Below are 40,881 nucleotides of genomic sequence, written 5' to 3'. Positions count from 1 at the left end.
ACCCCGACGACGTGATCTGACCGCCCCGACGACGTGATCTGACCGCCCCGCCGGCGTGGCCGACCGCCGCGGTCGGGTTTAACCCGCTTCGGCCCGAACGCCACCGCGATGCGCGCCACGCTCGAAACTCTCGCGGTCGCCCTCCTCATCGGCCTCGCGCAGCTCGGGTTGAGCGTCGTCGGCCTCGCGGGGATCTTCGCGCTGTCGACGCCACTGTCCGTCGCGCCGTGGACCGTCGTCACCAGCGTGTACGCGCACGGGTCGATCGGCCACCTGCTGGCGAACGCGCTCGCGCTGCTCCTCGTCGGCCCGCTCGTCGAGCGCCGGACTACCCGGCTCCGGTTCCACGCGTTCGTGGTCGGGACGGGCGCGCTCGCCGGCGTCGCACAGGTGACGCTCGGCGGACTGCTCGGCCCCTCGGCCGCCGTGTTGGGACTGAGCGGCGCCGTCTTCGCGCTCGGCGGCTACCTGCTGGCGGGCAACGTCGCGAGCGCGACGCTGTTCGATCGCCTGCGGCTCTCCTCGCGGACGCAGATCCTCCTGTTCGGGGTCGTCGCCGTCGTCCTCACCGCGACGACGGCGGCGCCCGGCGTCGCGCTGATCGCCCACGCGACCGGCGCGTTCTGCGGGCTCGTCGCCGGGCGGACGCGGCTGCTCGACGTGCGGTGACGACGGGCGCGGCTGCTCGACATGCGGTGACGGCACGCGGACGGGCGGCAAACGGACGGCGTCGCCGCTGGGCGCGTCGAAAAACGAAAGGGGTGAAAGAGAAACGCCCTAGCGCTCAGTCTTCGAGAACGATCTCGATGCTGACGTCGTTCGGCACTTGGACGCGCATGAGCTGGCGGAGCGCGCGTTCGTCGGCGTCGATGTCGATCAGACGCTTGTGGACGCGCATCTCCCAGTGCTCCCACGTCGCCGTCCCCTCACCGTCCGGGGACTTGCGCGACGGGATCTCGAGCGTCTTCGTCGGCAGCGGGATCGGGCCCGACAGGGCGACCCCCGTCGAGTCCGCGATCTCGCGGACGTCGTCGCAGATGTCGTCGAGGTCCTCGGGGCTCGTGCCGGCGAGGCGGACGCGTGCCTGCTGCATCGATTATCGCTCGTTGACGTCGAGCACCTTGCCGGCCGCGATGGTCTGACCCATGTCGCGGATGGCGAAGCTGCCGAGTTCCGGGATCTCGCCGGACGGCTCGATGCTGAGCGGCTTCTGCGGGCGCACGGTGACGACCGCGGCGTCGCCGGACTTGATGAAGTCCGGGTTCTCCTCGGCGACCTCACCGGACGAGGGGTCGATCTTCTGATCGATGGACTCGATCGTACAGGCGACCTGCGCCGTGTGGGCGTGGAAGACCGGAGTGTACCCGGCCGTGATGACCGACGGGTGCTGCATGACGACGATCTGCGCCTGGAACGTCTCGGCGACGCTCGGCGGGTCGTCCGCGGGGCCACAGACGTCGCCGCGGCGGATGTCGTCCTTGCCGATGCCGCGGACGTTGAACCCGACGTTGTCACCGGGCTCGGCCTTGGGCACTTCCTCGTGGTGCATCTCGACCGTCTTCACTTCGCCGCCCACGTCGGACGGCTGGAAGGAGACGTTGTCGCCGGTGTTGAGGATCCCGGTCTCGACGCGTCCCACGGGCACGGTCCCGATGCCGGAGATGGTGTAAACGTCCTGGATCGGGAGGCGCAGCGGCGCGTCCGTCGGCGGCTCCGTCTCGGGCAGGTCGTTGAGGGCCTCCAGCAGGGTCGGCCCGTCGTACCAAGGCGTGTTCTCGGACTCGTCGGCGACGTTGTCGCCGTCGAACGCGGAGATCGGGATGAACTTCGCGTTGTCCGTCTGGAAGCGGACCTGCTTGAGGAGGTCCTTGACCTCGTCGACGACCTGGTTGAACTTGGACTCGTCGTGGTCGACGACGTCCATCTTGTTGACCGCGATGATGAGCTCGTCGATACCCAGCGTGCGGGCCAAGAAGACGTGCTCTCGGGTCTGGGGCGCGACGCCGTCGTCGGCCGCGACGACGAGCACCGCGTTGTCGGCCTGCGAGGCGCCCGTGATCATGTTCTTCACGAAGTCACGGTGGCCCGGACAGTCGACGATGGTGAAGTAGTACTCGTCGGTGTCGAACTCCTGGTGGGCGATGTCGATCGTGACGCCGCGCTCGCGCTCCTCGGCGAGGTTGTCCATCACGTAGGCGAACTCGAAGCCGCCCTTGCCCTTCTCTTCGGCTTCCTCGCGGTGCTGCTCGATTACGTGCTCGGGGACGCTCCCCGTCTCGAAGAGGAGGCGACCCACGAGCGTACTCTTGCCGTGGTCGACGTGGCCGATAATGGCCAGGTTCTGGTGCGGTTTGTCACTCATGGGGTAATCACGCGCTAAGGCGCTCTGTGAGTAAGTTTCGGTAGATTCCACTAAAACGGTTTCGATACGGCCCACAGACGATCGCGACGCGGTCGGGCGATTCTCGACAACGCGGGGCACGCCAGCGCGTCGCACGACCCGGATCGCGTCCCGTGCTCCGGTGGTGCGGTTCGAGACGACTGACCTACTCCAGCCGGCCCACGTCCCCGAGCACCGCGCTCGCGGTCTCGGGGCCGCCGGCGCCCCGCCCCGAGATGTTGAGCCGACCGGCGTGGGTGGTCTCGATCTGGACGATGTTCTGGGTCCCGGAGACCGCGAGCGTCCCGTTCTCGGGGACGAGCCGCGGCGCGACCCGGACCGTCTCGCCCGTCGCCTCGCCGATGAGCCGGACCGTCCGGCCGTCCTCCGCGGCGAGCCGGAGCGCCGAGCCGGGTACGTCGCGGATCCCGGAGACGTCGGCATCGTCGAGGGTGAACTCCCGGGCGTCGGCCGGGTCGTCGGCCGCGCCGAAGGAGAGCACGTTCGCGAGGATGACGCACTTGAGCGCCGCGTCGGTGCCGTCCACGTCGAAGGAGGGGTCGGCCTCGGCGACGCCGAGGTCCTGCGCCTCCGCGAGCACGTGCTCGTAGTCGAGCCCCTCGGCGGCCATCCGCGTGAGGATGAAGTTCGCCGTCCCGTTGAGCACGCCCCGGACCGCGGTGACGTGTCCCGGCTCGATGTCCTCCACCGTCGACACCGCGGGGATCGCGCCGCCGACCGTGGCCTCGAACCTGATCTCGCCGTCGCTGTCGTTCACGAGCGCCCGCAGGTCGCCGAACCGCTCCGCGACCGGCCCCTTGTTCGCCAGGACGGCGTGGCGGTCGCGCTCCAGCGCGGTCCGGACGTGCGAGAACCCGGGCTCGGCGTCGCCAAGCGTCGTGGGCGTCGCCTCCACCAGCGCGTCGTAGTCGGCCGCCAGCGCGTCCGCGGGGTCGCCGTCGCCGACGATCCCCCGCTCTGCCTTGCGGGCCACCACCGCGTCCGGGTCGACGCCGGCGTCCCGGCCGTCGGTCCCGTCCGCGACGACCGCGCTCGACGAGTCCGCGACCGCGACGACCTCGTGGCCGTACTCGCCCGCGAGGTCGACGACCGAGCGCCCGACCGCGCCAGCGCCGACGACGGCGAGTCTCACGCCTCCACCCCCGTGAGCGGCTCGACCAGACGCAGGTCCTTCTCGGCCGCCAGCTCGCGGACCGCGGTCAGCGCCGCCTCCGTCTCGCCGGCGCGCGCCTCCAGGCGAAGCCGCGCGCTCGACACCTCCTCGGTCCCCTGCGGCGCCGCCAGGGACACGTCGGCGACCGAGGCGGACTCGCACGCCTCGATCTGCGAGAGCGTGTCGGAGAGGTCGGTGTCGATGAGGTGACCGAAGAGGAGGATGGTCACCTCCTCGGCGTACCGCTCCGTGCCCGCCTGCATCACGTTCACGCCCTCGCTCCGGAGCGCCTCGACGATCCCCTCGAACCGCTCCTGTGTCGCCTCGAAGTCGACCTCGACCGGGATCCGACCGCGGGGCGTCTTGTTCCCGCGCTCGTGGTAGATCGAGAGGAGGTTCCCCCCGTTCTCGGCGATCGGATGGAGCGCGGCGAGCAGCTGCCCGGGCTCGTCGACGAGTTCGAGCCGCACCGTGTGCGTCGAGGGCGTGGTCGCGGCGTGCCCGCCGTCGGCGGTCGCGTCCTCGCCGTCCGCCGTCTCCTCGGGGACGCCGTCGCGGCCGTCGCTCACGCCGCCACCCCCGCGTCGAAGAGTTCCGGCTCCTCGGATACGGTCGCCGTCGCGGCGAGCGACGGTTTGCCGGATCCCGTCGGCGACGCGGTCCGGCACGGTCCTGTCGGCGGCGCGGAGCGGTCGCTTGCTGGCTCCGTCGCGGTGCGCCGAGCGGGAGTCGTGCCCGTCTGCATACCCGAAAGGTGTCGGGGGATCCGGTATAAGCCTTCGGCGATGGCAGGCGTTGCCTCGCTTCCGACCGTGTGAACTCGGTGCACGGAAGGGCGGATCACGGACGCCGGAGACGGAACTCGGCGAAGACCTCGGCGACGAACAGAGAGAAAAACGGAGGGCGTCAATCCGCAGCGGATCGCGGACCGCGTCGTCGACTTAGAAGTAGTCGATCGACTGCGGCAGTTCCAGCTTCATGCCCTTGCGCTCGCGGATCTCCATGATCTTCTCGCGCTGGAGGTTGTCGACGAGCACGCGGAAGCCCGCGTTCTCGGTGTTCCACGAGGCGCGGCCCTCGGTGGCCGAGCGGATGTCGGAGGAGAACCCGATCATCTCCTCGACGGGCGCGATGCCCTCGACGACCATGAGGTCGCCCTCCTGGTACATGTCGTCGACGCGACCGCGGCGACCCTGGATCTCGCCGGAGGCGGCGCCCATGTGCTCCGAGGGCACGTCGATCCGGACGTCCTGGATCGGCTCAAGCAGGCGGACCTCGCCGTCGATCAGCGAGCGGTGGACCGCGTCGCGGACCGCGGGGATGACCTGCGCGGGACCGCGGTGGATGGTGTCCTCGTGGAGCTTCGCGTCGTGGAGCCGGAACAGCGACCCCTGGACCGGCTCGGCGGCGAGCGGCCCGTCGTCGAGCGCCTCTTGGAGCCCCTCCAAGACGAGTTCCATCGTCTCGTTGAGGTGCTGGATCCCCTTCGTGTCGTCGATGAGGATGTTGGTCCGGTGGATGTGCTCGACGTTCTGGGAGGTGTCCTTGTCCATGCCGGCCTCCTGGAGCGCCTCGCGGCGCTCGAGCTCGGGCATGTCCATCGAGACCTCGCCGAGCTGGATGGCGTCGACGATCTCCTGGTCCATCGGCTCGACGGTGATGTAGAACTTGTTGTGGCGGTTCGGCGACTGCCCCTCGACCTCGCGGGAGGACTCCTGGGGCTGCTCGCGGAAGACGACGATCGGCTCGCCGGTGATGACCGGGATGCCCTGGTTGTCGCGGATCCGCTGGGTGATCACTTCGAGGTGGAGCTCGCCCTGCCCGCTGATGAGGTGCTCGCCCGTGTCCTCGTTGATCTCGATCTGGATCGTCGGGTCCTCCTTGGCGACCTGCTGCAGCGTCTCGATGAGCTTCGGCAGGTCGTCCATGTTCTGCGCCTCGACGGACTTCGTGATGACCGGCTCGGAGATGTGCTCGATCGACTCGAACGGCGTCATCTCCACGGAGGAGACGGTGGAGCCGGCGATGGCGTCACGCAGGCCGGTGACCGACGCGATGTTCCCCGCCGGGACGCGATCCACTTCCTCGCGCTCGGACCCCATGAAGAGCCCGACGCTCTGGATGCGGTTCTTGCCCGCGGTGCCGGAGACGTACAGCTCCTGGCCCTTCTCCAGCGTGCCGGAGAAGACGCGACCCGTCGCGATCTCGCCCGCGTGCGGGTCCATGGAGATGTCGGTGACCATGAAGACGACCTCGCCGTCCTCGTCGACGAGCTGCATCCCCTCGGCCAGCTCGGAGTCCGCGTCGCCGCGCCAGATGCGCGGGACACGGCGGGGCTGGGCGTCGACCGGGTTCGGGAAGTGCTCGCAGACCATGTCGAGCACGACGTCCGAGAGCGGCGTCCGCTCGTGGAGCTCCTCGCGCTTGTCGTTCTGTTCGAGCTCCATGATGTCGCCGAAGTCCATCCCGGTCCGCTGCATCGAGGGCATCGAGACGCCCCACTTGTACAGCGCGGACCCGAACCCGACGGTGCCGTCCTCGACGGAGACCGTCCAGTCCTCGGGGATGTCGTCCATGTTCTCGGCCATCCCGCGGATGAGCTCATTGACGTCGGCGATGACCGACATCAGTCGCTCCTGCATCTCCTGGGGCCCCTCCTGGAGCTCGGAGATGAGGCGGTCGACCTTGTTGATGAACAGCGCCGGCTTCACGCCCTCGCGGAGCGCCTGCCGGAGCACCGTCTCCGTCTGCGGCATCGCGCCCTCGACGGCGTCGACGACCACCAGCGCGCCGTCGACCGCGCGCATCGCGCGGGTGACGTCGCCCCCGAAGTCCACGTGGCCCGGGGTGTCGATGAGGTTGATGAGGTGGTTGGTGTCCTCGTACTCGTGGGTCATCGAGACGTTTGCCGCGTCGATGGTGATCCCCCGCTCCTGCTCGTCCTCCTTCGTGTCCATCGCGAGCTGCTCGCCCGCGGTGTCCTGGGAGATCATGCCGGCACCGGCCAGCAGGTTGTCGGAGAGCGTCGTCTTGCCGTGGTCGACGTGGGCGGCGATGGCGATGTTCCGGATGTTCTCCGGGCTGTCCATCAGCCGCTCGCACTCTTGAACGATCTTCTTGCGTCGGCCCATTATACCGCTTGTTACCGAAAGCAGGGTCAAAAGGGTAGTGTTTCGTCTCGGCCGTTTCGACCGGATCGACCCGCGATCGCCGCCGTTTTCGTGTCGATCGGTCGCACGATCGGAGGCCGAACGGCGGAGCGTAACCGGTCGTACCCGACGACGCTCGTCGGCATCCGCGCGTATTTAGGTGGTCGCTCGGAAACGGGTGCGTATGAACGAGACGCTCTCGCGGATCGTCGACAGCGGCGTCGTCGCGGTGTTGCGCGGAGTACCGGCCGACCAGCTCATCGAGATCGCGGACGCACTCCGCGAGGGCGGCGTCACCGCCGTCGAGATCACGGCCGACACGCCCGACGTGGCCGAGAAGATCGGCGAGGTCGCCGGCGCCTTCGACGACGAGGTCGTCGTCGGCACGGGGACGGTCCTCGACAGCGAGACCGCCCGGACGACGCTGATGGCCGGCGCGGAGTTCGTCGTCTCGCCGAGCCTCCACGAGGACGTGATCGAGACGTGCAACCGCTACGGCGCCGTCAGCGCGCCCGGCGTGATGACGCCGACCGAGGCGGTCCGCGGCTACGAGGCCGGCGCCGACTTCGTGAAGGTGTTCCCCGCGAAGACCGTCGGCCCGGACCACCTCGGCGCCATGAAGGGACCGCTCGGGCAGATCCCGATGATGCCGACCGGCGGCGTCGGCCCCGACAACGCCGCGGACTACATCGACGCCGGCGCGTTCGCGGTCGGCGCGGGCGGCGCCCTCGTCGACTACGACGCGGCCGAGCGCGGCGACTACGAGGCCATCACCGAGACGGCCCGCGAGTTCACGCGGGTCGTCGAGGCGGCGCGCGCGGACGACTGAGTCGGACAGAGAGAAATTCGTCCGGAGAGAGGCGCGGAATGGACGCCGTCGCCGATCTCACATGAAGTCCGCGATGCCGGACTGCTTGTTGGTGTCGTCCTCGAAGATCGACTCCAGCGACTGGTCTAACACCTTCAGCCGCTGTTTCGTGTAGGGTCGACAGCCGAACCGGTCAGCGACCTCGATCGCCGTGTCGACGTACTTGTTGACGGAGCCCTCGTGGACGGTGAGGTTCACCCGCCCGCCGCACTCGCGGCAGTCGCCCGAGAGGGGCATCCGCCGGTACTTCTCGCCGCAGTCGAGACAGCGCGTCTCCTGCCGCGAGAACGCCCGGAGGTTCCCGATGATGTCCGGCAGGAAGTGGTACTCGATCACGCGCTCGGCCACGTCCGTCTCGTCGACGGCGCGCAGTTTCCGGGCCAGCTCCAGCTGGGCGTCCATCTTCTCCATCATGTCGCCGAGTGTCTTGTACGCCGAGAGGTCCGGCCCCATCGCGATGTCCGTCGTGTCGTGGGTGTGGCCGAACCCGTGGTACTCCTCGTCCGTCCCGAGCGTGTCCTCGCCGATCTGGATCAGGTCCTCGACCGACTCCGGATCGGCCATCTCCAGCGTCGCGTCGTAGAACTCGCGGGGGTACTCCCGCGCGATGTCGACGTTGTGCGCCTCGTCGTCGATCTCCGACGGATCGATCCGCGAGGACATCACGAGGGGCGCGTCCATGCGGCCGCCCCGTTGGTCCGGCAAGAAAGTTTTCGAGAAGTTGAGAAGACCGTCCATGAGAAGCATGACACAGTCCTCGTCACCGTCGCACTGACCGGAATACACGTCGTTCGCGACGAGCGTGTTCGTTTCATCGACAGTCAGGCAGTACGTGTGATCGACGTCGGACTGGACCGTCTCAACGGAGACGACTTCGTCGACCCAGACGTCACCACCGTCACCGAGGAGTCGCTGTGTTCGAGTGTCGATACGGTCCAGCACGTCAGTAAGTGTCTCGTCCTTGCGGCCGAGATGGAAGCCAATTCGGTCGGCGAACCGTACGGCGTTCTGTGACGTGACCTTGAGAACCCAGGAATCGAACGAGCGCTCATCGTCGTAGAACTCGGCCACTGCACCCGTCTGCGGGGTACGTTCCTCGCGATATACTTTCGTAGCGATGCCGAACCGCTTGAGCGCTGCGACGAGGTCAGACTGTAGGTCGTCGCTTACGGTGGTTGCCCGGATCTCGACGCGTTCGCTGGACGTGCTTCCGTCGCCGGAGAAGTACGCCGCGAGGAACGTTCGGAGAACCGGATCCGGTGCGGAAAGCACACAGTCCGGGATGCGTTTCGTCTCCGCACGACTCCCGGCATCGAGAACGTCCGAGAACAACGTCGCGACGAGGCGACTGGAGACCGTGACCTTCCACTCGTTCTCCTCGAACGCCTCGACATCGAGCACGTCGTCGAAGACATCGATGATTTCGTCGCGCGGCACGTCGTCCGGGGTACAGATTGTCGTCTGATAGAACGACCCCGCTTCCCGCCGCGTGAATCCTTCCGCAGCGTAATATCCGAGCATCGTGCCGACGGCCTCGTCGACCTCGAACTGGCGCGAAACCGAGGCCCCGTCGCGACGGATTCCGAGGGTCACGTCTGTGGGAACGCGTTCGACGACGGTGTCGTAGTCGTACAGTTCGAGGAGGACTCCGGCCGGGATGCTGTCGCGGGACACCCAGTTGTACACCGTCGACTGACTGGCGTCGAGGCGTTCCGCAACGGGCTTTAGATAGCTCTCGGCGTCTGTCGCGTCGTCGAGGAGTCGCTTGAGCTCGGATTCACCGAGTCCTCGGATCATCAGGTCGTCGTTCGGAACGGCGTCCGCGTCGAGGAATTCCGCGAGCAGGTCGAACGTCGCTGTTTCCCCGTCAACCGGTATCTGTTTCGGCGCCGGGAGCGCGTCTTCCGTAGTTAGTTCTCGGGCCGAGACGCGGTCGACTCCATCGCCGGTCCACCGACGCATCGAGTGGTCAGGTGTCACCGTTAGCTCCTGCCCGCTCTTCGTTTTGACGCGGACGAGGTGATCGGGCGACGGATGCTTCGAGACCGCTTCGACTCGTTGGAGCGTTTCCTCGCCACTCTCAGTTACGGACGGCACGTACACGTCACCGTCGAGTCTCTGGACGAGCGTCCCGAAGTCGTCCTCGTCAGCCGTTTCGGCGTTAAGGCGGTCCTCGACGAGCGTCTCGATGGGGTCGTAGTGCCACTTCCCGGCTTCGTCTTCGAACCACACGTTCGTCTCCGGGTGGAAGCAGTTCCGCCGTTTCGCGGCGTGAAAGTACGGATGAGCGTATCCGACGGCCGCCGAGGTGAATCCTACCACCCTCCCGACAGTTGCGGCGCTCGTGTGGGGGGCCATCCCGAAGACGAGCTCCCCGACGAGGTCGTCGCGCTCGTTGACCTCGTAGAAGCGGGGGAGGTCGTAGTACTGCTCTAAGAGGTCGTCGACGAAGTCCGCGGTCTTGAGCATGTGCTCGGCGGCGCCGTCGGAGAGGACGATGTCCTGCACGCGGAGCTCCACGAGCTGGTCGTCGTGGCGTAGCGGCTCGCCGTCGATGTCCGTCTCGTAGCCGATCTCCCGGAGGTGGTCGGCGGTGACGTCGAGCTCCTCGGGGCGGACCGACGTGACGGGGAGGTCGGTCATGTCGTACCTGACGGTGCCGTCCTTGAACGACGTGACGCCGTTCTTCGCGCGCAAGATGCCCTTCTCGATCGGCTCGGGGGTCTTGTTCCGCGAGGTGAGCCCCTGGACCCCCTTCAGGATCTCGAAGGCGGACTCCCGCTCGCCGACGTTCTCCAGCGCGGAGCGGTACGCGTCGTTGAGGTCGACCTCCTGGTAGGTCGCCGCGGTCACCTCCCACTCGCAGCGCGGGCACTCGACGCGGCCGGCCTCGTCGGGCTCGCAGACGGTGCCGCAGTCGCCGCACTCGTAGTGGAGGTCGGTGTGGACCTCGCAGTCCGGGCACTGCGCCCGGTACGTGTGCTCGCCGCACTCGGGACAGACGCGGTCGGAGACCTCCAGCTCCAGCCGCCCCCGGTGGCCCGAGTCGTCCATGACGCTGGCGGCCTCCGCCACGTCGCGCTGGGGGCCGCCGGCCTCGTTGATCGGGAAGAGGGTGTGGACCGCGGGCGAGAGGTCGCGGCTCTCCGACTTCTCCGGGCGGCCCATCCGGTTGCCGATCCGCGTGGGGGCGCGCTCCCGTATCTCGAAAGGGGCGACCTCGTTGACCGCCTTCAGCGCGTTCCCGCCGTCGTCCCACTCGCGGGCCGCCGGCGAGAGGTCGCCCGCGTCCCACGTCTTCCGGAGCCCGTCGTCAACCCCGAGCGACCGCGCGAGCGGGCGCCACGTGGGGATCCGGAGGGCGTCGGGCGTCGCGACGTGCTCGACCAACAGCGACTCCAGCGCGTCTTGCGTCGCCTCGGTGCGTTCGATCGCGAGGACGCCCTCGACCACGTCGCCGGCGGCGACCGCGTCGGCGAGCGCCTCGAAGGCGTCGACGGACACGTCGTGCCAGAGGTAGGTGTACTCCGGGTGGAGCGGGCAGTCGTACTCGCGCGCCCACGCGAGCGCCTCGTCGACTTCGGGGTGTTCCAAGTCGACGTGCGGGTCGTCCCGCATGGCCTGCACGTCGGCGCCAGCCGCCTCGAACTCCTGGACCCACCACTCGTAGACGTACGAGGCGGGCGCGAGCGGGTGGTTGTTCTCGACGAACTCGCCGTAGTTGACGAGGTACTCGCCCAGATCGAGCACCTTCTCGACGCCGTTCCGGATCTCTTTGGCCTCCTCCGGGTCGTCGATCCGCCGGACCTCGCCGTTCGCGAGCCGGACCGTCGGCCCCTCGATGGAATCGACGGGGACGACGCCGTGGGCCTTCCCGGGCCGCTCCGTCTTGATCTGGGTCCCCGCCGCGAGGAAGTCGTCGACGAGGTGCATCGTCGCCGGGTGGACGCCGCCGGTCGCGAACCCGTGGTTGCGCGCGCGCCCGTACCGGAGCCGGAACCCGCCCGCCTCGCTCGGGTGGGTGAAGACGGGCCGGCCCGCGATCAGGTCGCGGAGGAACTTCTGAGAGGGCTTCGCGCGGAGGGGGCCGTCGGGTTCGGTGGCGTCCGAGTCCGGGGCGGCCCCGTCGTCCGCGTCGTCCTCTCCGTCTTCGTCGCCCTCGGTGCTCTCGCCCTCCGAGTCGCCGTCGCCGCCGTCCTCCGCGTCATCACCCTCGGCGTCCTCGTCGCTCGCGCCGCCCCCGTCCTTCCCGATCGTCCCGTCGATCAGGTCCTGGAGCCACGGCCAGTCGACCTCGTCGAGGTCGCGGGTGTACCGCTGGATCTTCGGGGCCTTCAGTGCGATCCCCTCGGCGGCGACGAGACACATCCCGCCGCGCGCGGAGTTGGTGTCGACGCGTTCCAGGTCGCGGAACCCGGAGACCTCCTCGTCGCCCGTCGCCTCCCCGTCGAGCATGACGGGCATGTGCTGGGCGATGAACTTCGACTCCTTGTCCTTCGGCGTGTACTGGAGCCCCGTCTCCTTGTCGTAGAGGGCGATCTCCTCGGCGTAGCGCTCGACCTCCACGTCTCGCGGCTTGTACTCGTCGATGTCGAGCAGCGACCGGGCGTAGTCGGCGACGAGCACGGACAGCGCCTGCGCGGTCCCGCCCGCCGACCGGATCGGGCCGGCGTAGTAGACGTTGACGAACTCGGTACCGTCGTCGTTCTCCAACAGCTCCACGCGGTCGATCCCCTCGATCGGCGCGGCGACGACCCCCTCGGTGAGGAGCGCGACCGCGGTCCGGACCGCGCCCTCGACCTTGCCGGCGCGGGAGTCGTAGTCGCCGACGGTCCCCTCGACGAAGTCGGTGACGAGCTCTAAGGCCGCCTCCTCGCGGGACATCTCGCCTTCCAGCTCGCGGACGCGCTCCGCGACCCCGTCGATCCCGAGGATGTTCTCGACGCGGTCGGCCATGTCGCGGGCGATCGGGATCTCGATCTCGGGTTTCGGGTCGTGGCCCTGCTGCTTGGCGGCCTCGGCCACGTCCCACGCCTCGTCCAGCCGGTCCTCGATCCGCGCGAAGTAGCGCTCGTCGTCGGGCCTCATCGCCCGCTCCGACTCAGAGCCATAGGTCGAGGTCGGTGGCCTCGTCGTGGGAGCGTTCGAGCGGCTCCGCGAACGCCCGCAGGTGGCACTCGCCGGCCCAGACGGTCGCGGAGTCGAGGTGTCCCGCGAGCGCCTGCCCGCTCGGCCGCGACAGCACGACGTGCGTGTGCGCGAACACGTCGCCGTCGAGCAGCGAGACGTTGCCGACGCAGGCCGCGACCTCCAGCGGCTCGTCGAAGGTCACCGAGCGGTACTCGGTGTCGTCCTGGTCGTAGAACCACACCTCCGCGTCCTGTACGGCCCCGAGCGCCGTGAACCAGCCCGCCTCGACGTCCTCCGCGCGGGCGAGGTCCTCGATCTCCTCGCGCCAGTCGGCGCCCGTCTCGAACCGCGCGACGTACTCCGCCGTGGGCTCGACTTCCCGATGGTGCATAGGAACCGTCCACGGCCGCCGGGGGCAAAAAGGCTTCAGTCGCGCCGCGAAGTCGAATTGATATAGCGTTATTTGATTTAATCCCAGATCGGGCCGATCAGACACACAATCAGGGAATCAGCGAGAGACGTACCTTATCCGGAGATTTCGAGCGAATTGCTATCGGAACGCAAAAAACGAAGAACGAAGCCGCGATATCGGGAGAACCGAACGAACCGCTCAGAACGGGGCCTGCGGGCCTTCGTCGTCGCCGCCGTCGTCGGTCGTCTCGCCGGGGAAGGAGGGGGACATGCCGCCGCTGCTGGTGCCGCCGAGGTCGCCGTCGGCGCCGGCGTCCATGCCCGTGTCGGCGTGGACCGTCTCGATCTCGGGGATCTCCTTGACCATCCGGGACTTGATCGCCTGGATCGTCATCGGAGAGATACCGCAGCCGGAGCAGGCGCCGCCGAGCTGGATCGTGACCTCGCCGTTCTCGCGGTCGAGGTGGCTGATGGCGGCGCTCCCGCCGTGCATCTGGATCTGCGGGAAGTTGCGCCGCAGGAAGTTCGTGATCCGCTCGCGGAGGTCGTTGTCCGCGTCAGTCGTTTCCGTGCTCATGCACGCGAATTGGCGTCCGGGCGGCTTATGCCTTTGGTTCGGCGGGACGCGTGCCGGGAGAACGGGCGTGTCAGCGGGGCAAGCGGACCGAACGCCGGTTATTCACTCCGGCCGGTCGACGCCGAGCGTCCGGTACAGTTCCGTCTCGATCCGGTCGACGTACTCGTCGAGCGTCTCCTCGAACGTCTCGTCGTCGACGGGGACGACGCCGCGGATGCGCTCGCGGGGGTTCTCGGGAAGCTCGACGCGGAACTCGCCGTCCTCGTAGAACGGCTCGGACTCGTTGAGCACCGCCTGGTCGATCCCGTGGATCAGCTCCGAGTCGTACCGGTCGTTCATCTGGTTGAACGCGTTCTTGTACGCCCGCTGGAGCTCGTTGAAGTAGTTCGCGTACTTGTCCTCGAACTTCTCGGGGTCGAACTCGTCGGCCATACCCGATCCGACGGCGCGGCGGGGAAAAAGCCGGTCGATCGCGGCTCAGGAGACCGAAACCGACGGGCGAAGCGGTCGTCGCCGTCGACCCGTAGGTGCAGCCGAGCCATGAGTATAAACTAAATATCGCTATATTAAATGTGTTCCCGGCAGGCGACACAAGTTCGGAAGGTAGCTCAGTACAAACCGATAGTTGGTTGACACCAATGTGCCGATAAAACGGAGGAAGACGCACCCGTCCGCTAAACTCTCTAATTTAATTCATATACGCGGCTACCCAGTTTCCGACTTCCTACGCCATCAACGCTCAAACGTAAGTACGATGTAGTAATGCGATCCCGTCGATGGTGGACACAGTTTCGGAACTCATCATTGGTGTATCATTCACAATCTCGACCGGTCCTCTTAACGGGCAATACAAGGAATCACAGATCGCTCAGTACAGGCGAATAATTATCGACTCTAAGCAGATCCGGAGTACTAATCCGAAGAAGTCTCAACGCCATATTCATATCCAAGTTTCTCACGTAGCTGATGGAACGCATCCAATATCTTTTCTCCGTCTTCACCAGGAGGAATCTCAACTTGTGCTGGCGGAGTAGCACTCTCCGAACCCAGAACTCGCCAAACCGTTCGACGAAGTAACGACTCCTCGGACACTGGCTTCCAATCGAGGCGTACGAGGTTCTCAGAAAACAGTGCAGTCACCTGCCGTAGCCGTTCCAAATCATATGACGATCTCTCCTGTCTATCAGAGCGATACAGAGAGTTCCATTTCAAATCATACGTGGTACCATCAGTTGTCCAAGAGACAAGCTCACCAAACGGAACGACAGCCGAACCTCGCACTTGCGCAAATGTGTCGTTCAATCTCTCAATTACTCCCTCATGTCCCCTCGCATTGATTTCTCGAATATGTGTCTCATGCGGTACTGAGCGATATAGCCACGATTGGTCGGCCAGAACTGCAAATTCAACGAAGTAGAACAGACGGTCCGTCCACGCATCAGTATCACCTCCTGGGACTTCGAGTAATGACTCAACCAACGCCCGGTCCTCGGGAAGCGACGCTCGAAACTCATGATCCGAACCGACAAAGATACATTCCGAGTCAGGAATCTGCACTAGCTCCCGTTGTACCGTCTCAAATTGACCGTGTTTTGGATCAAGGCCTAGGTGGACAACGGTTCCGTAGTCCATCAAAACACTAATGGCCCGGTTCTTGACTGTCACACCGCCGAGCTCGTCCCAATCCTTCACACCAGATAGACTCCGAGAGACGAGTCTATGTGTCGGTTCTGCAGCATCGAACTTCCCTGTAAACTCCATAGTTGTTCCGTATTCTCGGGTTTGTTGAAATCCTCAGTAGTGATATATTCAGATTCGGTTGCGGTCAATACAGAAGGTTAGGTGATCACGGTACTACGCTCCCAACCTGCCATTTCCATATGTTCTATATGTTCGACGCAGCACAGCGAATATAGCGAGTATAAATACGGCACCTAGTATGAATCCTAATTGACCTGCGTAGGGGATGTCAAATGCTACAAATCGCGTTCCGACGATTTGTCCTGAACGGATCATTATCATACCCAAACCTACGATTAGAATAGCTTGTAGAATGAAATTAGAGACCGCTGATCTGTTCACCATAGTGTAATTCAGTTCCGAACGGGTGTATATTTTGCCCCAGTTATATGTTGAGAACCAAGCCTATCTACTGAGCGACTCTTTCACACCAGATCTGGTAATGAGAAACCTCCTCAATGTGGTGAGTAGATTCGGTAAATACAGGGAACTCACGGACGCTCAGTATAGGGAGAACGCCATACCACTCACGATCACAGATGCCGGAAGATCAACTGAGAGACACCTACTACTGCCACTCCGAAAAAACAGACTGTAGCGATAACTGCCGAAGTACCACCATCCCCCTGTATAATCATCACTAGGAACCCTCCTCCGGCGATGACCATAGCTACGATGAGCAAGATGATTCGTTTGTCTGATTCGCCCGAATTTTCCATGTATCCATATTCTATCAACTAGTTAAAAAATTTGTCCGATAAACTACTCACTTTTTCAACTCATCAGTGGAACATCAAACCGATTTCAGAACCGAATTCGTTGGAACAGAGTGCAGGTTAGACTGTTTGTGGGCCAATCCGACGAAATATTGGGATGTGGCCAATGATGTTGCCAATTACCGCGCTGGTGATACCAATAAAGCCACCGACGGCAAGAGCGAAGCAGAGCCAGAGCAACGAGAACGCGATTCCGAGAGCTGCGTAGCCGGGTGAGATCGCCCACCCAGAAGAGATGATGCCGATAGAGTTCCAAGCGGCGGGAAGACCACCTATGACACCAGTTCGTAAACCAGCACGCGCGGAGGCAGTGAATCGGCTGCTGTAGTACAAGCCTGCAAGCAACGCAGCAAATGACACTGCGCCGAAATCGTAGTAGGATGGGCCAGTCTCCAAAGATAAAATCACCGTGAAGGGAATAGAGAGGAAACCAAGCTTTATTGCAAGTGACATATCGTTATTGAACAACCACGTGATTATTCCGGATAGGACAGTCATATTGTCCTATTTATAATACTCAATTGAGTAATATCTTTTGGTCTTATTGGTCCTGTTAAATATTATTCTTCAGACATATTCTTCCCTAAAACGGCTGGTCGCTGAAGAGTGCATAATGAACAGTTTAAGCACCATCGTAGGAAAAAATGTCTTCTATCGAACAATCAAAATATAGTGCGAGTTGGAATGCGAGTTCAAGAGATGGATCATATCTTTCTGCTTCAAGTGCGTTAATCGTCTGTCGAGTAACCCCGATCTCTTTCGCAAGGTCCTCTTGGGTTAGGTCGTGCTTCGCCCGATAGACTTTCAATTCATTCTTCATACTATTCAATGTATCTGTAATATACGTAGTACAAGGCGTATACTGCCAATCCAACAAATATGTATAAGTTGTTAGCTTCGTCTGGGAAGATGGTGAATGTGCTGTCAATTAGCAGGATACCGATTAACCACCAGAAAGCATTAGTGCTGGCTTTTGTGAGTAGTTCAGCTGTCCGCTCATCACCTAACGCCTTCCGGTTCTTACTGGCAGAGACAGCCCTATAACCGAAGAACACAACGATAACAAATGGTATCAGAGGCCCGATATAACTGATTGGCGGGAAGTCATAATATTGGAATACTGCGATACTACCAATTAGAATCGCAACTGCGCCTGCTAGCAATCCGTATCCAACACGCTTCTGCCGCTTAAGATTCGAGGGGAGCTCACTCATAGGATCACTAATGTATCTTGTTTTGAATTTACTTCTTGAATAGCGCTCCTGCCAAATGTGTCTGTGCTAGCAGACATTATGTAATGTCTCTTTTCCATATTGGAATCAAGGCATTCCATCAATATAATTGCTTTGCTAAAGAGTCCGGTGAAGTATAGAATTAGAATCTGAAGACGATGGTAGCTAGTTGACCTGTATTGACCGCAAGGGGGGGACAGAACCTATCACCTTTTGAGGATTTCAACAAAGCCACTATTTTGGAAGATTTGGAAACAGCACCCTTCCATTTATCACCCTGCCAAGCCGTGTCGACGTACCATCATGATAACCGACGCCCGGGTGCTCCAACAGGAGTTCATCCCGAGAGAAGTACAGCACCGAGATGCGGAGGTGAACTATCTGTCGAGCATCCTCGAACCCGTCACTGACGGGGAACCAACGGAACCAACGTTGCTACACGGCCCATCAGGAGCTGGGAAAACCTGTATCGCGCAGTACATCGTCGAAGAACTTCGCGGGTCTGTTGTGGAGCTTAACACGCAGTACGTGAACTGCTGGGAAGACTACACCCGATTCAAAACTCTGTACCAGTTACTCGACGGGATTGGGCAAACGTACGATGTCCACCGGCAATCTACACCGCGTGACCTCCTCCTTGACCGTCTTCGTGACTACGATGGCCCGCCATACGTCGTAATTCTCGATGAAGTGGATCAACTCCAAGACAAGGAACTTCTATACGACCTCCATCGAATCCCGAAACTCACGTTAATTCTCATTGCGAACCGCGAAGAAGACCTGTTCAACCCCCTTGGAACTCGCCTACAAAGCCGTCTTCAAAACTCGAATCGTATTCACTTCGACCAGTACGGACACAAGGAGTTGGTCACAATTCTTCGAGACCGAGCACGATGGGGGCTTGAACCGGATGTAATCGGGTCCGTAGAGCTCGCACATATCGCTGAACACGCTGTCGGTGACGCGCGAGTCGCTATTGGTATTCTACGGAAAGCTGCTCGCAATGCTAAGAAAATCGGAGACGATCAGATTCGGTCTGATATGATTTCAGATGTGGTTTCGGAAGCGAAATTGGAAATCGAGCGCAACACTATTAGTCGTCTTAAACCTGATCAGCGAGTGCTCTACAATATCATCTGTGAGGTTGAGGATATCAAACCACCAGCACTGTATGAACAGTACGAAGATCGTGTTGACGACCCCAAAACCGAACGAACCGTTCGGAACTATCTGGCGAAGTTGGAACATTACAATCTCATCGTGGCTGACGGGAATACGAAAGCTCGCTCGTACCGTGTTCGGTCATAACCGGTGTGAGTCGTGTTTCGGAAACACCACGCCCTTTCCTATTGTTACTCGGGAGGTCTCTGTTCTTGCAATGAGCGAGAACGGCCAGACAGACGCCTCACACGACATTCGAATGTCCGCGACAGTTGACCGCCTCCCAGAGAGCGAGCGGTTAAGACGGCTTGTGGACGCCGTTGCGAATGAGTCATTCAACGAGTGGTACGACGAGCGACTATTTACGGAGAACATCTTGGAGGGCCGCCCGTATTTCAACGGGGCGTCACCGGTTCCTGACGCCGAGAAACACTCGCCGAGCAAATTACTACAGTGTCATCGGAAAGTCCGGTACTACGGGCAGAACGCGCCACAGGAGGGTGACTCACCGCAAGGCCTGTTTTGGATTGGGAGCGAGTTCGAGGAGGAGATTATCGTACCGTACTTACAGGAAGCGGTGACGACAGATTCGACGTACGTTCGGAATTCGCTGTGGATTGATACGTTGGTACCGACCAGTAGCGGTGATGAAGTTCGGGTGAAAGGCGTGACAGACCCGGCAATCGTGGACAGCGACGGTGGCCCAATCCTGGTGACAGAGATCAAGACGACGTCGTCGTTAGAGTACCTTGACGGGCCGAAACCGCATCATAAGGCGCAGCTACATGCGTACATGCACGCGTTGGATGGAGAGTATAACCGGTCGATTCAAGACGGGTTGCTCGTGTACGGGAGCCGAGATACACTCGACGTGCGGGCATTCCATGTTCCATTCGATGACCGGTTCTGGCGGGAAAGTGTCGTAGAGTGGATGGCGCAACAAACTCAGTTCCGGGAGAGTGGTGAGTTACCACCAGCGGAGCCAGCATTCGGCTGGGAATGCGGGACCTGCCCGTTCCAACGGCGTTGCGGAGAGCATGACGGGAAGTACCAGAATGAAGGATTCACAGGGCTATTGCCCGGTGTACGTGAGTACCGGAAACAGCAGTTGGTTGAGTACTTCGATGCATATCCGAATGCAAAACTGACACCGACACTCGCTGAAAAATACCCAGAGTTAGCCGTGGAACACGGTGTGTATGAGTGGAGATGCGGAACCTGCGGGAGTACGTACCCATATGACGGTGTTGGTGACGATCGTGATTCAACACCACCCGTGTGTAGTGATTGCGCCGAGAAAGGAGAGTTATCTGTGTTATTTGTCCCGGTGCCAGACGAACAGGTTGTGGATGAATCTGTAAATTGACTGGGACGGCATCAGAGAAACTCTTCAAGTGGCAAAAACAAAATGAAGTCCACTCAGTACAGTTGAGGTACGGATCGGTCAATACAGTGGACTCAGTTAGAAGACTCCGAAAAGACCAGCCCCACCAGCTACGATCATGCTGACCCCAAGTAGGAGTATCAAGATTTGCTCCGGGCCGAGGGCATCATGACTCATCATGGATTAAGATTCTACGGCATAGCTATTAGTTCTGTGTTCTGAACAGTTAGGGCAGGAGACTCAAAGAGCGCTCAGTGAATGGGAATACACGTTCTACATCCGGCACGATAAGCCAGTTATCGGAATGCCGGTCACGAATTATCGGGTCCAATTGACCACGAAAATTCTCCACCGTCCCACACCCTACCAGTTAATATCCGATCAGGAGTTTCGGCACTTGGACGAACTGGCTTGAAAAGGGTTCTCGCGGAGTCTTCTCCGGGGTACTTATCGTCAAGTGTGAAGCGGATGTCGTACCAGACTTCCGACTTGAAGACGGACTCATAGGTCCGTTTTTCTCCGGGTTCAACAATCACCGTCGTAGTTAGATTGCGTTGGAAGACTGCAACGTCAGGAGTTCCTGTAACCGTATCATGTCCATCTACTCGCTCACCTCTCCTAGTCCCCACGTTGAGAACTTCGACAGAGATCTCGTGTGGGACGGAATCTCTGTTGTGAAACTTCAAACTCCCGGCAGGTAAGCTCTCTGAAGATTCTGTCGAACCAATTTCAGAACAGCCTGCTACCGATATACTTGTTCCCAGTATTCCTACTGCTTTCAGAAACGAACGCCGATGGAGGGCAGACATACATTAGTGTTCGAATCTACGACAATAATCTTTGTGAACGTACCACGGATGAGCGATAAGCACTCTTCAGTTACCGAGCGTTTCAGGCGAGAATGCTTCTAAAGAATAGAACTTTAACAGAGTTCCAAACCCCTACAGATATTCACCGCGGATCAGACATCTATTGGTCGTCTTTATTATCGCCTGTAGAGTGAGCTACGCGGACACGGTCCATGAAGGCCTCGTTGAGTTCGTCCTGTTTCTCTACCAGGGATTCGCGGAATGTGTCGAGTTCCTCGTCAAGTTCCTCTTCAAGACGCCAAATTTCCTCTTGAATCCGCAGTAGATTAGTCCGTTCGATCTCGTCACCAATCACTTCTCCCTTCTCGGTGAGTTGGTGGTACTTGTTTGTCCTAGAGTACTTTGCTTCCTCATCTACTAATCCCGCATCTCTCCCCTCTTTGAGGCGCTCATCAATTGTTGACGGGCTTTTTGGAAAGTCTTGGCGTAGTGTTTGGAAACGCTTCGGCTCTTCATGTAATTGTACAATGAGCCACGCCCCACCAGCAGATGAGAGTACCTCAATCATCTGATCGAGTATCTCATCGCTGAATTCGTCAGGTGGAGCTGGCCCTCCACCGTTTCCGCTATCGCTGTAATCCACGTTATCGATCGGTGCGTGAGACTACAAAGTAAAACCTCGGTATGGACCGTACGAGTAGTACAAAGTATACAACTTGATCGTAGCGATCGATGACTTTTGAAAATCCCTAAAACACTGATAATACTGCCTATGGGGGTTCATAACCCCGGATTACGTATTGTCGCGTGTGCAGATTCGGAAACGACACCCCCTCGAATATGATACGTGTTGTACTACTCTGGCTATGGAACATATGAATCCGAACGAACCCACCAGCCAGTCACCGGATACGACCACTGAGCCGAGGGGTAGGTAACGACGACTACCACCACCCACCAGTAACTCGTGTCCCTCGCCACCTCATCTCGACGCCAGCTCACCTCGCCGTGGAGTGGAATCCACGGACCCAGTGAGCTGAGCGGCTATTGCTGGTGGGGAACTGGTGAGTCCTGGGTAGCACCCCTCAGTTTCCACTCTAGATCTCGGCCACGATTCACCGGTTCGACGGGGGTGCTGAATGACTGACGACCCCGAAAATACCGTTAAAGAACGGGTAGTCGCTCAAGCGACATCTCTCTTTGAAGTGCATGATCACGTAGTTCGCGTAATCGGAAATCTCGACTTACCAATGGGAGAGGTCTACGATGAGTACGGTATCAAAAACGATGACACGTTCGATTTCGAGGCGATAACCCGTCTCTACCTGTACAAAGAAGCCGCAGAGATGAAACAAGAGGAGGTAACATCTCGCGTGAAAAACTGGGAATACCTCCAACAATTGTTTGGGCTTGACCGAGCACCAACGCAAGCAGCCTTTTCATACACCAAAAAACACCGATTTTCATACGAATTCAGGTCCCTGCTCAACGATATTGCGAAGGGGATCAGAGATGCAGGCAGACAGCAAGATCACTACAATAAAGACCTCAAATCACCAGACCCGACCCCGTCACCAGACGAGATAGAAGACACCTCCACGCCCCTCCATCATTACGTCGATGATCACGCCCCAGATATCATTTCAGCCGCGCTGAACGACGTGTGCCCGGCGTTCGATACTGGGAGAGCACATAACGTCGTACACGAAGACCGGACCGTGTGGGAACACCAGATCCTGATGAGTCTCTCTGACCGCGCGGGAACACGGTCAGCGTTCCGCACGTTCAACAAATTCCGCACGAGAGCACTCCACAACGACACGCACGTCCGCGCGGTGAAGAAACTCGGCACACCACATCGGTACACACTCGATGATTTTAGTGGTAGCCACCGACCGACTCCGTACTGGCGAAAAGTCGCGGATACGATTCAACCACAATTCTCGGACGCGGTCGAGAACATGCTTGGACGTATTCGAGAAGCGGACGAGTTCAGTGAACCGGTAGTTGCTGCAATCGATACGGTTCGTGTTCCGGTCAGTGTTACCCCGTACAAGGGTGAAGCAGACGTCGAACCTGGTGACACGAAAGTAAAGACCAAGAATGGTAATCTTCGTGTTCCGAAGGATGACTACCCGAAGATGATCAAAGGCGGGAATGACAAACCGGTCGGGTACGAGTACGCCACGCTCACGATCGTCGGGAATAACGACCCGATAGTCCTCGCTGTTGAACCGGTCCGACATAATTCAAACTGGGAACTCGACAACGGTATGTCTGTTACATGGGCCGAAACCGTTAATCGGCTCATGCAGCAGGCGACTGAGCTCGTGGATATTCACCTCGTTATGGCGGACCGCGCGTTCGAAAACCGTGAGGTCAAACACGTGCTCGACCAGTACCACGACGTGAATTACCTTCTGCCGAAAACGAAGAGATCGGAGGCAATGAAGGAAGATTTGGAGGAAGTAGAATCAGACCCGTCGTTGGTGAGTCGGGTGCAACCTGCATCGTTCTATTTGGACGAGAACAAAACGCGGTACGTTGAGGCTGAAAGTGACGACACGGTTGGCGAGGACGGGTACAGTCATGATCTGAATTTCATGTATGTCCCCGCAAAGAAGGACGACTGGGTGTACACTGAACTAGATGACGTGGAGTACACAGTGTTCGTGACAAATCGGGAAGACGTGTTGCCGGAGGATGCGATGGGGTTCTGTAACCGATATTCGAGTCGGTGGGATATCGAAATCGAGTATAAGATGATTAAGCCGCTGCTCCCGTCGATCGCGTCGAAGGACTACCGGATGCAATATTTCTCGTTCGTCTTCAGCTGCTTGCTGTATAATCTGTGGCGGTTGACGGGGTCGCGTTAAGTTAGAGAATGAGGCGGACGATGTCTGAGTGTCTATGGCAGAAATCGACCGCCTCAGCGAACGTATTGCGTGGATTGACTTGTCGTTTGTGGAGCGAGATCGGACTCCGCGATGGGCGATTGAAATAGGGATCCGCTGTCACTTAGCCGGTATGTCGCTCCGCGAGGTAAGTAAACATCTCGAGAGGTTTGGGATCGATCGGAGTCACGTCGCTATTCACAACTGGGTACATAAAGCCGATCTACAGCCGATCTCGACCGTCTCAGAGGATCAACTCGCGGTTGACGAAAAGATGATCCGCCTCCACGGCCAGAAGTTCTGGCTGTACGGCGCGGTTGATCCGTTTACGAACGAGATCCTTCACGTGAGCCTCTATCCGACCGCAAATAAACAGACAACGCGATGGTTTCTCACCGAGCTACACCGGCGCTATCAGCTCGATAATGTGGAATTTCTCGTCGATGACGCAGACTATCTCGGATCCGTTCTCGCTGAAGACGGCTATCGATTTCAAGTCATTCAACATGGAAATCGGAATGCCATCGAACGTGTCTTTTGGGAAATAGAACGACGAACATCATCGTTTGCGGATAGTTTCAGCAATGTCGCTCTAGAGACAGCCCAAAACTGGCTTGAAGCCGTCGCCGTCTACCACAATTCACGTCAAACTTAACGCGACCGTTGACGGATCACTCGTTGAAACGGCTTGCGTCTGAGGCGTTCGATGACTACGGTCGGTTAACTTTCGATGACCGATTGGACCCGTTGCTGCCGATAGCTGACTTCCTTGCGTCAGCGTTGATCTTGATGTTCTGTGAGGATGGGCTTGACCCGCCTGACTGACGAGTCCTGATTTTCCTGGGTTTTCCCGATTCTCGCTAGCGGCGCGTGTTTCGTTCACACGGGTGATTTCCTGCTTTCTTATCAGATTTATTTGGTGATTTGGTGACTCGGTGAGTTTTCTCCCGACTGAGATCTAAGATTAGACTTTACCAGCAACATTAGCTGGTATCCGTTTGTACGAATTCTACCTTCCGAACTTATGAGGCGAGCGCGCTCTCCCAGAGCCGCCTACGAGCCATCGGCCCACAAGACCCTTCACGCGCTGGCGGACTGGACGAGACATGCGCCGACGCTCCCTCCTCGTTGGCCTGTCGGCCGGTCTCGGGGTGCTCGGCGGCTGCAACACCACGGACGGATCGACCGGCCCCGGGTCGTCCGAGCCGGAGGAAGACCCGGAGGGAGAGCCGAAACCGACGATCGACTCGGCGTTCGACGGCGTCTCGGTTCCGGAACTGCCGGGCGAGGGCGGGGTCACGTGGTACCACGAGGCCGACGAATCGGCTCGGGGATTCGTCCGTCCGAGCGCCGAGACGGCGGAGCTACCCGCTCGCGTCGAGTTCACGTACCACAACCGCTCGGAGGAATCGACCAGCTGCGGCCACTGGAACCTCTACAAGCTACACGACGATCGATGGTTCCACGTCGGGCCGGGCGCCCACGACGGCATCTGTTACAACCTCTCGGCGGGCGAGAGCGAGACGTGGACGATGGCAGCCGCGACCAGCGAGGTGGACGACGGAGACGAAGACGGAGACGTGGATCGCTACCCGTACCTCGGTGGCGGCCGCTACGCGGCCGTCGCGGGATACGGACACGCGACCTCGGACAGCGCTGCCCTCGTCGAGTTCGACGCGCCACCGGTCTCCGTCGAGCCGACCGACGACGCGACGAGCGAGACGGACGGGACCGCGGTGACGGTCACCGCGGACGGGTGGCGGACCGCCGACGACGACGGAGAGCGAGCCACCCTCACACTGGAGCGAGCACAGGCGGCCGAGAGGCCGATCATCGCCGAACAGGTGATGCGATATCGGAACCGCGGCTACCGAAATCTGCTCGCGTTCGTAGAGGAAGGCGTCGAGCGGGTGGCCCTCCGAACCGACAGTCGAACGGCCGTCTGGATCGTCGACGACGGCGAGACGGCCCAGGTCCGGTACGACGGTCAGGCGTATCGCGTGACGAAGGGCAAACCGTGAGAGAAAGCGAGCCGTGAGAGAACACGAACTGCGACCGGAGCCCGCCGCCTCGCTCACCGCAGCCGACCGAGCAGCCGGTAGTCGCGGTCGGGGTCGTACCGGCGGAACAGCAGGCTGTTGGTGAGCACGCTCACGCTGGATAGCGCCATCGCCCCCGCGGCCAGCGCGGGCTGGAGCAGGCCGAGCGACGCCAGCGGGATCATCAGCGTGTTGTAGCCGAGCGCCCACACGAGGTTCTGTTTGATCTTCTGGAGCGTCGCGTCCGAGACCCGGATCGCCTTCGCCACGTCGAGCGGGTCGTCGCGCATCAGCGTCACGTCCGCGGCCTCGATGGCCACGTCCGTGCCGCTCCCGATGGCGGTGCCGACGTACGCGACCGCGAGCGCGGGCGCGTCATTGACCCCGTCGCCGACCATCATCGCCTGCCGGCCGTCGGCCTGGATCGACTCGACGGCCGCCGACTTGTCCTCGGGGAGGACCTCGGCCCTGACGTTCGCGGGGTCGATACCGACCCGCTCGGCGACCGCGCGGGCGGTGCGCTCGTTGTCGCCCGTGATCAGCATCACGTCGATGCCGCGGTCCTTGAGGGCCGCCACGGCGTCCGCCGCGCTCGGCTTCACGGTGTCCGCGTCGGCGACGATCCCGACGAGCCGGCCCTCGTTCGCGCCGGCGGGCACGCGGGCGACGAGCATCGCCGTCTTCCCCTCGCTCTCCAAGCGTTCCATCTCTTCGGCGGCGGGAGACGGATCGATCCCGTTGTCGCGCAGCAGCTTCCGGTTGCCGACCAGCACCTCGCTGCCGCGGTCGGGCCCGTCCGACCCGACGGTCGCGCGGACCCCGTGGCCGGGGACGTTCTCGAAGCCGTCCGGCTCGGGGATCTCCAGTCCGCGCTCGCGCGCCCCGTCGACGATGGCGCGGGCGAGGGGGTGTTCGCTCCCGCGCTCGGCGGCCGCGGCGAGCCGGAGCACCTCCGTCTCCGGGTCGCGGTCGGGACCCGAGCCGGCTTCGGGGGCGATGAGGCCGTCGTCGCCCTCCCGCCGCTGCGCCGTGCCCCCGTCCGGGGCCGGGTCGTCGTCCGGGATCACGTTGCCGTCGCGGTCGAAGGCGACCACGTCGGTCAGCTCCATCTCGCCCTCGGTGAGGGTCCCGGTCTTGTCGAAGACGACGGTGTCGACGTCCTTGGCGCGTTCGAGCACGTCGCCGCCCTTGAACAGGATCCCGTGTCCGGCGCCGATCGTCGTCCCGACCATCGTCGCGGCGGGCGTCGCCAGCCCGAGCGCGCAGGGACAGGCGATGAGCACCGCGGAGGCGAACACGACGACCGCGAACTCGGAGACCGAGACCGCCCCGCCGGCGACCGCGGGACCGCCGGCGACGAGGTCCCACAGCGGGAGCGCGTTCACGAACCCGGCGAGCGCCTCCGGGAAGAGGAACCAGACGGTCCCCCACAGCAGGGCGTTGGCGATGACCGCCGGGACGAAGTACGCCGAGATGCGGTCGGCGAGGTTCTGGATGTCGGGCTGGCGCGACTGCGCCTCCTTCACGGTGCGGACGATCTGCTGGAGCGCGGTGTCGGCGCCGACCTTCGTCGCCTCGACCACGAGCACCCCGTTCTCGTTCACCGTCGCCCCGACGACCTCGTCGCCCTCGCCCTTCTCGACGGGGACCGACTCGCCGGTCACCATCGACTCGTCGACCGCGCTCTGGCCGTCGACGACGACCCCGTCGGTCGGGACCTTCTCGCCCGGGCGGACCTTCATCCGGTCGCCGACTTCGACCTCGTCGACGGGCACCTCGCGCTCCGTCCCGTCCTCCTCGACGAGCGTGGCCCGGTCCGCCTCCATCTCCAGCAGCTTCCGGAGCGCCTCGCCGGCCCGGCCCTTCGAGCGGGCCTCCAGGTAGTTGCCGAGCGTGATGAACACGAGGATGAACGCGGCCGTGTCGAAGTAGAGGCTCCCGGCGATCGCGCCCGACAGCGCCGCGACCGAGTAGACGTACGCGGTCGTGGAGCCGAGCGCGATCAGCACGTCCATGTTGGCGCGCCCGTTCGTCACGAGCGCCTTGTAGGAGTTCCTGTAGAACGGGCGCCCGAGGACGACCTGCACGGGCGTCGCGAGCAGGAACTGGACCAACCCGATCCGGACGCCGAAGACGGTCTCGGGGAACACCTCGCCGCCGAACAGCAGGTGATCCGTCATAAACACCAGCAGCGGCAGCGAGAGGACCGCGCCGAACAGGGTCAGTCGGAGCTGTCTGCGGATCTCCTCCTCGCGGGCGGCGTCGCGGGCGTCCTGCCCGGCGTCGCCCGTCCCGCTCGCTCCGGCGCCGTCCCCGGATTCCTCTCCGTCCCCCTCACCGCCGCTCCCGCCACCCTCCCGAACCGGCGAGTAGCCCGCCGACTCGATCGCGTCGTAAAGGTCGCCGAGCGAGGCGTCCGCGGGGTTGTACCGGACCTGCGCCTCGTCGGTCGCGTAGTTCACCGTCGCCTCGATCACGCCGGGCGTCGACTCCAGGGCCTCCGCGTTGGTCTCCGCGCAGTTCGCACAGGACATGTCCGTGATCGCGACCGTGACGGTCTCGCTCACGGCGCCGTAGCCCGCCGACTCGATCGCCGCGTAGATCTCGCCGAGCGACACCGCCTCGGGGTCGTACTCGACGGAGCCCTCGTCGGTGGCGTAGTTGGCGTTCGCCGACGCCACCCCGTCAAGATCGTCGAGGGCGTCCTCGATCGTCGCCGAGCAGTTGGCGCAGGACATCCCCGTGACGTTCAGATGGGCTGTTCTCGTTGGCATGTGTACTACTACGGGTTCCCCCCTTAGGCGGTTTTCTGCTTCGCAACCCATGCTTCGAGCGGGTCGAAATCTTGGATTCTAAAGTGCCGGTAGAGCAGGATTGTGAGAGACGAGCGCAGATGGGTCGACAGCAGCGATTTAAAAAGGCGGTGGCGCGTGCCGCCGAGCGCCCGAAGGGCGCGAGGTGTACGCGCGAGGGAGTCGCTGGCGCCTTATAAGGCGCCAGCGACGAGGCTGGGGAGGTGTGAGGCTGCGGTCGCTGTGCGGGGGGGACTCAAAGGGGCAGCCGCGAAGCGGGCGCAGGCGTTCACGAGAGCGGAGCTCTCGTGAGCCAATCAGAACGCTTCGCGTTCTGATGACGATGTAAGCACCGCAACAAGGGAGCGAACAGCGTGAGCGACCGAGTGAGGAGCGCAGCGAGCGTGCGCCCGCTTCGCGGCTGGGGCTTTGGAGGTCTTCACCGTCAAAAAACGACTTATAAACAGCCGCCCCGTCAGATTATACCCCTTCCTCCAACCGCTGGTACCGCTCTCGAAACCGCGACAGGCAGGAGGAACAGCAGAAGTGGTACACCTCGCCGTCGATCCGCGCCGTCTCGCCCTCGCTGTCGACGGTGTTGGAACACTCCGCGCAGGTCAACGCGAACTCCACGCCCTCGATCGAGGGCGTCCACTCGAACTCGTCGACCAGGGTGACCGCGTAGTCGTCGACGGTGACCCCCTCGAACAATCCCTGCACCCACTCCCTCGCGTTCCGACCCTCCACGCGGGCGTACACCCGGAGGTCGCCCTCGGCCGTGACGAACACGTGCTCGACCGCGTCGGCGTCCCGGACCCGATCCCGCGCCGCGTCGAGCGCCTCGGGGCGGTTCGGCGGCAGCGCCACGTCGATCAGCACCGGCACCCCGGCGCGCAGCTTCGTCCGGTCGACATCGACCGTGAACCCCTCGATGATGCCGGCCTCCTGTAGCCGCGTGACGCGGTCCGAGACCGCGGGCCCGGAGAGCCCCACCCGTTCGCCGATCTCGCTGAACGCCCGGCGGGCGTCGTCGGCCAGCAGCGACAGGATCTGCAAGTCCGTCTCGTCGAGGTCGCGCATGGCTCGCGGTACGCACCGGATATATAAGACGGTTGGGCGTGACGGTTCGGATTCCAAAGTCGAGGCGGTCGTCGAGCCGCAGTCCCGAAGCAGAAAACGACAAACATCTACCCGCCGTATCGGTACGTGTCATGAGCCGGACGATCACGGTCGAGGGAATGTCGTGTGGACACTGCGAACAGAGCGTCACAGAGGCGCTGGAGGGCGTCGACGGCGTCGAGAGCGCGACCGCGGACCGCGAGAGCGACTCGGCGACCGTCGAGGGCGACGCCGACCCGGATGCCTTGGTGAGCGCGGTGAGCGAGGCGGGCTACGACGCGTCGGCGTAAACGGTCCGGCGCGTCGACCTAGACGGCCAGCGCGTCGGCCAAAGGGTCAGGCGCGTCTGTTTCTGGGGTGACCATCGGATTCTCCCGCGAGTGTCGGGTCCGAATCGAGCGCGACCGACGCGACTCGCTATCGGTACCGGAGAGCCAGGACGCCGACGACCGCCGACAGACCAACGACGGTCAGCACTTCCCCCCACAGTCCGGGCTCTCCCACCGTGGCGATCCCGATCGCGGTCATCGCGAGACCCACGAGCAGCGTCAGGGCGCCCAAGACGACGTTCGGGACGAACCCGAGGACGGCGTCGGCGATCAGGTCGAAAACCTCGTCGAACACGATCAGTGACAGCGTGTCCGTACCGGCGTCACAAAGTTCCGGCGGGCAGAGACTGAACCGACGGGTCCTCGAACCGAGACCGGTCCCTGCCTTACCGGTTCAGCGTGTGAATCGCCTGCCCGCGGGCGTTCTCCGCTGCCTCCATCACCGCCTCCGCGAGCGTCGGGTGGGTGTGGACCGTCGCCGCCACGTCCTCCAGCGTCGCGCCCATCTCGATCGCGAGCGCGACCTCGGCGATCAGCTCCGAAGCCTCCGGGCCGACGATCTGCGCGCCGAGCACGAAGCCGGTCTCGTCGTCGGCGACGATCCGGACGAACCCCTCGGTGTGGCCGGTCGTCATCGCGCGGCCGGAGGCGTTGAAGGGCATCTCGCCGACCGCGGGCTCGAACCCCTCCGCTTCCGCCGCTTCCTCGGTCAGCCCCACCGTCCCGATCTCGGGGTCGGTGAAGACAGCCGCGGGGATCGCCTGCTGGTCCATCGCGGCCGGCTCGCCCGCGATCACCTCGGCGGCGACGATCCCCTCCGTCGAGGCCGCGTGCGCGAGCATCGGGTCGCCAGCCACGTCGCCGACGGCGTGAATATGGTCGACCGCGGTGCGGGTGCGGTCGTCCGTCTCGACGAACCCGCGGTCGTCGGTCTCGATCCCGGCGTTCCCTAAGTCGAGCCCGTCCGTGACCGGCTGACGCCCGACCGCGACGAGGATCTTGTCGACGCCGTATGTCGACTCCTCTCCGTCCTCCGTCTCCGTGTGGAGGAGATAGCCGCCGTCGGCGCCCTCGGACCACTCGCTCGCGCCCTCGCCGAAGTGGAACTCGACGCCCAGCTCCTCGGCGCGCTTGCGGACGATCCGCTTCACGTCGTCCTCGTAGGGGTCGAGGATGTCGTCGAGCATCTCGACGACCGTCACGTCGGCGCCGAGCTTCGCGTACGTGGTCGCCAGCTCCATGCCGATGTACCCGCCGCCGACGATCCCGAGCCGGTCCGGGACCGTGTCGGCGTCGAGCGCCTCGGCGGAGCTCCAGACGTGGTCCGCGGCGAACTCGAAGCCGGGGATCTGGATCGGGCGCGACCCGGTCGCGACGATCGCGTGCTCGAACTCGATCGACTCGGACCCCTGTCCCTCGCCGCCGTGCGCGACGCGGGCGGTGTGCTCGTCGACGAACGACGCCTCGCCCTCGATCAGGTTGACGCCGTTGGCCTTACAGAGCTTCTCGACGCCGCCGGTGAGCCGGTCGACGACCCCGTCCTTCCACTCGACCATCTTCCCCATGTCGACGGCGGGGTCCGCGTGGATCCCCATCGACTCGGCGTTGCCGGCCTCGTGGGCGAGCCCCGACCCCGTGATCAGCGCCTTCGAGGGGATACAGCCGCGGTTGAGACAGACCCCCCCGTAGGCGTCCTTCTCGACGAGGGTCGTGTCGAGCCCCTCCTGTGCGGCGCGGATGGCGGCGACGTAGCCGCCCGGTCCCGCGCCGATCACCAGTACCTCCGTTCCGGTTGTGACGTCTCCGACGACCATTATTGAGTCAACAGTAGCAGCGGGTGTTCAAGGTGTTCCATCACGGTGTTCGCGAACTCGGCCGCGACCGCGCCGTCGATCACGCGGTGGTCGATCGACAGCGACAGCGGCAGGGTCGGCGCCGCGACGACCTCGCCGTCGCGGGCGACGGGGCGCTCCTCGATGGCGCCCAGCCCTAAGATCGCGGTCTCTGGGTAGTTGATGATCGGCGTGGCGTACTCCCCGCCGATGGCGCCGAAGTTGGTGATCGAGAACGTGCCGCCCTTCATCTCCGCCGGCTTGAGCTTGCGCTCGCGGGCGCGGGCGGCGAGGTCGCTGACCTCCGCGGCCAGCTCGAAGAGCCCCTTCTCGTCGACGTCCTCGACGACCGGCACCATCAGCCCGGCGTCGGTCGCGACGGCGATCCCGAGGTTGTACTCCTTTTTCAACACGATCTCCTCGTCGTCCTCGCGGAGCTCGCTGTTGAGGTACGGGTACTCCTTCAGCCCCGCGACGATCGCCTTCATCACGAACGGCATGTAGGTGAGCCGCACGCCCGCCTCCTCCGCCCGGGGTTTCAGCTCCTCGCGAGCTTCCACGAGAGCATCGACCTCGGCTGTGTCGTGGTGGGTGACGTGCGGGGCGGTGAACTTTGAGCGCTCCATCTGCTTCCCGATGGTGCGCCGCACCCCGCGGTAGGGGACGGTCTCGTCAGCCGAACCGGTCGTCGCATCGGCGTCGGTCACACCGGTGCCGGTCGTCGCACCGGCGCCTGCCGTCGCGGAGCCCGCGGCGGCACCGCCGGCGTCGACGTCGACTGGTTCGGGTTCGGTGGCCGAGTCGGCCGCCGTCCCCGACTCCAGCGCCTCGGCGTACGCGCGAACGTCCTCGCCGGTGACGAACGCCTCGCCGTCCCGGGTCTCGTCGGTCGGCACGTCGTCGATGTCGACGCCGAGCTCGCGGGCGACCTTCCGAGTCGCGGGCGTCGCGAGCGTCGTCTCGCGGCCGGCTGGTTCGGGTGCTCCGGCAGACGGCGCTGCAGTCGACGCGGAGCCCGCGGAGCCGTCCTCGCCGCGCTTTTTCACGGCGGATTTCCGGCCGCCGGATCCCACGTCGGTCGGGGTCGGCGCCGGCGCCTCGTCGGAGCCGGAATCGCCCGCGTCGTCGCCTCCGCCGCCCTCGGCGTGCGCCCGCACGTCGGCCTCGCTGATCCGGCCGCCGGGGCCGCTCCCGTCGACCGCCGCGATGTCGACGCCGAGTTCGCGTGCGAGCCGGCGGGCGGAGGGCGGCGCGAAGGTTCGGCCGGACGAGGTGGCCGGTTCGGAGTCACCGTCGGCGGCGTCGGGGTCGGCGTCAGCCGCGCCCGGTTCCGACCCTTCCGCCTCGCCCCTCGGCTCGTCGCCCGGAGCCGCGTCGGCGCCGTCAGCCTCCCCTCCGGCGTCTCCGTCGTCCTCCCCGACGCGGAACGAGATGATCACGTCGCCGACGGGGACAACGTCCCCCTCCTCGACGAACAGCTCCTCGACGGTCCCGTCGTAGCTCGACGGGACCTCGACGAGCGCCTTGTCGGTCTCGACCTCCGCGACCGGCTGGTCCTCCTCGACGCGGTCGCCGGGCGCGACGAGCCACGAGACGAGCTCGCCCTCGGCGACGCCTTCGCCCACGTCGGGCAGTTTGAACTCTTTGACCGGCATGGTCAGAACTCCACCGCCTCCCTGATACCCTCCTCGATCCGGGTCGCGGACGGGAGGTAATAGTCCTCTAAGGCGTACAGCGGGTAGGGCGCGTCGAAGCCGGTGACGCGCTTCACCGGCGCCTCCTGGTACAACAGCGCCTCCTCCTGGATGATCGCCGTGATCTCCCCGGCGAGCCCGCCGGTCTTCGGGGCCTCGTGGACGACGACGGCGCGCCCGGTGGCCTCGAACGCCTCGACGATCGCCTCGCGGTCGAGCGGCGAGACGGTGCGGAGGTCGACGACCTCGCACTCGATCCCCTCCTCGGCGAGCGTCTCGGCCGCCTCCAGCGTCGGGCGCGTCATGGCGCCGTAGGTGAACACCGCCACGTCGCCGCCCTCGCGGCGGGTGGCCGCCTCGCCGATGGGGACGGTGTACGGCTCCTCGGGCACCTCGTCGCGGAACGCCCGGTAGATGAGCTTCGGTTCGAGGAAGATCACCGGGTCGGGGTCGCGGATCGACGCCGCCAACAGCCCCTTCGCGTCGTACGGGGTGGAGGGAATGACGACCTTCAGCCCGGCCTCGTGGGCGTAAAACGCCTCCTTCGACTCGGAGTGGTGTTCGGGCGCCCGGATCCCGCCGCCGTAGGGGGCACGGAGGGTCATCGGGAGGTTGAACCGCCCCCGGCTTCGGGTCCGGAACCGGGCCATGTGGGAGACGATCTGGTCGAAGCCGGGGTACATGAACCCGGAGAACTGGATCTCGGGGACGGGCTTGAGGCCCATCGCGGCCATGCCGACCGCACAGCCGACGATCCCCGACTCCGCGAGCGGGGTGTCGACGACGCGGTCGCCGCCGAACTCGTCGAACAGCCCTTCGGTCGCGCGGAAGACGCCGCCGTTCTTCCCCACGTCCTGTCCCATCACGAGGACGTCGTCGTCCTCGCGCATCTCGGTGTACAATCCGTCTCGGACCGCCTGTACCACGGTGAGGTTCTGTGTCTCGCTCATTTACTCCTCCAGGAACGCCTCGTCGCCGTGCGCTTCGCGGAACGCCGCGAACTCCTCGTACTGCCGCTCCAGCTCCGGCGGGAGCTCCGCGTACGCGTGCTTGAACATCTCTTCCGGCTTCGGGCGCGCCTCCGACTCGGCCGCTTCGATGGCCTCCGCCACCCGGGTCTCGACGAGCGTCTCGATCTCGGCGACGCGCTCGTCGTCGAGGATGCCCTCCGATCGGAGGTACGCCTCCAGCCGGGGGATCGGGTCCTTCCGCTTCCACCGCTCGACCTCGTCGTCGTCGCGGTAGACGGTCGGGTCGTCGGCGGTCGTGTGCGCGCCGAACCGATACTGGACCGCCTCGATCAGCGTCGGCCGCGGGCGGTCCGCGTCGGGGTCGCGCGCCTTCTCGACGGCCGCCCGCGTGACGCTGTACACCGCCAGCGGGTCCATCCCGTCTACCTGGACGCCGTCGATCCCGTACGCCTCCGCCTTCTGGGCCAGCGTCGCGCTCCGGGTCTGCCGCTCGCGCGGCACGGAGATGGCCCACTGGTTGTTGTTACAGAAGAACACCGTCGGGGTGTCGAACACGCCCGCGAAGTTGACCCCCTCGTGGAAGTCGCCCTCGCTGGTCGCACCGTCGCCGAAGTAACAGAGGAACGCGTCGTTCTCGCCGCGGAGCTTCGACGCCCACGCCGCGCCGGTCGCGTGCGGGACCTGCGAGGCGATGGGGACCGCGACCGGGAACACGTTGACGTCCTCCGGCGTCGCGTTGCCCGCCTCGTGGCCCATCCAGTAGAGCAGGGTCTGTTTCAGGGGGAGCCCGCGGACCAGGGCGGCGCCGTGCTCGCGGTACGAGGGGACCATCCAGTCGCCCTCGTCGAGCGCGGTCGCGGAGCCGATCTGTGCGCCCTCCTGCCCGGACAGCGGCGGGTAGGTCCCCATTCGCCCCTGCCGCTGGAGGCTCACGGCGCGCCCGTCGAAGTGCCGCGCCAGCCGCATGTGCCGGTAGATCCCGACGAGCTCCTCGTCGTCGAGGTCGGGCACATCGCCGACGACCTCGCCGTCCTCGTCGAGTACACGGACCGGATCGTCGTACGCCCTGTCAAACACGCTCACGGTCGAGCCCACCTCTTCATACACGAACGGTTCGCCGCCCGGGTATTATGGTTTTCGTAAATAGTTTATTATAGTCAGAAATCGATGGGAGGCGTGAGAAACCGTCCATCAGAACCGGATAGAATCGGACGTTTTTGAACAAACAAGCCCACGACCGGCAATATTTTCGCCAATATCGGCGTTTCGCGGAACAGTACCGAACGATCGAGTAGGTTTCTCGGCGATCGGCGGCGCGGCTGGCGGGGAAAAGGGACTGCGGGAGGGGAGGGGAGGGAAAGGGAGAGGGAGAGAAAGGAGCGGAGCGACGCGCCGTCGACTATCCGAGTCGGAAGGAGGGTTCGTCGGGCTCGCCGTCGAGGTCCTCGAGCTGGATCACCTCTTCGTCGCCGTCCTCCAACTGCTCGCGGAGATAGTTGACGTAGCGTTTGTGCTCTTCGAGCTGCTCGCGGAGGTGATCGGCTTCGAGCTCCAGCCGCTCGTGTTCGCGGACGAAGCTTTTCGGGACCTCGATCTTCGGGGGGAACGACTCGCCGCTCTCACCCATGCTGTCGAGCTCCGCCTCCGGAACGACCCGGACCTGACCGTCGTGGGCAACGAGCGTATCCACGTAGTCCCGGAAGACCGCCGACAGCGAGATGTCTCGCTCCTCGGCGATGTCGCGGAGCGTCTCGAACGCGTCCTCGTTGACGCGGAACGAGATCGTCTTGTTCTTGTTGCCCATTATCGGACCGTTCGTTTCCCGGACCACTTAAGCGTTTGTCAGACGGTGCCGTACCGTCAGGGGTCGTACCGTACTGATCGCCGCGTTCGCGCCTCGTTGCGCCCGCGTACGGCCCCTTTATGTACGAGCGGAGCGCTGGTAGAGGCAAGTGTTCTGAAGTGAGCTGGCAGGCCACCGTCCTCGCGACACCGATGCTGTTCGCCGCGGTCGTCGCCTTCGCGCTCGCCGGGTACGCGGCGGCGACGTTCCGCGGCGGTCGACGCGACCCGACGGTGGCGCTCCTGTTCTGGATCGCGTTCGCCGCCGCGGGGTGGACGGGGCTGTCGGCGCTGAAGCTGTTACACGTCGACCCGGCGACGAAGCTGCTGTTCTACCGCGCGCTCCACGTTCCGGCGGCGGTGTTGCCGGCGCTGATGTTCCTGTTCATCGCGGCGTACACCGACCGAACGCGGTGGCTGTCCCTCCGGGCCGTCGCCGGTGTCCTGTTCGTCCCGGCCGTCTTCGTCGCCCTCGTCGTCACCGATCCGGGCGGCGCGGTCGTCGCGGGCGTACGGGTGATCGAAGGCGATCCGGTCGTGTTGCGGGTCGAGGACGGGCCGGGGTTCGCCCTCTTCATGCTGTACAGCCTCGGGTTCGTGTTCGCGGGGCTCGGGACCGCGGTGTGGGAGGTGCGCCGGGTCGGCCGGCCGTACTACCCGCAGGTGGCGCTCATCAGCGTGGCGCTCCTGGCCCCGCTCGTCGCGGCGGCGGGGACGGCCGCCGAGGTCCCGCCGTTCGTGGACGACCGGATGAACCTCGTCCCGACCGCGGGCGCGGTCTCGACCGTCGCGATCGCCGCGCTGCTCGGCCGGTACCGGCTCTTCGACCTGCCGCCGCTGGCGTACGTGACCGCGATGAAGTACTCGCCGGACCCCCTCCTCGTCCTCGACGACGACGGGGCGATCGTCCACGCGAACGAGCGCGGCGGGGCGTTCCTCGACCGCCTCGGCGCGTCGCCCGGGAGCGACGTGCGGCTGTCGGCGCTGCTCGACGGGTTCTCGCTCGACGACGCCGCGCGGATCGAGACGCAGTCCGGCGACGACTCGACCGACGCGGGGGAAAGCGGCGGCCGGAACGGCACGGGAGGGAGCTGTGACCCCCTCGCGGTGCCCGGGCCCGAGGGAGAGCCGGCGTACTACCGCCCGTTCGTCGAGCCGCTCGTCAGGGGCGGCCGCCGCGCCGGCTGGGTGGTCGTCCTCCGGGACGAGACCGTCCAAGAGCGGCGCCGTCGCGAGCTCGAACGGCAGAACGAGCGGATGGAGGCGTTTTCCGCGACCGTCTCGCACGACCTCCGGAACCCCCTCGGCGTCGCGCAGGGCTACCTCGAGCTGGCCGAGACGGGGGACGGGCCGCCGGACGCGCTCGAGAAGGTTCGAGGGGCTCACGACCGGATGGAGACGATCATCACGCAGCTGCTGTTGCTCGCGCGAGAGGGGCGACCGATCGGCGACCTGCAGTCTATCGACCTGGGCGCGCTGGCCCGGACGGCGTGGTCGCACGTGGAGACGGGCGACGCGACGCTGACGGTGACCGTCGAGGGAGCGATCCGGGCCGATCCGGGGACGCTCCAGCACGTCTTCGAGAACCTGTTCCGCAACGCGATCGAGCACGGCGGCGACGAGGTGAGCGCGGTCGCGGTGAGCCCGATCGACGGCGGGTTCGCCGTCAGCGACGACGGCGTGGGGGTAGACGTGAGCGAGGCGGAAGCGCTCGACGGCGACGGCGACGGGTCCGACGGTGACGAATCGGGGCGCGACGGCACCGGAATCGGACTGACGATCGTCCGCACGGTCGTCGAGGCCCACGGCTGGGCGTTCCGGATGACGAACGGCCCCGACGGCGGCGCGCGCGCCGAGATAACTGGCGTCGAGGCCGTCGGCGGCGGAGCCGACGCTGGGGACGAAACCGGCTCGGACGGCTCGGAAAAATCGGCCGCGGGAGACCGTCGCTGACCGGGACGGATTCGCTCAGATTCCGGCGGGGGAGTCGGTCGGCGAGTCCGCCGGGTCGGCGGCGAGCTCGTCGCCGTCGCCCTCGTCGAGGTCCTCGAGGGCCGACAGCGCGGCGTCCTTGTACGTCTCGGGGTCGAGGTCGTACTCCTCGCGGGCCATCCGCGCGTACTCGTTGCCCTCGTCGTCGAACGCGGCGACGCGTTCGATCGTTCGCGTGGCCGTCTCGGCGACCCAGCGGTCGCGGGTGACGGCGTCGACCTCGGTGATCGACTCGGGGCGGACGGAGACCCGGACGGTGCCGTCGTCGGTCTCGTACGTCCGGGGCTTCCCCACGACTGCGACGTAAGCGGGCGGCTCCAGGTCGCGGAGCTTGGAGGCGGCCTCGGGCTGGTACTGGCCGGCGTACACGAAGAACGTGCCCGTCGGGTCGACGATGCGGCCGCGCCAGTACTCGGCGTCCTCGCCGACGTCCTCCTTCTCCGTGAGGGTGCCGACGAAGAACACGCGGTTCGAGGACTCGCCCGTCGGTAACAGCGCGTAGACGGGGGCGCGCTCGTCGTCGGACTCGGTGAACGTGTAGCCGGCGTCGTTGAACTCGCTCGCGAACACGCGCCGGGCGACCTCTCGGCTGGGGGTAGACTGGTTCTGACTCATCTCAGATCGACCTCGCTTCGATCAGCGCGCTTTCAACGTCGACGTCGCCGGGACGCTCCATCTCGTCGACCAGGACGTACCGGCCGAAGGTGGGACCGGTGACGCGGTAGTACCGCCCGAGCACGTCGTCGCCCATCTCCTCGGCGACGACGGTGGTGTCGAGCGCGTCCATCGCCATGTCCTTGGCCTCCTCTAGGCCCATCCCGGTGAGCTCCTCGGTGGCCTCGCGGTCGAAGATGACCTCGGTGACGGTCTCGCCGTCGTCGAGGACGCCCTTGATCCGGAGGTCGAACTCGCCCTCGACCTGCCCGTGCTCCGAACAGCGCCCGTTCTGGAGGACGCGCGTGCAGTCGTCCTCGGGGCAGCGCTTGATGAGCCCGGAGCCGGACTGGATATCCACGAGGGCTCCCTCGACGGTGTCGGCGTTGTCGCCGACCTCGATCTCCTCGTCGATCTCGGTGATCTGCGTCGTCCGGTTGAGCTTCACCGAGTAGCTCCCCTCGTACTCGTCGGTGACGACGTTCGAGAGCTCGTACGCCTGCCCCTCCGTCAGTTCGGGGAGGTCGGAGGTCTCGAAGGCGACGAACTTGATCGTGCCCGACTCGTCGCCTAAGAGCCCGACCTGCGAGATCGAGTCGCTGCGGGGCTCCCAGAGGTCGACCAGTTCCACGCGCAGGTCGACCCACTGTTCGTCCTCGTCGATCTCGTTGACCAGGACGGACTCGCTGCCGCCGCGGCCGAGCTCGTCGCGCTCCATCCCGGCGTCTTCGAGGTAGCTGTTGGTGACGCTCCGGCGCGCCTCGTCGAGGGGGACGCGGTACTCGTTGACGAGGTTCTCCAGTCGCTCCTCGACCTCGTCGGCGCCGACGTCTAGGTGGTCCGAGAACTGTTCCGCTATCGCTTCCGCTTCCTGTCGCAGTTCGCTCATGGGGTGTCTCCGCCTCCGGTCGTGTTTCAATGGGAGGCGTACGACGGTTGGTTCCTCACGGTATTAAAAATCCCGCAACCGCGGTGAAAGTGAACGAAACGGCGCGTATGACCCCTCGTACCGCGGTATCTCCGATTCGCGCCGATCGCCGGACGCTGACCGATCGCCCCGGCGTCTGACGCGCGTCAGCCACGCGCGGGCGCCGTTTCAAGTGGAACGGTACCACGTGAAGTGCTCTCACGAAACGGCGTGGGTTTTGGCGCAACGGTCGCTTATAAATAGACGCGCGGTGGCGTGCGCCTGCGAGCGCCCTTATAAGGGCGCGAGCAGCCCGCACGAGGGAGTCGCTGGCGCCTTATAAGGCGCCAGCGACGAGGCTGGGGAGGTACGAGGTGCGGTTGCCGTGCGGTCGGGTGGGACTCAAAGGGGCAGCCGCGAGGCGGGCGCAGGTGACGCAAGGACCGCAGGGAACGAGCGGAGCGAGTGACCGAGGACCGCAGCGAACGTGCGCCCGCCTCGCGGCTGGGGCTTTGGAGGAGTTCGTGTCGATCGGCCGTTTATGAACAACGAGACCAACGTACAGCCGAGCGACTGGGGCTTTGGGGGAGATCGCGTCGATCGGCCGTTTATGAACAACGAGACCAACGTACAGCCGAGCGGCTGGGGCTTTGGCGGCGTTCACCGCGCTGGCAACCACTTATAAACGTCTCACGCCGGGTCCGCCATTCCGGGCCCGATCATCTCCCCATCGCCAACGGACCTATATCCGACGCGCCGGTACGGCCTGCATGGACGACCGACTCGAACGCGTCATCCGCCAACAGCTCCGCAAGGCGGGCAAGCAGTTCGAGGAGGCCAAGCGGGCGTACGCCGAGGCGAAGGACGATCCCGCGGGCGACGGCGCGGGGGCGGCGCGGTACGACCTCCCGACCGACGACGAGGGGCGCGCCCGGATCGTCTGTCGCCGGCACGCCGAGCGCCGGGCCGTCGCCGTCGACGGCGAGGGACGACCGTCGTGTTTCGAGTCCGGGCACCCCGACTGC

Annotated in this window: 35 protein-coding genes and 1 pseudogene (1 of these 36 only partly in view); 11 read left to right on the top strand and 25 right to left on the bottom strand. The window is 64.0% G+C overall.

The window, feature by feature from the left end; genetic code table 11:
• Nucleotides 1–108 precede the first annotated feature (108 nt).
• Nucleotides 109–669 carry a rhomboid family intramembrane serine protease gene (locus JIN95_RS15870; protein WP_200532086.1) on the top strand — a complete coding sequence of 187 codons (561 nt, stop codon included), beginning with the start codon at nucleotides 109–111 and terminating at the stop codon, nucleotides 667–669.
• A 115-nt stretch (nucleotides 670–784) separates the two neighbouring features.
• Here the strand turns inward: JIN95_RS15870 and rpsJ are convergent, their stop codons facing one another.
• The 5 genes from rpsJ to JIN95_RS15845 all read right to left on the bottom strand — a co-directional run bounded on the left by rpsJ (nucleotide 785) and on the right by JIN95_RS15845 (nucleotide 6,685).
• Nucleotides 785–1,093, bottom strand: a complete 309-nt coding sequence (gene rpsJ / locus JIN95_RS15865) for a 30S ribosomal protein S10 (protein ID WP_004048854.1) — start codon at nucleotides 1,091–1,093, stop codon at nucleotides 785–787.
• A 3-nt stretch (nucleotides 1,094–1,096) separates the two neighbouring features.
• Nucleotides 1,097–2,362, bottom strand: coding sequence for a translation elongation factor EF-1 subunit alpha (tuf, locus tag JIN95_RS15860; RefSeq protein WP_095635555.1), 1,266 nt, complete (start codon nucleotides 2,360–2,362; stop codon nucleotides 1,097–1,099).
• Nucleotides 2,363–2,546: 184 nt separating this feature from the next.
• Nucleotides 2,547–3,533: a homoserine dehydrogenase gene (locus JIN95_RS15855; RefSeq protein WP_095635556.1), complete on the bottom strand. Its 987-nt coding sequence runs from the start codon at nucleotides 3,531–3,533 to the stop codon at nucleotides 2,547–2,549.
• The gene (locus JIN95_RS15850) at nucleotides 3,530–4,123 is read right to left on the bottom strand and encodes an amino acid-binding protein (RefSeq protein WP_095635557.1); all 594 of its coding nucleotides are present in this window, start codon (nucleotides 4,121–4,123) and stop codon (nucleotides 3,530–3,532) included. The genes JIN95_RS15855 and JIN95_RS15850 overlap by 4 nt, the downstream gene beginning before the upstream one ends.
• Nucleotides 4,124–4,495: 372 nt before the next feature.
• Nucleotides 4,496–6,685, bottom strand: coding sequence for an elongation factor EF-2 (locus tag JIN95_RS15845; protein ID WP_095635559.1), 2,190 nt, complete (start codon nucleotides 6,683–6,685; stop codon nucleotides 4,496–4,498).
• Nucleotides 6,686–6,887: 202 nt separating this feature from the next.
• Here JIN95_RS15845 and eda point away from each other — a divergent pair, with 202 nt between their 5' ends.
• Nucleotides 6,888–7,532 carry a bifunctional 4-hydroxy-2-oxoglutarate aldolase/2-dehydro-3-deoxy-phosphogluconate aldolase gene (eda, locus tag JIN95_RS15840; RefSeq protein WP_095635560.1) on the top strand — a complete coding sequence of 215 codons (645 nt, stop codon included), beginning with the start codon at nucleotides 6,888–6,890 and terminating at the stop codon, nucleotides 7,530–7,532.
• A 57-nt stretch (nucleotides 7,533–7,589) separates the two neighbouring features.
• On the opposite strand, the gene polC is transcribed toward eda, so the two are convergent.
• The 4 genes from polC to JIN95_RS15820 form a co-directional block, all read right to left on the bottom strand.
• Nucleotides 7,590–12,659 (bottom strand): DNA polymerase II large subunit, encoded by a 5,070-nt coding sequence (gene polC / locus JIN95_RS15835; protein WP_200532085.1) that lies wholly within the window; start codon nucleotides 12,657–12,659, stop codon nucleotides 7,590–7,592.
• 13 nt (nucleotides 12,660–12,672) lie between these two features.
• Nucleotides 12,673–13,092 (bottom strand): PPC domain-containing DNA-binding protein, encoded by a 420-nt coding sequence (locus JIN95_RS15830; protein ID WP_200532084.1) that lies wholly within the window; start codon nucleotides 13,090–13,092, stop codon nucleotides 12,673–12,675.
• A gap of 219 nt (nucleotides 13,093–13,311) precedes the next feature.
• Complete coding sequence (locus JIN95_RS15825) at nucleotides 13,312–13,689, bottom strand: NifU family protein (RefSeq protein ID WP_095635563.1); 378 nt, start codon at nucleotides 13,687–13,689, stop codon at nucleotides 13,312–13,314.
• Between the two features lie 102 nt (nucleotides 13,690–13,791).
• Nucleotides 13,792–14,121, bottom strand: a complete 330-nt coding sequence (locus tag JIN95_RS15820) for a DUF5783 family protein (protein WP_095635564.1) — start codon at nucleotides 14,119–14,121, stop codon at nucleotides 13,792–13,794.
• A gap of 300 nt (nucleotides 14,122–14,421) precedes the next feature.
• On the opposite strand from JIN95_RS15820, the pseudogene JIN95_RS16360 reads away from it, so the two are divergent.
• Nucleotides 14,422–14,530 (top strand): annotated as a pseudogene (locus JIN95_RS16360) (IS5/IS1182 family transposase); the annotation flags it as partial.
• A 71-nt stretch (nucleotides 14,531–14,601) separates the two neighbouring features.
• On the opposite strand, the gene JIN95_RS15815 reads toward JIN95_RS16360, so the two are convergent.
• From JIN95_RS15815 to JIN95_RS15800, 4 genes are all read right to left on the bottom strand, one after another.
• Entirely contained in the window at nucleotides 14,602–15,381 is a 780-nt protein-coding gene (locus JIN95_RS15815) for a hypothetical protein (RefSeq protein ID WP_321169270.1), read from the bottom strand.
• Between the two features lie 884 nt (nucleotides 15,382–16,265).
• Entirely contained in the window at nucleotides 16,266–16,703 is a 438-nt protein-coding gene (locus tag JIN95_RS15810; RefSeq protein ID WP_200532082.1) for a DUF5518 domain-containing protein, read from the bottom strand.
• Nucleotides 16,704–16,827: 124 nt separating this feature from the next.
• Nucleotides 16,828–17,025, bottom strand: coding sequence for a helix-turn-helix transcriptional regulator (locus JIN95_RS15805; protein ID WP_200532081.1), 198 nt, complete (start codon nucleotides 17,023–17,025; stop codon nucleotides 16,828–16,830).
• 1 nt (nucleotide 17,026) lies between these two features.
• The gene (locus JIN95_RS15800; RefSeq protein ID WP_200532080.1) at nucleotides 17,027–17,419 is read right to left on the bottom strand and encodes a hypothetical protein; all 393 of its coding nucleotides are present in this window, start codon (nucleotides 17,417–17,419) and stop codon (nucleotides 17,027–17,029) included.
• Between the two features lie 321 nt (nucleotides 17,420–17,740).
• Here JIN95_RS15800 and JIN95_RS15795 point away from each other — a divergent pair, with 321 nt between their 5' ends.
• On the top strand, nucleotides 17,741–18,745 hold the full coding sequence (locus JIN95_RS15795; protein ID WP_200532079.1) for a Cdc6/Cdc18 family protein: 1,005 nt from the start codon (nucleotides 17,741–17,743) through the stop codon (nucleotides 18,743–18,745).
• 70 nt (nucleotides 18,746–18,815) lie between these two features.
• Nucleotides 18,816–19,964 carry a PD-(D/E)XK nuclease family protein gene (locus JIN95_RS15790; RefSeq protein WP_200532078.1) on the top strand — a complete coding sequence of 383 codons (1,149 nt, stop codon included), beginning with the start codon at nucleotides 18,816–18,818 and terminating at the stop codon, nucleotides 19,962–19,964.
• A gap of 329 nt (nucleotides 19,965–20,293) precedes the next feature.
• Here JIN95_RS15790 and JIN95_RS15785 read toward each other — a convergent pair whose 3' ends face one another.
• A complete protein-coding gene (locus JIN95_RS15785; RefSeq protein WP_200532077.1) occupies nucleotides 20,294–20,791 on the bottom strand; it encodes a hypothetical protein in 498 nt (165 codons plus the stop codon).
• Nucleotides 20,792–20,951: 160 nt separating this feature from the next.
• A complete protein-coding gene (locus tag JIN95_RS15780) occupies nucleotides 20,952–21,434 on the bottom strand; it encodes a hypothetical protein (RefSeq protein ID WP_200532076.1) in 483 nt (160 codons plus the stop codon).
• Between the two features lie 496 nt (nucleotides 21,435–21,930).
• Here JIN95_RS15780 and JIN95_RS15775 point away from each other — a divergent pair, with 496 nt between their 5' ends.
• The 3 genes from JIN95_RS15775 to JIN95_RS15765 all read left to right on the top strand — a co-directional run bounded on the left by JIN95_RS15775 (nucleotide 21,931) and on the right by JIN95_RS15765 (nucleotide 25,706).
• Nucleotides 21,931–23,667, top strand: coding sequence for a transposase (locus tag JIN95_RS15775; RefSeq protein ID WP_200532075.1), 1,737 nt, complete (start codon nucleotides 21,931–21,933; stop codon nucleotides 23,665–23,667).
• A 34-nt stretch (nucleotides 23,668–23,701) separates the two neighbouring features.
• Nucleotides 23,702–24,340 carry an IS6 family transposase gene (locus JIN95_RS15770; protein ID WP_200532074.1) on the top strand — a complete coding sequence of 213 codons (639 nt, stop codon included), beginning with the start codon at nucleotides 23,702–23,704 and terminating at the stop codon, nucleotides 24,338–24,340.
• Nucleotides 24,341–24,791: 451 nt separating this feature from the next.
• On the top strand, nucleotides 24,792–25,706 hold the full coding sequence (locus JIN95_RS15765) for a hypothetical protein (RefSeq protein WP_200532073.1): 915 nt from the start codon (nucleotides 24,792–24,794) through the stop codon (nucleotides 25,704–25,706).
• Between the two features lie 53 nt (nucleotides 25,707–25,759).
• Here the strand turns inward: JIN95_RS15765 and JIN95_RS15760 are convergent, their stop codons facing one another.
• Both JIN95_RS15760 and JIN95_RS15755 read right to left on the bottom strand, forming a co-directional pair.
• Nucleotides 25,760–28,498 (bottom strand): heavy metal translocating P-type ATPase, encoded by a 2,739-nt coding sequence (locus JIN95_RS15760; RefSeq protein ID WP_200532072.1) that lies wholly within the window; start codon nucleotides 28,496–28,498, stop codon nucleotides 25,760–25,762.
• Between the two features lie 498 nt (nucleotides 28,499–28,996).
• Nucleotides 28,997–29,596, bottom strand: coding sequence for an AsnC family transcriptional regulator (locus JIN95_RS15755; RefSeq protein WP_200532071.1), 600 nt, complete (start codon nucleotides 29,594–29,596; stop codon nucleotides 28,997–28,999).
• A gap of 131 nt (nucleotides 29,597–29,727) precedes the next feature.
• Here JIN95_RS15755 and JIN95_RS15750 point away from each other — a divergent pair, with 131 nt between their 5' ends.
• Nucleotides 29,728–29,925, top strand: coding sequence for a heavy-metal-associated domain-containing protein (locus tag JIN95_RS15750; protein ID WP_095635568.1), 198 nt, complete (start codon nucleotides 29,728–29,730; stop codon nucleotides 29,923–29,925).
• Nucleotides 29,926–30,052: 127 nt separating this feature from the next.
• On the opposite strand, the gene JIN95_RS15745 is transcribed toward JIN95_RS15750, so the two are convergent.
• From JIN95_RS15745 to JIN95_RS15720, 6 genes are all read right to left on the bottom strand, one after another.
• A complete protein-coding gene (locus tag JIN95_RS15745) occupies nucleotides 30,053–30,259 on the bottom strand; it encodes a hypothetical protein (RefSeq protein ID WP_095635569.1) in 207 nt (68 codons plus the stop codon).
• A 91-nt stretch (nucleotides 30,260–30,350) separates the two neighbouring features.
• On the bottom strand, nucleotides 30,351–31,778 hold the full coding sequence (gene lpdA, locus JIN95_RS15740; RefSeq protein WP_200532070.1) for a dihydrolipoyl dehydrogenase: 1,428 nt from the start codon (nucleotides 31,776–31,778) through the stop codon (nucleotides 30,351–30,353).
• Nucleotides 31,778–33,451 (bottom strand): 2-oxo acid dehydrogenase subunit E2, encoded by a 1,674-nt coding sequence (locus JIN95_RS15735; protein ID WP_200532069.1) that lies wholly within the window; start codon nucleotides 33,449–33,451, stop codon nucleotides 31,778–31,780. The genes lpdA and JIN95_RS15735 overlap by 1 nt, the downstream gene beginning before the upstream one ends.
• 2 nt (nucleotides 33,452–33,453) lie before the next feature.
• Nucleotides 33,454–34,440, bottom strand: a complete 987-nt coding sequence (locus JIN95_RS15730) for an alpha-ketoacid dehydrogenase subunit beta (RefSeq protein ID WP_095635572.1) — start codon at nucleotides 34,438–34,440, stop codon at nucleotides 33,454–33,456.
• A complete protein-coding gene (gene pdhA / locus JIN95_RS15725) occupies nucleotides 34,441–35,544 on the bottom strand; it encodes a pyruvate dehydrogenase (acetyl-transferring) E1 component subunit alpha (protein WP_200532068.1) in 1,104 nt (367 codons plus the stop codon).
• A gap of 316 nt (nucleotides 35,545–35,860) precedes the next feature.
• Entirely contained in the window at nucleotides 35,861–36,265 is a 405-nt protein-coding gene (locus tag JIN95_RS15720; RefSeq protein WP_004048800.1) for a hypothetical protein, read from the bottom strand.
• A gap of 119 nt (nucleotides 36,266–36,384) precedes the next feature.
• Between JIN95_RS15720 and JIN95_RS15715 the strand changes: the two genes are divergently transcribed.
• Nucleotides 36,385–38,256: a histidine kinase N-terminal 7TM domain-containing protein gene (locus JIN95_RS15715; protein WP_200532067.1), complete on the top strand. Its 1,872-nt coding sequence runs from the start codon at nucleotides 36,385–36,387 to the stop codon at nucleotides 38,254–38,256.
• A gap of 15 nt (nucleotides 38,257–38,271) precedes the next feature.
• Here JIN95_RS15715 and JIN95_RS15710 read toward each other — a convergent pair whose 3' ends face one another.
• Entirely contained in the window at nucleotides 38,272–38,910 is a 639-nt protein-coding gene (locus JIN95_RS15710; protein ID WP_095635574.1) for a DNA-binding protein, read from the bottom strand.
• 1 nt (nucleotide 38,911) lies between these two features.
• Complete coding sequence (locus JIN95_RS15705; protein WP_095635575.1) at nucleotides 38,912–39,838, bottom strand: replication factor A; 927 nt, start codon at nucleotides 39,836–39,838, stop codon at nucleotides 38,912–38,914.
• Nucleotides 39,839–40,626: 788 nt separating this feature from the next.
• Between JIN95_RS15705 and JIN95_RS15700 the strand changes: the two genes are divergently transcribed.
• Nucleotides 40,627–40,881: the 5' portion of a hypothetical protein gene (locus JIN95_RS15700; RefSeq protein ID WP_095635576.1), read on the top strand. The gene runs 48 nt beyond the window's last position; the window shows 255 of its 303 coding nt (coding positions 1–255); it begins with the start codon at nucleotides 40,627–40,629; its stop codon lies beyond the right edge, outside the window.

Origin of the sequence: Halorubrum sp. LN27 (genome assembly GCF_016635065.1) — an archaeon.
Lineage (GTDB): Archaea > Halobacteriota > Halobacteria > Halobacteriales > Haloferacaceae > Halorubrum > Halorubrum salipaludis.
This window is presented reverse-complemented; position numbering and strand designations above follow the sequence as displayed.

What these genes read in the sequence shown, in the direction of transcription:
- JIN95_RS15845 (WP_095635559.1), bottom strand. Translation starts at nt 6,685, where the DNA reads ATGGGCCGACGCAAGAAGATCGTTCAAGAGTGCGAGCGGCTGATGGAC.
- JIN95_RS15770 (WP_200532074.1), top strand. Translation starts at nt 23,702, where the DNA reads ATGGCAGAAATCGACCGCCTCAGCGAACGTATTGCGTGGATTGACTTG.
- JIN95_RS15870 (WP_200532086.1), top strand. Translation starts at nt 109, where the DNA reads ATGCGCGCCACGCTCGAAACTCTCGCGGTCGCCCTCCTCATCGGCCTC.
- tuf (WP_095635555.1), bottom strand. Translation starts at nt 2,362, where the DNA reads ATGAGTGACAAACCGCACCAGAACCTGGCCATTATCGGCCACGTCGAC.
- JIN95_RS15820 (WP_095635564.1), bottom strand. Translation starts at nt 14,121, where the DNA reads ATGGCCGACGAGTTCGACCCCGAGAAGTTCGAGGACAAGTACGCGAAC.
- JIN95_RS15730 (WP_095635572.1), bottom strand. Translation starts at nt 34,440, where the DNA reads ATGAGCGAGACACAGAACCTCACCGTGGTACAGGCGGTCCGAGACGGA.
- JIN95_RS15795 (WP_200532079.1), top strand. Translation starts at nt 17,741, where the DNA reads ATGATAACCGACGCCCGGGTGCTCCAACAGGAGTTCATCCCGAGAGAA.
- lpdA (WP_200532070.1), bottom strand. Translation starts at nt 31,778, where the DNA reads ATGGTCGTCGGAGACGTCACAACCGGAACGGAGGTACTGGTGATCGGC.
- JIN95_RS15715 (WP_200532067.1), top strand. Translation starts at nt 36,385, where the DNA reads ATGTACGAGCGGAGCGCTGGTAGAGGCAAGTGTTCTGAAGTGAGCTGG.
- JIN95_RS15810 (WP_200532082.1), bottom strand. Translation starts at nt 16,703, where the DNA reads ATGACTGTCCTATCCGGAATAATCACGTGGTTGTTCAATAACGATATG.
- rpsJ (WP_004048854.1), bottom strand. Translation starts at nt 1,093, where the DNA reads ATGCAGCAGGCACGCGTCCGCCTCGCCGGCACGAGCCCCGAGGACCTC.
- JIN95_RS15705 (WP_095635575.1), bottom strand. Translation starts at nt 39,838, where the DNA reads ATGAGCGAACTGCGACAGGAAGCGGAAGCGATAGCGGAACAGTTCTCG.
- polC (WP_200532085.1), bottom strand. Translation starts at nt 12,659, where the DNA reads ATGAGGCCCGACGACGAGCGCTACTTCGCGCGGATCGAGGACCGGCTG.
- JIN95_RS15830 (WP_200532084.1), bottom strand. Translation starts at nt 13,092, where the DNA reads ATGCACCATCGGGAAGTCGAGCCCACGGCGGAGTACGTCGCGCGGTTC.
- JIN95_RS15775 (WP_200532075.1), top strand. Translation starts at nt 21,931, where the DNA reads ATGACTGACGACCCCGAAAATACCGTTAAAGAACGGGTAGTCGCTCAA.
- JIN95_RS15805 (WP_200532081.1), bottom strand. Translation starts at nt 17,025, where the DNA reads ATGAAGAATGAATTGAAAGTCTATCGGGCGAAGCACGACCTAACCCAA.
- JIN95_RS15825 (WP_095635563.1), bottom strand. Translation starts at nt 13,689, where the DNA reads ATGAGCACGGAAACGACTGACGCGGACAACGACCTCCGCGAGCGGATC.
- JIN95_RS15785 (WP_200532077.1), bottom strand. Translation starts at nt 20,791, where the DNA reads ATGTCTGCCCTCCATCGGCGTTCGTTTCTGAAAGCAGTAGGAATACTG.
- JIN95_RS15765 (WP_200532073.1), top strand. Translation starts at nt 24,792, where the DNA reads ATGCGCCGACGCTCCCTCCTCGTTGGCCTGTCGGCCGGTCTCGGGGTG.
- JIN95_RS15800 (WP_200532080.1), bottom strand. Translation starts at nt 17,419, where the DNA reads ATGAGTGAGCTCCCCTCGAATCTTAAGCGGCAGAAGCGTGTTGGATAC.
- JIN95_RS15720 (WP_004048800.1), bottom strand. Translation starts at nt 36,265, where the DNA reads ATGGGCAACAAGAACAAGACGATCTCGTTCCGCGTCAACGAGGACGCG.
- JIN95_RS15710 (WP_095635574.1), bottom strand. Translation starts at nt 38,910, where the DNA reads ATGAGTCAGAACCAGTCTACCCCCAGCCGAGAGGTCGCCCGGCGCGTG.
- JIN95_RS15755 (WP_200532071.1), bottom strand. Translation starts at nt 29,596, where the DNA reads ATGCGCGACCTCGACGAGACGGACTTGCAGATCCTGTCGCTGCTGGCC.
- JIN95_RS15750 (WP_095635568.1), top strand. Translation starts at nt 29,728, where the DNA reads ATGAGCCGGACGATCACGGTCGAGGGAATGTCGTGTGGACACTGCGAA.
- JIN95_RS15760 (WP_200532072.1), bottom strand. Translation starts at nt 28,498, where the DNA reads ATGCCAACGAGAACAGCCCATCTGAACGTCACGGGGATGTCCTGCGCC.
- JIN95_RS15790 (WP_200532078.1), top strand. Translation starts at nt 18,816, where the DNA reads ATGAGCGAGAACGGCCAGACAGACGCCTCACACGACATTCGAATGTCC.
- JIN95_RS15735 (WP_200532069.1), bottom strand. Translation starts at nt 33,451, where the DNA reads ATGCCGGTCAAAGAGTTCAAACTGCCCGACGTGGGCGAAGGCGTCGCC.
- eda (WP_095635560.1), top strand. Translation starts at nt 6,888, where the DNA reads ATGAACGAGACGCTCTCGCGGATCGTCGACAGCGGCGTCGTCGCGGTG.